The following is a 57,671-nucleotide window of genomic DNA, read 5'->3' on the forward strand; positions in this document are numbered from 1 at the left end:
ATCTCTAGCTGGTCTGAGAGGACAAACAGCCACACTGGAACTGAGATACGGTCCAGACTCCTACGGGAGGCAGCAGTGGGGAATCTTGCACAATGGGCGAAAGCCTGATGCAGCTATGCCGCGTGTATGAAGAAGGCCTTAGGGTTGTAAAGTACTTTCGTCGGAAAAGAAAAAAATAAAACTAATAATTTTATTTACTGACGTTATCCGAAAAAGAAGCACCGGCTAACTCCGTGCCAGCAGCCGCGGTAATACGGAGGGTGCTAGCGTTAATCAGAATTACTGGGCGTAAAGAGCACGTAGGCTGTTTTTTAAGTCAGATGTGAAATCCCTAAGCTTAACTTAGGAACTGCATTTGAAACTAAAAGACTAGAGTATCGTAGAGGGAGGTAGAATTCTAGGTGTAGCGGTGAAATGCGTAGATATCTGGAGGAATACCCGTGGCGAAAGCGGCCTCCTAAACGAATACTGACGCTGAGGTGCGAAAGCGTGGGGAGCAAACAGGATTAGATACCCTGGTAGTCCATGCCGTAAACGATGTCGACTTGGAGGCTGTTTCCTTGAGAAATGACTTCCGAAGCTAACGCATTAAGTCGACCGCCTGGGGAGTACGGCCGCAAGGCTAAAACTCAAATGAATTGACGGGGGCCCGCACAAGCGGTGGAGCATGTGGTTTAATTCGATGCAACGCGAAAAACCTTACCTGGTCTTGACATCCATAGAATTTTTTAGAAATAAGAAAGTGCCTTCGGGAGCTATGAGACAGGTGCTGCATGGCTGTCGTCAGCTCGTGTTGTGAAATGTTGGGTTAAGTCCCGCAACGAGCGCAACCCTTATTCTCTGTTGCCATCAGGTTATGCTGGGAACTCAGAGGAGACTGCCGGTTATAAACCGGAGGAAGGTGGGGACGACGTCAAGTCATCATGGCCCTTACGACCAGGGCTACACACGTGCTACAATGGTTTATACAAAGAGAAGCAACTCTGCAAAGACAAGCAAACCTCATAAAGTAAATCGTAGTCCGGACTGGAGTCTGCAACTCGACTCCACGAAGTAGGAATCGCTAGTAATCGTGGATCAGAATGCCACGGTGAATACGTTCCCGGGCCTTGTACACACCGCCCGTCACACCATGGGAGTGGGTTGCAAAAGAAGCAAGTAACTTAACCTTTAAGTAGGAGAGCGCTTACCACTTTGTGATTCATGACTGGGGTGAAGTCGTAACAAGGTAACCGTAGGGGAACCTGCGGTTGGATCACCTCCTTAAAAAAATATGATTAATTTTGAATGTGCCCACACAAATTTTCTGATGTTAAAAACAAGTAAACAGGCTTGTAGCTCAGTTGGTTAGAGCGCACCCCTGATAAGGGTGAGGTCGGTGGTTCAAATCCGCTCAGGCCTACCATTATTATTTAAATGGGGGGCTATAGCTCAGCTGGTAGAGCGCCTGCCTTGCACGCAGGAGGTCAGCGGTTCGATCCCGCTTAGCTCCAGTTTAATAAAAATCTTTTAAAATTCTAAGTTTAGTAAAACATTCAATAGAACTAGAAAATTTAGATAAATTTACAGATTTTTTGACTAAATCTTCTTGAGTTCTTAAAAATATATTTATTTTTTTTTCAAATCCTAGTGTTGTAGGTAGACTACAAAATTCGTTGTTGTAACAACTATTAATTTTTTTGTAATAACTAACAATATTCTTATCATTCTTTAACAAAGATAAGGAAAACATTAAATTTTGAATTGTATATTCATGAGAAGAATAGATTAAAGTTTCATCTGGTAAAGAAAAGATTTTTTTAATAGAATTAAATAATAAATGGTAATTGTTATCAAAAACCCTTCCACACCCACCAGAAAACAGAACATCTCCACAAAATAAAAACGGATAAGAATAATAACTTATATGACCCAAAGTATGGCCTGGAGTTGATATAATTCTCCATTTTTTATTAAATAAATTAATTTCTTTATTTTCATTAACAAAAGTTATAAATTTGAAGTTTTCAATTTCTTTTGGACCGTAAACTTTTAATTTTGGAAATTTTTTATATAGATATGATGTACCTTTAGTATGATCTAAATGATAATGAGTTAAAAATATTGCTATTGGAAAATATTTTTTTTTTAAGTAAGAAATTAATAATTTAGATTCACCAGGATCAATTATGATTGCTAATCTTTTGTTATTTACTATTATCCAAATATAATTATCTTTTAATACTTTTATTTTTTTTATTTCAATCATAGTTAAAAACCTATTTCATTATTTGAGAAAAAATAAGATAAATCATTTACAATATCCTAAATCTTCTAATTTTGCAGATTTAGCTGCTATTTTTGCTAGTTTATCACATTTTTCGTTATTTTTATCACCAACATGTGATTTTGTCCATTTCCAAGAAATATTATGTTTTTTTAATAAAGAATATAAACGTTTCCATAAATCTATATTTTTTACTATTTTATTTTTTTTTGTTTTCCAATTATTTACTTTCCAATTTAAGATCCATTTGGTAATTCCATTTTTAACATATTTACTATCAGTAGTTAGTAAGACATTACTTTTTTTGTTTAAACATTCTATAGCTATAATTGTAGCCATTAACTCCATCCTATTATTAGTAGTTAAAGAATAACCTAAAGATAATATTTTTTTATTATTCTTATATTTAATAATAGCTGAACATCCGCCTGGTCCGGGATTTCCTAAACAAGAACCATCAGTAAATATTTTAACTAATTTTTTCATTTTGATATATAATCTCCAAAAATTAATAATAACTTATTTTTTACTTAAATATATGATACGTCAAATAGTTTTAGACACAGAAACTACCGGAATGAATAGAAAAGGTTCTATTTGTAATAATCATAAGATTATTGAAATTGGAGCAGTGGAATTAATAAATCGAAAATTAACAGGAAATAATTTTCATACTTATCTTAATCCTAATCGAAAAGTCGATTCAGAAGCTTTTAAAATTCATGGAATATCTGATTCTTTTTTAGAAAACAAACCTTATTTTAAAGATATTTCATCTTCGTTTTTAACATATATAAAAAATTCAGATTTAATAATACATAATGCTGATTTTGATTTTAGTTTTATACAACACGAATTTAATTTTTTAAATATAAAAGTTGAAATAGGAAAAGATTTTTTAAGTTTAATAGATACTTTATCTATATCAAGAAAATTATTTCCTGGTAAGAAAAATTCTTTAGATGCCCTTTGTTCTCGATATAAAATAACTAATGATAGCAGAAAATTACATAGTGCAATACTAGATGCTAAGTTATTAGCAAAAGTGTATTTGTTAATGACAAGTAATCAAGAAAAAATTAATTTTGATTTAACAGAAAATAACTATAAAAAAAAAAGGTTATAAAAAAAAATAATTTTTTAAAAAATAACTCTTTTTATTATTTTCCTGCCTCTAAAAAAGAAATTATTCATCACAATTCTTATTTAAAAGAAATGAAAAAAGAATCTGGAAAATGTTTATGGATTGATTTATTTAAAAAGTAATAATTTAGTTGACTAGTTTTTTAAAAAGTATCATAATATGTTTTGAAAAGATTTTACTTGGTGCGGTAGTTCAGTTGGTTAGAATATCGGCCTGTCACGCCGGAGGTCACGGGTTCGAGTCCCGTCCGCACCGAAAATATATTATTTTCATATTCATTTTTTCTTCTTTAATAATTCTGCGTATAAAATCCTTTTAAAAAAATCTTTTGATCTTTTTAATTAATAAAAAATTACTTTCAGTAATAATGAATCGTTAACATTTTTAATAAATTTCTTAAAGTATTATTTTTAATAAATATTTGTATATGAATAAAAATATATACAATATTAATGTACATTTAGAAATGTATATATTTAATGGTAAAGATAAAGGATATAGTTTATGTACAAAGAAATTATTCGCGATGAATTGCGCTCTGCTTTAAATATACTAAAATTTTTTTTAAAAAATGATATTCAAATAGATTTCTTACAAAAATCCGCAATATTAATTGCTAATGCTTTTAAAAAAAAAAAAAAGTTCTTTCATGTGGAAACGGAGGATCTAATTGCGATGCTATGCATTTTGCAGAAGAATTAACAGGATGCTATAGGAAAATTAGACCCGGATATTCAGCTATAGCAATATCAGATAGCAGCTATCTTTCTTGTGTAGGTAATGATTTAGGATATGAAAATGTATTTTCAAGATATATAGAAGCTGTAGGAAATAAAGAAGATGTATTATTTGCAATAACAACATCTGGTAATTCTTTAAATATTTTAAAAGCAATAAAAACAGCTAAAAAGAAAAATATGAAAATAATTGTTCTTACAGGAAAAAATGGAGGTAAAATATCAGGATTAGCAGACATAGAAATAACTATTCCTCATTTTAAATATTCTGATAGAATACAAGAAATGCATATAAAAATAATTCATATTATTATATTATTAATTGAAAAAGAAATGAAAGATTTTAAATCTTAATTTATATGAATAATATTTTATATATATTATCTATATTTTTAAAAAATAAATTTTTATACGAGACTAATATTAATTATTTTTCTATAGAAAAATTTTGTATTTCCTAAATATTTATTAATTAATATTAGTAATTTCATTCCCAAAATATTATTAAATAATAATTTAACAATTTCGGAATTTTTATGGGTAAGAAATATATTGTTACTTGGGACAAATTGCAAATTTATGCTAGAAGATTAGCTAAGAAATTATTAAAAAAAAAAAATAATTGGAAAGGTATTATAGCTGTTAGTAGAGGTGGTTTAATACCTTCAGCAATTATTGCAAGAGAATTAGGAATAAGATTAGTTGATACCTTATGCATTTCTAGTTATGATTGTAATCATTTACGAGATATAAGAATACTAAAATTAGCTAAAGGGAAAGGAGAAGAAGTTATTGTTATTGATGATTTAGTTGATACAGGAGGTACAGCAAAAGTTATTCGTAATATGTATCCGAAAGCATATTTTGTAACTATTTTTGCAAAACCTATAGGAAAATTATTTGTAGATGAATATGTAATAGATGTTCCTCAAGATACTTGGATAGAACAACCATGGGACATGTCTATTTCCTATATACCTCCTTTATCAGAATTATAATTTTCTATTAAAAAAATAATTATTAAAATTTTTTTTAAATAAAAATTTATTCTTTTTTATTAAAAAATCAATTAAAAATTGATATATAATAACTAGATAATTTTAATAGTTATTTATTAAATAAATTTAAATGTAGGAAAGAACAATCATGATTCAAAAAGAAAAAAAAATTGAAAATACTGAATGTAAAATAGAAAAAGAAAAAAAAATTGAAAATACTGAATGTAAAATAGAAAAAGAAAAAAAAATTGAAAATACTGAATGTAAAATAGAAAAAGAAAAAAAAATTGAAAATACTGAATGTAAGATAGAAAAAGAAAAAAAAATAAATTTTTTAAAAGAAATTGATGATCCAGAAATAAGCAAGTTAAAAAAGAAAATCTTAGATTCTGAAGATGATTTAATTAAAAATAAAACTTATTTAGAAACACAATTAAATAAAACTAAATACTTGTTTAAAAAAGAAATAGAAAAAAACCATAAATTTTATTTAGAAAAGTTTATAAGCGAATTACTTCCAATATTAGATAATATAGAAAGAGCATTAGAATCAATCGTTAATTCTAAAGAAGAATCTGTCATCTTAATATCTAAAAAGTTAAAAAAATTAATAAATTTAATTTTGAATATGTTTAGTTTTTTTAATGTAAAAGTAATTAAAGAAAAAAACATTCTGTTTGATCCTAAAATTCATCAAGCTATATCTGTTCAAAAATCAAGCGATATTGAATCAAATTATGTAATTTTGGTTATGCAAAAAGGATATATTTTAAATAATCGATTATTACGTCCTGCTATGGTTATTGTTTCTAAATAAAAAATACAAATATAGTTAATCACTATCATTATAACAGAGGTTATAGAAAAACTATTCCCTCTGTAAAGAGTTTTTACACTTTTTTTTTTAAATTTCTTATTCTTAATTCTTGAGGAGTAAAAAAAAGATTTCTATAAATCTCAATTCTATCTCCTTCATTAACATAGTCGTATAAAGAAACAATATTTCCATAAATTCCAATTTTATTTTTAGATAAATCGATATCATAAGATAATTTTAAAATTTTAGATTTTAAGATTACATCTTTAACAGTTGAATTTTTTAAAACTTTAATTTTTAAAATATATTGTATTTCTGGAAATGCATGTACTAAAATAACATTTATTTTTTTCATCAATATTTTATAAAAAAATAAAATTTATTTATAATTAATCAATTTTAACTGGAATCTCTTATATGTCAAAAAAAAGTGATAATGTTATTATTAATAATAAAGCGTATTATAATTTTTCTATCATAAATATTTTTATAGCCGGAATTGTATTGCAAGGATGGGAGGTAAAATCAATTAGAAAAAAAAAAATAGACATTAGTAATGGATACATTCTTTTACGTTCTCAAGAAGCGTATTTAAACTCAGTAAAAATTGAATTTACACAAATAAAAAATAATTATGAAAAGATAAATCCTTTAAGAGAAAGAAAATTGTTATTAACAAAAAAAGAAATAAATTTTTTATTTAATGAAGTTAAAAAAAAAACGTATACTATAGTACCATTATCCATATTTTGGAAAAAAAATTGGTGTAAAATAAAAATTGGTCTTTCTAAGGGAAAAAAACAATATGACAAGAGAAACATAGAAAAGAAAAAAAGTTGGAAATTAGAACAATTAAAAATAATTAAAAAAAACATCAAATAATTACAATTGATATATTTCTTAAAAAGAAAAAAAATTGAATAAAAAAAAAACAGATGAATATTGGATTAAATATAGTTTAAAATTAGCTAATTTAAGTAAAAAAAAAGAAGAAATTCCTGTTGGAGCAATATTAGTATTAGATAATAAGATAATTGGGAAAGGATATAATTCTTCTATAAAAAAAAATGATCCAACCGCTCATGCAGAGATTATTGCTTTAAGGTTAGGTTCTAAAAAAATAAAAAATTATAGATTATTGAATACTACTTTGTATGTTACTTTAGAACCATGTATAATGTGTTTAGGAGCCATTATACATAGTAGAGTTGAACGTTTAGTTTTCGGAGCAAAAAGTAAAAAATTAATTAATCTTAAATATATTAATTATTACAAAAAAAAATTTGTTCAAATTAAAAATATAAATTTACAAAATAAATGTGCAACTATTCTAAAAAATTTTTTTCATAAAAAAAGGAAAAAATAAAAAATCTATTTTTCCATTATTACAACTGCTGAAGCATAATTTTTTTCATCAGTAAAACTTACGTGAATTGATTTAATATCAAAAAAAGTAGCTATTTTTTTAGCTTCTTTAAAAAGATTTAATTTTGGTTTTCCCAAAAAATCGTTTTCTATTTGAAAATTTTTAAAAGATACTTTTTTTTGAATTCCAATTCCTAATGCTTTTGAAGCAGCTTCTTTTATTACAAAACATTTAGCTAAAAAACGTACTTTATTACTATGAACTAAGAAATTTTTCCATTCTTCGTTAGATAAAATTCTAAGAGGAAGTTTATTTCCTAAACGAAATACTATATTTTTAATTCTTTTAATTTTTATTAAATCTATTCCTATTCCAAAAATACACATATCGAATAACAACCTTTATTTTTTTAATATTTTTTAAAATTAAAAAAATATTTCTAAAAAATATTTTTTTTATATAATTTTAAGAAAAAGATGAATTTTTTTTCTAAAGTTTAATTCTATTTTTTTTCTAGAAGATATACTTATTTTTTTTATCATCTCTCCTTTTTTTCCAATAAAAATTTTTTTATGTTTTTCGTGATTCGTTTTTATAAAAGAATTAATATAATAATTATTATTAATAATTTTAAATGATTTAACAGTTATTTTTATATTATAAGGTAATTCTTTTTTTAAAAAAAAAAGTATCTGTTCTCGTATTATTTCCGTTATCATAAAAAAAGTAGAAGAATGAGTAATATACTTTTCAGGATATAAATGTGATGACAAAAATAATTTTTTTTTAATAAATGAAAGTAGAATATTTATATTCTCTCCAGTTTTAGCTGAAATAGGAAGAATTTCTGAAAAATTAAATTTATTTTTTATATTCTTTATATAAGGCAAAAGATTCTCTTTTTTTTTAATTTTGTCAATTTGATTAATTAATAAAATTATAGGAATATTATATTTTTTAATATCTTTTAAAAAAAAATTATCATTACTATCCCAATATAAATATTTAGTCATATATAATATATATATACATTTTTTTTCTTTTTTTATAATTCGTTTAATAATTTCTCTTTTTTTTGGATTATCTATCATGCCAGGGGTATCTAAATAAACAAATTGATATTTCCGTTCTGTTTTTATTCCTGTTATACAAATTTCAGTGCTATTTTTTCTAAATGATGTCATAGAAATATTTTTATTCATTAATTTATTTAATAATGTAGATTTCCCAGTATTAGATTTTCCAATAATTATTAATGTACCAAAATAAGTTTTTTTATTTTTCACGTTAATCCTAATTTTATTAAAGCATGGTGAGCAGCATTTTGTTCTGCTTTTCTTCGACTTGAACCCACTCCAATTAAATTTTCATTAATTCCTGAAATTTCACAATGAATTGTAAAAAGTTGATTATGAGCTTCTCCGTATACTTTAACAATTAAATAAGAAGGTAAAGGTAAATGCTTAGCTTGTAAATATTCTTGTAATCTTGTTTTAGGATCTTTTTTTGTGTTAATAGGATTTATTTTTTTTAATCTATTTTTATACCAATTAAGAATTAATACTTCTATTTTATAAATATTGCTATCTAAAAAAATAGCTCCTATCAAGGCTTCAATAGTATTAGCTAAAATAGATTCTCTTCTGAATCCTCCACTTTTAAGTTCTCCTTGTCCTAATTGTAAATATTCTCCTAAATCAAATTCATAAGCAATGGTAGCTAACGTATGACCACAAACTAGAGAAGCTCTTATTCTACTCATATCTCCTTCATTAATATGAGGAAAATATTTATATAAAGCATTTGCAATAATGAAGCTTAAAATAGAATCTCCTAAGAATTCTAATCGTTCATTATGTTGACTACTAGCACTGCGGTGAGTTAATGCTTGAATCAATAGTTCTTTGTTTTTAAATTTATAACCTAATATTTTTTGCAGTTTATTTATTATAAAATTTGTCATTTTATAGCAATTCCAAATTTTTGGTAATTGAATGACATATATAACAGAAATAAACAATAACAGTATTTAATATTTTTTTTTTAATAAATTTTTCCTATTCTATTAATTTGAATACCAGTTGGCCATTCATTTTCCTTTTTTTTAAAACTCATCCAAATTATTGTTGCTTTTCCTAAAATATTTTTTTTTGGAACAAATCCCCAAAATCTACTATCTAAACTATTATCTCTATTATCTCCTAAAACAAAATAAGAATTATTAGGTATCTTCCATTTAAATATCATGTTATTCAATCGATTAAAATTTTTCTTTATTCTTTGATTTTCTTGATTTAATAAACATATTTTATGAGTTACTTTTTCTAAAGTTTCTTCATAAGTATCAAAAGATAAATAAATATTTTTTTTATTGATGGATTTAAAAATTTCATTTAGAAAAAAACATTCATTTTTAATTTTTTTTGAATAACTATGAATATTTTTTTTATCTTTTTCTTGAATTATTATTTTTTTTTCAAAAACATCATAAAATATATTTTCCCCAGGTAAACCAATAATTCTTTTTATGAAATTTAATTTAGGGTCTTTAGGATATTTAAAAACTATAATTTCTCCTCTTTTTGGGGAATTATTTTTTATAGAAATATGATTTAAAAATGGAATTTTTATTCCATATTCAAATTTTTTAACAATAATAAAGTCTCCTGGAAATAATGTTGGAACCATAGAACTTGATGGAATTTGAAAAGGTTCAAAAAAAAAAGATCTAATAAAAAAAATAGAAGAAATCATAAAAAACGTTATTAATATTGATTTTTCTGTTAATAGTTTAATATTACTAATTATAAATTTAAAAAAATAGTTTTTTTTATAAAAAAAAGTATAATTAAACATTTTTTTTTTAGAAAAATATTTTTTTAATAACCAAAAAATTCCTGAAATTAAAGTTAATAAAAAAAAAATAAAAAATATTATTTCATTTTTCATCTAAAATAAATCCTTTAATAATTATTTATTGCAAGTATTTAATACTGAGAAAAATGCTTCTTGAGGCAAGTTTACATTTCCAATTTTTTTCATTCTTCTCTTTCCTTTTTTTTGTTTCTGAAGTAATTTTTTTTTACGACTAATATCTCCTCCATAACATTTAGATAAAACATTTTTTCTTAACTGTTTTATTGTAGAACGAGCAATAATTCGATTTTTTACTCTTGCTTGCAAAGCAATATCAAATTGATGACGAGATATAAAATTTTTCATTTTTTTAATTATCTCTTTTCCTCTATACAAAACTTGACTTTCATGAATAATAATTGAAAAAGCATCTATTTTTTGAGAATTAACTAATATATCTAGACAAACCATATTAGATGTTTTAAATTTTTTAAAATCATATTCTAACGAAGCATAACCACTAGAAATAGATTTGAGTTCATCAAAGAAATTAAGAATAATTTCTGACATAGGTATTTCATAAGTTAAAGAAACTTGTTTTTCATAGAAAAAAATTTTTGTTTGGATTCCTCTTTTTTCATTACATAATTTTATAATATTTCCCAAATACTGAATTGGAGATAAAATATAACATTCTGCAATTGGTTCTCTAAAAGATTTTATATTCTTTAATGCAGAAATCTTAGCAGGAGTATCCATATACATTAATTCATTGTGCTCATTCTCTATTTCATACACAACTGTCGGGGCTGTTGAAATTAAATTTAATTGATACTCTCTTTCTAAGCGAGCTTGTATGATTTCCATATGAAGTAAACCTAAAAATCCACATCTAAATCCAAATCCAAGAGCAATTGAATTTTCTGGTTCATAAAATAAAGAAGAATCATTTAAGCTTAATTTTCCTAAAGCATCTCTAAACACTGTATATTGTTCAGAAGAAATAGGAAATAATCCTGCATAAATTTGAGGTTTAATTTTTTTAAATCCAGGCAATTGATTAATAGCTGGTCGCGCTAAAGATGTTATGGTAGCACCAACTGGTGCTCCTAAAATATTTTTAATTCCACAAATAACCCAACCTACTTCTCCACAGTTTAAAATCGATTTTTTAACTTGTTTTGGTGTAAAAATTCCAATTTCCTCTATAGAATATTTTTCTTTAGTGCTCATAATTTGTATTCTTTCACCTTTTTTTAGTGATCCATTTTTTATACAAACAAGAGATACTATTCCTAAATATTTATCGAACCAAGAGTCAATTATTAAAGCTTGCAAAGGATTATCAATTTTTCCATTAGGAGGAGGGATATCGGTAATTATTTTTTCTAAAATATCTATAATCCCAAACCCTGTTTTTGCAGAACATTCGACTGCTTGTTTAGATGAAATACCAATTATTTCTTCTATATCTTTTCTAATTTTTTCAGGATTAGCCGTAGGTAAATCAATTTTATTAATAACAGGAATAACTTTTAGTTTTTGTTCAATAGCTGTATAACAGTTAGCAACGGTTTGAGCTTCTATGCCTTGGCTAGCATCTATTACCAATAAAGCCCCTTCGCATGCAGATAATGATCTAGAAACTTCATAAGAAAAATTAACATGTCCAGGAGTATCAATGAAATTAAATTTAAATTTTTGTTTTTTTTTAGATATATAATTAATACTTACACTTCTAGCTTTTATAGTAATTCCTCTTTCTCGTTCTAATTCCATAGAATCTAAAACTTGATTAGACATTTCCCGATTAGATAATCCTCCGCATATTTGAATTAATCGATCAGAAATTGTTGATTTTCCATGATCAATATGTGCAATAATAGAAAAATTTCTTAAATATTTCATTTTTTAATTAATTTACCGTTGTAAAAAAATAATTGTATTTATTCATATGTTTTATTAAAAAACATATTAAATGATACAAAAATGTCATTTGCATTATTTAATTAATGATAATATCATCAAAGATAAAAAATACCTTATTTTATTTAACATAACTATAAAATTGATATAAACTAATAAATATTAAAATATGATAATAATTAAAAAAAAGATAAAAAAACCTAAAGTTATTGTTGCAATGTCTGGAGGAGTAGATTCTTCCGTATCTGCTTGGTTATTAAAAGAAAAAAATTACCAAGTGGAAGGATTGTTTATGAAAAATTGGGAAGAAGAAGATAATTCTGAGTATTGTGGGTCTAAAAAAGATTTAAAAGATGCAAAATTAGTATGCAAACAATTAGATATATACTTACATACTATAAATTTTTCTTTAGAATATTGGAATTATGTTTTCAAAATTTTTTTATCAGAACATAAATCTGGTAGAACACCTAATCCTGATATATTATGCAATAAAGAGATAAAATTTAAATTTTTCTTAAATTTTTCAATAAAAGTGTTAAAAGCAGATTTTATAGCAACAGGCCATTATGTAAGAAAAAAAGAAATTTTAGGAAATACTTACTTATTAAAAGGAAAAGATAAGAAAAAAGATCAAAGTTATTTTTTATATTCTATTACTAATTATGCTTTAAGAAAAACTTTATTTCCATTGGGAAATCTTTATAAAAAAAAAGTTAGAAAAATTGCTAGAAATTTAAACTTAGTAGTAGCTGAAAAGAAAGATTCTACTGGAATTTGCTTCATAAATCCAAAAAATTTTAAATTATTTATAAAAAAATATTTACCTATTAAAAAAGGAAGTATTATTTCTGTTGAAAATGAATTTTTAGGAAAACACACTGGTTTAGTGAACTATACAATAGGACAACGCAAAGGAATAAAAATTGGTGGAAAAAAAAATTTTTCTTCTGAACCTTGGTATGTAGTTAAAAAAAATATTTCTACGAATTCTTTAGTTGTAGCACAAGGAATTAATAATATATATTTAATGTCTACCGGATGTTTAGTTGAACGATTATCCTGGTTTAATAAGAATAAAGTTTTTATTTCTTTGAAATGTAAAGTTAAAATCAGGTATCAACAAGAAAATATTAATTGTGAAATAAATAAACTTAGTCATGATTTAATTATAGTAAAGTTTGAAAAACCTATTTCTTCTGTGACTCCTGGACAGTCAGCAGTTTTTTATTTAAAAAGTATTTGTTTAGGAGGGGGCGTTATAAAAAAAAGAATTGCTTTAAAAAAAATTAATGTATAAAAAATATTAAATATTATTTTTAATGTAATTTTTTTAATTTAAATTAAATATTTTTAAATAAATTAATTAATTTATTTAATTAAAAAAGTTAATTCATAAAATTTAATTTTTAAATTTTAAATAATTTTTTTATATATTTCAAATAAATTAAACAAAAAATAAATAGGAAATGCTTTAATGAAATTAAGTAATCTAATGGCTATTTCTCCTATCGATGGAAGATATTTTAAAGAAACTTTTTTTTTAAAAGAAATATTTAGTGAATATGCTTTTTTAAAATTTAAAATTAAAGTAGAAATTAATTGGCTAATAAAATTATCCACTATAACAGAAATAAAAGAATTACCTTCGTTTGATTTAATAACAATTAAAAATTTGAATAAAATTTATAAAGAATTTGATAAAAAAGATGCTTACCAAATAAAAGAAATTGAAAAAAAAATTAATCATGATACGAAAGCAATTGAATATTTTTTAAAAAAAAAAATATCAAAAATAAAAAATTTAAATTTTATTTCAGAATTTATTCATTTTTCTTGTACATCAGAAGATATTAATAATCTTTCTTATGCTTTAATGTTAAAAAAATTTATTAAAATGTCTTTAATACCTCATTGGAAAAAAATTATTTCTTTACTTAAAAAACTTTCTTTTTTATATAAAAGCGTACCAATGCTTTCTCGAACTCATGGACAACCTGCAACTCCCACTACAATGGGTAAAGAAATAGCAAATTTTATTTTTCGTTTATCTAGACAATTTAAAAAAATAAAAAAAATAGAAATCCTAGGTAAAATAAATGGAACAGTAGGAAATTATAACGCTAACTTAATTGCTTATCCTGAGGTGGATTGGGTTAAAATAAGTAGAGAATTTGTAACTGAATTGGGAATTACATGGAATCCATATACTACTCAAATAGAACCTCATGATTATATTACAGAATTATTTAATTGTATTTCTATATTCAATTTAATACTTATTGATTTTTCTAAAGATATTTGGGGATATATTTCAATTGGGTATTTTTCTCAAAAAAAAATATTAAAAGAAATAGGTTCTTCAATAATGCCACATAAAATAAATCCTATAAATTTTGAAAATGCTGAAGGAAATTTAGGACTATCTAATGCGATGATAAATTTTATCGGACAAAAATTACCTATTTCTCGTTGGCAAAGAGATTTAAGTGATTCAACTGTGTTAAGAAATTTAGGGGTAGGGTTAGGGTATTCAGTAATAGCTTATTTTTCTATAGAGAAAGGGATAGAAAAAATTTCGATTAATGAAAAAAAAATAACAAAAGATTTAAATAATCATTGGGAAATTCTTACAGAAGCCATACAAACTGTTATGCGACGTTTTTCTATTAAAAACTCTTATGAAAAGTTAAAAGAAGAAATTAAAAAAAATAAAATTAATTCAGAAAATATTTTAAATTTTATTGATAATTTATCTATTCCAAAAAAAGAAAAAATAAGATTAAAAAAATTAACTCCTAGTAATTATATAGGATTATCTGTTGAATTAACTAATCGAATTTTATAAATGAATAATTAATTATTAATTAAATTTAAAAAAAAATTATTTTTTTAAAAAATATAATTTTTTATAAATTGAATTTTTATTCAGTAATTTTCTTCTTAAAAATAAATCTATGAAATTATTAATTTTTAATAAAGCATTATTTATCGATTTTTTCTAGAAAAAAAATAGTTTAATTAAAAAAAATCTTAAAATTTAAAATAAAAAATTTACTGTAATAAAGTATATCTATATTTTTTTAAAAAAAGAAGGTATAAACCTTCTTTTTTTTAATTCTTATAATTTAATTAAATATTAATTTTAATAGAGTTAGATATAAATAAATTTAAATAATAAAATATATAAAATAAAAAAAAATGTGTTTTACCATACAATTAATCATTATTTCATTAGGTAAATAAATTAACTTAATTATTAAAATTTTTTTAATATGAGAAATAAGTTGAATTTATTTATAATTCTTTTAAAAAAAATAATAAATAAAATTAAATCAATATGAAAAATTACCAAAAAAAATTACTTTTAGGTAAAAAAATATTAATTACTGGTGTTTTAAATAAATATTCAATTGCATATGGAATAGCAAAAAAAGTTCATGAATATGGAGCAGAGTTAGCATTTACTTATTGTTCTAAAAAAAATAAAAAAAAAGTTGTAGAATTAGCTAAATTTCTAGATTCAGATATTGTCTTTTTATGTAATGTTAAAAAAGACAATAGTATTAAAAATTTTTTTTTAAATTTAAAAAAAATTTGGAAAAAATTTGATGGAATTGTTCATTCAATTGCTTTTGTCTCTAGAAAACAATTAACGGGAGATTTTTTAAATGTACTTACTAGAAAAGAATTTTTACTTTCTCATGAAATTAGTTCATATAGTTTTTCTGCATTAGCAAAAGAATCTAAAGATATGTTAAATAAATCCTCTTCTTTAGTAACTATTTCTTATATTGGATCTACTAGAGTTATTCCAAATTATAATGTAATGGGATTAGCTAAAGCATCTCTTGAAGCAAATGTTCGTTATATGGCTTTTTCGTTAGGAAAAGAAAGTATTCGAGTTAATGCTATTTCTTCAGGTCCTATTAAAACTATCTCTTCATATGTTATTAAAGATTTTAAAAAAATTATAGAAAAATCTGTTAAAAATAGTTTTATTAAAAAACCTATTAATATTTTAAATATAGGAAATTCTGTTGTTTTTTTATTTTCTGAACTTTCTGCAGGAATAACCGGGCAAGTTATTTATGTTGACGGAGGATTTAATGTTTCAATTATGAGCTAATGTTTTTTATAAAAAATTTTAAATTTCCTTAAAGGCATATTAATGTCATTTAAAATATATTAATAAATGTTATTTATAAGTAATAAGTATAAAAAATATTTTTTTTAATAAGATAAAAAATAAAAAAAATGATTACTAAAAAATTTTTAAAAAAAATATTTTTTTATAGAAATTTTCAAACATATTTTATTAAATTAGGTTTAAATATTATGTTTTGTAATAATCCATTGTTAATAAAGTTAAAAAAAAAATTAGAAAAAAAAATATCAATAATAGAAATAGAAGGTACAGTTAGAAGCACTAAAAAAAAATTTGGTTTTTTAGAAACTAATACTCGTAAATTTTATTTTTTATCTCCAGAAGAAATGAAAAAAGTAATGCATGGAGATAAGGTTAAAGCGGAAATTATTTTTAAAAATAATAAAGAAATTGTAATTATAAAAAAATTATTAACTCCTATCTTAAAAAAATTTATTGGAAAAATAATAAAAAAGAAAGATGTATTCTATATAATTCCGGAAAACTCGTTAATAAAAAAAACAATTTTTTGTAATAGAGAAAATAATATGTCAAAAATATTTGAAGAAGGAGATTGGGTATTTGCTGAATTAATTCAACATAGATTAAAAGGTTATAAAATATTTTTTGCTGAACTAATAGAATTTATTGTAAATTCAAATGATCCTTTTTATTTTTGGAGTATAATGTTATCAAAATATAATTTAAAAAAAAAAGAACCTTCTATAGATATTAAAGAAAATATAAAATTTATTTCAGATGAATTAAATCGAAAAGATTTGACGAGCTTAGAATTTATTACTATCGATAACGAAAATACTAAAGATATTGATGATGCTTTATTTATTCAAAAAGAAGAAAATAATACAATTAAACTAATTGTTGCTATTGCAGATCCAACTTCTTATATATCGGTAGGAAGTAAATTAGATAAAATAGCTGAAAATCGTTCGTTTACTAGTTATTTTCCGGGATTTAATGTTCCTATGTTACCTAGATCACTATCAGAAAATTTATGCTCATTATGTCCAAATGAAAAAAGACCATCTCTAGCTTGTGAAATTATATTTTCAAAAGATGGAAGTATTATCGAAAAAAAAACTAGATTTTTTTTAGCTTGGATAAAATCTAGAAAACAATTAACATATTTAAATGTCTCTAATTGGTTAAATAAAAAAGGTTCTTGGAAACCTAATAGTCTTTCTATAGAAAAAAAATTAATTTTATTAAGAAATTTTTCTTTGCTTCGTTTAAATTGGAGGAAAGAAAACGCTTTAATTTTTAAAGAAAGACCAGAATATAGATTTCAAATTAATAATAAAGGAGAAATTGTTAATATATATATAGAACCCAGAAGAATTGGAAACAGAATAGTAGAAGAAGCAATGATTGCTGCTAACATGTGTGCTGCTACTTTTTTATTTAAAAAATTAGGTTTTGGGATATATAATACTCACATTGGATTTGATTTAAAAAATTCTAAATTTACGGTTGAATTCTTAAAAAAATATAAAATTTTTCTTGATAGTAAAAATATTAATACTTTAAAAGGATTTAAAGAACTTCATTTTATTATAAATAAACTAGGAGATAATTATCTTGAAGCAAGAATTCGAAAATTTCAAGCTTTTGGAAAAATAAGTATATTTCCTAAACCTCATTTAGCACTAGGTTTAAAAGTTTATGCAACATGGACTTCTCCAATTAGAAAATATGGAGACATGATAAATCATCGGCTACTAAAAGCTATTATCAAAAAAGAAAAAATAAAAAGACCAAAAAAAGTTGTGTTAATTAAAATAAATGAACAACGAAGAAAGAATAAAATGGCTGAGAAAGAAATTCAAAATTGGTTGTACGCAAATTTTTTTAAAAAAATAAATGAAAAAGATAAAATATATTCTGCAGAAATTATAGATGTTTATAAAAATGGGATTAAAGCTAGAATTATTGAAAATGGAGCTTATGTATTTATTCCTTTATTTTTTTTACATTCTAAAAAAAATGAAGTAGTATGCAATAGAGAATATGGAATTATAGAAGTTTTAAAACATATATTTTATAGAATATCCGATATTTTATTGGTAACTATCGTTGATATTCAAATCAATAAAAGAAGTGTAATAGCTTGTCCGATATAGAATATAATATATTATTATTTTTAAAGTTTTATTAGATAATTTTCTATTTGAATTAATTTTAATTTATTAATTTTTAATTAGAATTTAATTTCTATGCATTAAGTATTACTTTTAAAATGACTATTAGTATTATATTTTATTTAAATTTTTTAATTCAAAAATATGGAGATAAAATATGAATATATTATTTGGTGATTTTTTTATTTATATAGAGTTTTTTTTTAGTTTATTTGCATTAGTCAATCCAATAGGTTTAATCCCTATTTTTTATAGTATAACAAGCAAACAAACAATTAAAGAAAGAAATCAAACTAATTTAATTGCTAATATATCTGTCAGTATTATTTTGTGCATTTCTTTATTTTTAGGGCAAACTATTTTAAATATTTTTGGTATTTCAATTAATTCTTTTCGTATTGCTGGAGGTATATTAGTAATTGCTATTGCTTTTTCCATGTTAAGTGGGAAAATAACAAAAAAAGAAGAAAAAAATAAAAAATCTGTTAAATTTAATTCTGAATCAGATACTGTAAGTGTAGTTCCATTAGCAATGCCGTTAATAGCAGGCCCTGGAGCTATTAGTTCTACTATTGTCTGGAGTAGTAAACATTCTGATATACAAAATCTAATACTTTGTAGTTTAATAATATTAATCTTCTCATTTTTTTGTTGGACATTATTTAAAATTTCTCCTTTAATTGTAGATTTTCTTGGAAAAAATGGAATTAATATTATGACTAAAATAATGGGTTTATTATTATTTTCTATAGGAATTGAGTTCATAATCACTAGTATCAAATCTATTTTTAATATTTAGCGCTATTTAGCTATTAAAAATTTTTTTATTAAAAAAATAATTTAATAAAATATAGAAATAATGAATATCAGATATTCATTATTTACTTAGAAATTTTTTTTGAAGAATCAAATTTTTATTTAAATTAAATAATTTTTATTTTTTTTAAAATTAAGCAGGAATTTAATTTGTACAATACAAAAATTATTATCCGTAATTTAGGAATAAAAAATTGGAAAACTATTTATAATTCTATGCATGAATTTAATTATCTTCGAAGTAGTAGTACTATAGATGAAGTTTGGTTAGTTGAACATTACCCTGTTTATACTCAAGGACAAATTAGAAATAAAAAAAATATTATTAATGTTACTAATATTCCTATAGAGAATAGTGATAGAGGTGGTCAAATTACTTATCATGGTCCTGGGCAAAAATTAATATATTTTTTAATTGATTTAAAAAGAAGAAATATACATGTTCGAAAATTAATTGAAATATTAGAAATAATTATTTTAAATACTCTAAAAAAAATTGATATTTTAGGAAAAATTAAAAAAGGAATGCCGGGTGTTTATATAGAAGAAAAAAAAATATGTTCGTTAGGATTAAAGATAAAAAATGGTTATTCATTGCATGGCTTATCATTAAATATAGATATGGATTTAACTCCTTTTCAAAATATCATCCCCTGTGGAAATAAGGAAATAAAAATGGATAATCTTTCTAAATTTACATCTAAAAAAAAATTAAAAAATATAGAAAATATATTAAAAAAAAATATTTTTAAAGAATTTAAAAAATATTAGTAATAATTTTTTTATCACTTAAAATTTATTTCTTTTGTGGTATTATAACCAATTAACTAATAAAATAAAAAAATAATTTTTGTTAAAATTTTATTTATATAAATAAAATTTTTTATTATTTTTTTTTAAATTTTTTTCTTATAAATTATGTTAAAAAAACCTAATTGGATAAAAATTAGAATTCCGACAAATTCAAAAAAAATTGACAGAATGTTTAGTAGATTAAGAAAAAAAGAATTAAATTCTGTTTGTGAAGAAGCAAAATGTCCAAATTTAAGAGAATGTTTTAATAATGGAACAGCAACTTTTATGATTCTCGGAAAAATTTGTACAAGAAAATGTCCTTTTTGTGCTATAATGAATGGCAGAGCTATGCCTATAGATAAAAATGAACCTAAGAATTTAGCTTCAACTATTCAAAGTATGAATATAAATTATGTAGTCATTACATCTGTTGCTAGAGATGATTTACATGATGGAGGAGCTGAACATTTTTCTAAATGTATTAAAGAAATTAGAAAAAAAAAAGATATAAAAATAGAAATTTTAGTCCCTGATTTTAGAAAAAAAATTAAAATCGCTTTAAACACATTAGAATCTTCTCTTCCTGATATATTTAATCATAATTTAGAAAATGTTCCTCGTTTATATTCTGAAATACGACCAGGAGCGGATTATTTTTCTTCTTTAAATTTACTAAATATTTTTAAAACTAGAAATCCTAATATTCCTACTAAATCAGGATTAATGTTAGGTTTAGGAGAAACAGAAAAAGAAATTATTGAAGTAATGAAAGATTTAAGAAATAATGGAGTAAATATGATAACAATAGGACAATATTTGCAACCTAGTAAATTTCATGTTTCTGTAAAACGTTATATAACTCCTCAGGAATTTATAGATTTTCAAAAAGAAGCTTTTTCTATGGGGTTTACTAGCGCATTTTGTGGACCATTTGTTCGTTCTTCTTATCATGCAAAAGATCAAATTAAAAACTTTTAATTATTTTTTTGAAATTTATAATTTTTATATTTTTAATTAGAAATTATGAAAAATTTAAAAGTATTTAAATATTTTTTTAAAAAAAATAATATTTGTTTAGTAAAAAATATTAAATTTAAAATTTTTTTATTATCAAGTTAATAAGCAGCTGATTAAACAGCTGCAAGTTTGTACATTCAAGTTATTCAATTTTTATAAACTAACAAATAATGATACGTTAAGTATACACAAATTATTTTTTAAAAAATTTTAAAAAAGCACATTTTCTATAAAAATAAAGAGTATTTATATAGTTTATAAAATATTTTTTTTAATAAAATAAACAAAAAAATATAAATTTTGTTAAAAAAACAGACTTAAATTTTATAGAAATAAAAAATTTTTATATAAATTTAAAAATATTTACTTTAAAAATAAAAAAATTTAATATAATTTTTTATAAAAAAATTATAGATTCATTAATCTTAAATTTAATTATTACAAAAAAAATTTTGATTAACTCAAATATTTTTTTAAAACACATTTAATTATAAAATATGTATATATACCTTTTTAAAAAAAAATTTAATTATTTAAAATAATAAATTAAAATAAGTAATATTAGTTATTTTTTTATTTTTTAGTTTTTTTTATTGTTATTTTTTTGAAAAAATAGGATTTTTATTATGCGAGTTAAAAAAATATCAGAAGCTAATTTACCAACTCCATGGGGAAATTTTTTAATTGTAGGATTTAAAGAAAAAAATAGTCAAAAAAATCATGTAGCTTTGATTTATGGTAACATAAATAAGGATGTTCCTATTTTATCAAGAATACATTCTGAATGTTTAACAGGAGATGCTTTTTTTAGCTTAAGATGTGATTGTGGTTTTCAATTAAAAAAAGCTTTAGAATTAATTTCTTTAGAAAGTCAGGGAATTTTAATCTATCATAGACAAGAAGGAAGGAATATAGGTTTATTAAATAAAATTAAAGCTTATTCTTTGCAAGACAGTGGACTAGATACAGTAGAAGCTAATCAAAAATTAGGATTTTCTGCAGATGAAAGAGATTTTTCTATTTGTATTGATATATTTCATATACTGAAAATAAAAAAAATTAAGTTATTGACTAATAATCCATTGAAAATAAAAATTTTTAAAGATTCAGGTATAGATGTTATAGAAAGAGTATCAATTATTGTAAAAAAAAATTCTAATAATTTTAATTATTTAACTACTAAAGAAAAAAAAATGGGACATTATTTAAAATAATTATGTAAATAATAAAAATTATTATAAATTTTATCACTCTAATATATTAGAAAAAAATTTTTAAGGTATATATTTAATTAATATTATTTATTAATAATATTTCATAGAAAAAGTGATTTTTTATTTTTTAAAAAAATTAAAAATTAACCTTATTTTTTTAATTTAAAAAATAATTGTTTTTTTTCATCCAAATTATTTGATAATTTGAAATATTGGATAGGAAAATTGTTTTTTTTAAAGCATCATCAAAATCTCCAATAAAATCAACTAACTTATTATTTTTCCCTTCTATTCCTATGTAAATTTCTTTTTTTTCTAATTTTTTAATTTTTTTTAATGATAATTTTCTTGATTTAGCTATTTTTTTTAAATTATTTAAATAATCATATTTTATTTTTAATTGTATTATCTTTTTTTTATTTTTTTTAAATTTTTTAAAAAGGTTATTTTTTATAAAAAATGAAGAATAGAATTTATTTCTATCAATTTTTAGTTTATAAATCAATTTATTAAATGTATTTTTAACATTAAATATTTTGATCGGACTTATTAATGTTGTAGGATGAGCAAATATATAATCTCCTACCGAAGCTATCCGATATCCTTCTGATGCAACAATTTGTCCCATAGAAATAATAACAGGCTTTTTAGAATCTTTAAAATTTATTAATTCTTCCCTTATTCTTTCTGAAAAAATTATATTTCCTCCAGGGGTATTTATTCTAAAAATTAATGCTTTAATATCTTTTCTTTTCTTAGCAATTTTAATTTTATTAATAATATAATTTTTATTTTCTGAAATAAAACCATCTAAAATTATAACTGCTATTTTATTTAAACTTTTTTTATTTTTAATATGATAATCGTTGATATTAATATAATTAAAATTATTTTTCTTTTTATTAAATCCAAATTTTTTAATTAATATTTTTCTAATTTTTGGATAAGGATAAATAAAATCTACTAATTTTTTATTTCTTTCATATTCTGAAAATTTTTCAGAGTTTTTTTTGAATCCTTTAATTAATTTTTTTTTCGAATAAGAAATTTTTTTATACCGAATATTTCTATTTTTTTTTATTTTTTTAATAAAACGTTTCCATAAAAAATTAATCCATTTTTTTTGTAAAATTGTACTTTGAGTAGTAACTCTTTTTTTTGGATAAAATCTGATAATTGATTTATTTTTTTTTATTTTAACAATATTAAATTGTACTTTTAAATATTTTAAAAAATTTTTATAATAAAATTGATTTATCTTATACTTATCAATATTTATTTTCCCTTGAGAACATAGAAAAATTTTATCTGAAAAAGAACTTATATAATATTGAGATTGAGAATAATTGTTAGCTATTGAATAAATAGGCTTTTTTGAAAAACTAAATTCTTTTAAACTTTTTCCTATATATTCTAATAAATTTTGACTTGATCCGGAAAAATTTTGCAAATCTAATATAATTCCATTTATTTTATTATCATTTTTTGCTTGTCTAATTTTATCTACTATTTCAAAAATAGAATTTTCTTTGTTTTTTTGAAAATTTAAATTAATAAATTTTGAAATAAAATAAATAGTTTTTTGATTAATTTTTTTTTTTTCTGTAATTAAACCGTTAATATTAATTAATAAAGGAACTTTTTTGTAAGAAAAATAATTTATATTGAAATTTTTTTCAATAAAAATTATTGAAATTAATAAAAAGAGTAATATAAGAAAAATATTAAAAGAAAATTTTTTAATAAAATTTACCATTGAATAAATTATATTTATTAAATTAGAGATTAAACTTAAAAAATATTTCATTTTTTTTCCATTTTTACTTTATAATATTTAACTTAAAATAAAAATAACTATTTTATATTTGTTTTATATATTTTTTTTAAAAAATAAAAGATAAGACATATTTCATAAAAGAAAATCTTTTAAATTTTTTCTTTTATTTAAAATAGCATTTTTTATAACAGTTGGAGTTCTTCCTTTTCCAGTCCAAGTTTTCATTTCCCCTTTTTTATTTAAATATTTATATTTAGCAGGATGAATAATTTTATTTTTTTGATAAATATTTTTTTTAAGATTTTTTTTATTTAATAATTCATGAAGATTAATTCCATCAGCTAATAACATTTTCCGATAATAATTAAGTTTTTTATTCTTTTTTTTTATTTCTTCTTGCAATTTTACTTCTTTTTTTCTTCTTTCATTAACAATAATCTTAAATTTTTTTAATATTTTTTCTAAAATTTTTAATGAAATTTTTTTAGTTTGAGAACGTAAAATTCTTATATTATTAATTTTTTTAAGCTTAGCTTTCATTTAGATAATCTCAATATTCGATTAAGAAATTATTTTATGATTCAAAATAAATTATTTAATTCCTTTAAACATTATTTATATAAAAAAAATAAATAAATATAAAAATTTTTTTATTTATACTTACCTTGTTATTACATTCATGTATGTTGTTCAAAACATGAAAAAAAAATATTTTTTATAAAAACATACATGAAATATAAAAAATTTATAATACCATTATTATATATACAAAAACTTTTTATTTTATTTTTAATAATTTCTATTATTACGTTTTTTAAATTAAAACCGTACGAGGTTTGCCTTTATCATCAATAGCTACATATATAAAATTAGATATTGCAACAATATATTTTTTTCCTATTAACTTAGAAGAAATTTTTTTAATCCATATTTCTATATTTATAGAAATAGAACTAGTTCCTATTTTTATAATTTCTGCATAACAACTAACGATATCTCCGATAGAAATAGGTTTTAAAAAAGTTATGTTATTAACCTGAACGGTAACAACTTTTCCTTTAGAAATTTCTTTTGCAAGAATAGCACCGGATATGTCCATTTGCGACATAATCCATCCTCCAAATATATCTCCATTTGAATTTGTATTTGAATGAGTAGGTACTGTTCTTAGAACCATTTTTCCTGTAGGTTTATTTTTTTTTATTTCCATATTATTTTTTTCCTTATTAATTAAAAAAATTATTTATTTTTATTTTTTATATTAAAGATATAAAAAAGATTTAATAAAAAAGCAACACTAGTTATAAGAACTATTCTAAAAATTTTAAATTTTATTCATATTATTTTAGAAAAATTTAAAACTACATAGGCGTTAAGCATTCCTAAGAAAATAAAAAAAAAGACTAAAAAAAACTAATTTTTTTTGCATTCTTAATTCGAAAGATTTATTTTTCTTTCAAAAATATTTTGAATAAATTTTTTTCATAAAAAACTGATTAAACAAAAAAATAATTGCAAGAGTTATATTTAACATAGCGACTTTCCATTGTATAAATAAAAAATTTTTAAAAAATATAGAATTTAATCCAATAAAAGTTATTAATGAAAAATTAATTAAATTTATTAAATCTATTTTTTTATAAATTATAAAATAGATTAATAATAAAAATGTTAAAGATAAAAGTAAAAATAAAGATGCAAATAAAATCTTATATTTAAGAAGATATATAATATAAAAAATCAGCATTGAAAACATATCTAACAAAATTATCACTATAAAAAGTCTCTATCTTCATTAATAAAAAAAATATAAAAACGAAACAAATATATAATTAAAAAAGATAATAAAAGATTATTAATTCCATATAATAAAAAAATATTAGAATATGGTGAAATTATTGTATTAGTAATAAAACTAATAATTAAAACTATACTTTTACTAAATATCCAAAACATTATGCTTGGAAAAATAAATCTCATATTTTTAAAACTTATACTTATACTTTTTTTAATTGAAAAAATTACATTTTTTTCTTCAGTAAATAAAATTATAGGAGATAATGATAATAAACTAAATATAAATAAACCGGGGATTATAAAAATCATTGATCCAAACTGAACAATTATGGTTAAAACAATAACCATTAATAATAGATCTGGAAAAAAAATAATCATTTTATAAATTTTTTTTTTCCATGAATTATTTTTATTTAAAAAAAATAATTCAAGAATACCTATAACTCCACTTAATAAAATTGTATTAGCTATCAAATAAGAAGAAATTTTAGAGAATAGTAATCTAAATAATATTTTTTGTTCTGAAACATGCATGCTTTGAATTTTTGTAAATAAATAATTAGTATTATATTTATTCATTTCATAAAAAATACTTAATTTTCTATATTCTGGATCAATAAAGTAACTTATAGTCATTGCGATTAAGGCAGAAAAAAGAGAAATCAAGAATATTATCCAAAAATTTTTTATAAAAAAATTTTTGGAATCGTTAAATAATAATTTACTTGTAATATACATACGTTATCATCCTTTATACGAAAACTGGATTTCTAAAAATATCTTTTTTAATTTATTTATAAATATTAATAACTTTTTATTTAAAAATATATATTTTTAGTAGATAGTTTAAGAAACTCTGTTTTTTCCTTAATTTTTTTAATCATAGTCTTTGTTTCTGTGGAGTATTTTTCTATTATTTTAATTAAAATAGATCCACAGATCACACCAGACATCCCCATTTTTATAGAATTTTTAATTTCTTCAGTTTTGTGAATTCCAAATCCCTGTAACAAAGGAATTGAAGAATATTTCTTTAACTTAGTTATCATATCTTTATTTATAGAATAAGATTTTTGATGAATTCCAGTAACACCTGGTCTAGATAATATATATATATATCCTTTAGCATATGAAGAAATCTTTTTTAAAAAAATTTCATTTGCATTAGGAGGACAAATAAATATTTGAGATATATTATTTTTTAATGATTCTTCATAAAAAGGAAGAGATTCTTCTATTGGAACATCAGGAATTAGTATAGAATCTATGCCAATATTATTACATTTAGTATAAAAATTTGAAATCTTGTACTTAAAAATAATATTCGCATAAACTAATATTCCTATAGGAATATTAGGATACTTATCTCTAATTTTAAATATTAAAGAAAAACAAGATTGAATATTAATACCTGCCTTAAAAGCTCTTAAATTTGCATTTTGAACTATTGGTCCATCTGCCATGGGATCGGAAAATGGAATACCTAGTTCTAAAGCATTAGCTCCTTTTTTTATGAGAGCATCTACTATTTTTAAAAATATATCAAAAGAAGGATCTCCAACTGTTATAAAAGGAACAAACATGCCTTCATTTCTTAATTTTTTTTGGTAATTAAACATATTCTTATATCTTGACATATTCCCCTCCTTTTTCTAATAAAGAATTATAAACAGTATTAAGATCTTTATCTCCTCTTCCTGAAAGATTTACAATAAATAGTTGTTTCTTTTTAGGATTTTTTTTCATTAATTTAATTGCATAAGATAAAGCATGAGCTGATTCTAAAGCAGGAATAATCCCTTCTGTTTTACAAAGAATATTAAACGCTTCTAATGCCTCTGAATCTTCTATGGAAACATATTCTGCTCTTCCTGTAGATTGTAACCAAGCATGTTCTGGCCCTACAGAAGGAAAATCTAGTCCGGCGGAGATAGAAGCGGAATTTTCAATTTGTCCTTCTTTATTTTGTAAAATTTTTGATTTCATTCCAAAATATATTCCCGTTTTTCCTAATGCTAAAGATGAGCCATGTTTTTTAGTATGCAATCCTTTTCCACCAGCTTCCACACCTATTAAACGAACATTTTCTTCTTTAATAAAATCTGAAAATATTCCAATAGCATTAGAACCTCCTCCTATGCAAGCAATTATTGCATCAGGTAAACGATTTTCTTTTTCTAAAATTTGTTTTTTACTTTCCTTTCCAATAATTTTTTGAAATTCTTTTACTATACTAGGATATGGATGTGGGCCGGCAGCTGTTCCTATCATATAGTAAGAATTTTCGTAATTTCCAGACCAATCTCTTAATGCTTCGTTACAAGCATCTTTTAAACTAGAAGAACCAACATTTACGGGAATAACCTTAGCACCCATTAGTTTCATTCTAAATACATTTAATTTTTGTCGATCAATATCTTTTTTTCCCATATAAATTCTGCATTTTAATCCCAATAAAGAGCAGATCATTGATACAGCTACCCCATGTTGTCCTGCTCCTGTTTCAGCGATAACTTCTTTCTTTTTCATTTTTAAACATAACATTCCTTGAGCTAACACTTGATTAGTCTTATGAGCTCCTCCATGCAATAAATCTTCTCTTTTAATGTAAATTCGAGTATTTGTATCTTTAGTTAAATTTCTACATAATGTTAAAGGAGTTGGTCTTCCTGCATAATTTTTTAATAATTCAGATAATTTATTTTTAAACTTTTTTTCTTTTTTACAATTAATAAACATTTTTTCTAAATCATATAAAGCGGGAACTAGAATTTGAGGTACATACATACCTCCAAATTTTCCAAAATATGGGTTTAATAATTTCATTATTTCTTTTTCTTATATTTTTTTTATACATTAAGAATAATTTCTTAATATTTTAAATATCAATTTAATTTTTTTGTTACTTTTTATACCAATTTTTTTTTCTACACCAGAATTAAAATCTAATCCAGAAAATTCTAATTTTAAAGCAGACAAACAATTTTTTTCATTAATACCTCCACTTAAAAGTATTTTTTCTTTATTCAAAATTTTATCTTTAAAAATAGACCAATCAAAAGTTTTCCCACTACCTCCTTGTAAATTATCAAATAAATAAAAATCTATATCTTTTAAATTTAAAGGTGGAATATTTTTTTTTATACTATAAGCTTTCCATATGGAAATATTTTTTGGAATTTTTCTTTTCAAAAAAGAAATATATTCTTGATTTTCATTCCCGTGTAGTTGAATAGCTTTTAAAGCTACTTCATTTATTACAGATAAAATATAATTTATGGAAGAATCTTGAAATACACCGACATAATTAAATTTAATTGAATTAGTTAATATTTTAGCTTTTTTAACAGATATCTTTCTTTTAGAAAAAGGACAGAAAATTAATCCTGCATAAATAGCTCCAGAACTTTTTACTTTTTTTACATCTTTTAAATTTGTTAATCCACAAATTTTATTGTTTCCTAAAATTAATTTTTTTAGATCAAAATCTAAATCTTTTGATTGCATTAAAGATGAACCGATTAAAAATCCATGTACTATTCGACTTAGTTTTCTTATTTGAGAATATTTATTAATTCCAGATTCGCTAATAATTTTAATGTTTTTAGGTATTAAAGGTGCTATTTGTTTTGTTTTGTTTGTATCAATCGATAAATCATGTAAATTTCTATTATTAATCCCAATTACCTTGGATTTAGCAGCTATAGCTATTTTTAATTCTTTCTCGTTATTTATTTCTGTTAAAACTCCCATATTTAATTCATGAGCTATATTTGAAAACAAAATATATTGATCATAATTTAATATAGATAACATTAATAAAATAGCATCTGCGCCATAATATCTTGCCAAATATATTTGGTAAGGATCAATAAAAAAATCTTTACATAAAATAGGTTGAGTTACATTTTTTCTTACAGTTCTAATGTCCTCAAGTTTTCCTAGAAAATATTTTTCTTCTGTTAATATAGAAATAACAGAAGCATATTTTGTATATATTTTAGAAATTTCTATAATATTAAATTTTTTGTTAAGAACTCCTAAAGAAGGAGATTTTTTTTTACATTCTAAAATAAAATTTAGTTTTTTATCTTGTAAAGAAGAATAAAAATTACGTTCAGATTTTTCTAGAAAATTCTGAAATTTTTTTAATGGTTGTTTTTTTTTTCTATCTTTAATCCAACTAAGTTTATCTAATGTTATTTTTCTTAAGATAGAATTAATCATAATTTTCCTTGATTTGAAAAATTTTTTACAAATTTATAAATTTTTCCGCTTTTAATACTTCTTAGCGCAAAATCAGTATTTTCTTTTAAGTTTTTATGGCCAAATAATTTTAGTAATAATCCTACATTTGCTGATATTGTTTCAGCATAAGCAGAATTTCCTTCACCTTTTAAAATAGATTTCATAATATCATAATTTTCTTTTACTGTACCTCCTATTAACATATCTGTTGAATATGAGTTCATACCAAAATCTCTCGGATATAAGGTATATGTAAAAATTTTTTCTTTATATAGTTCTACAATTTCTGTTGAATTACATAAAGTTACTTCGTCACATTCGTTACTATGAACTAAAATTACATGTTTATATTCTAATTTTTTTAACACTTTACTAATAGGAAGTAATAGTTCTTTACTATATACACCAATAATTGCTAATTTAGGCTTTGCTGGATTTAGTAATGGACCTATTATATTTAATATGGTTCTTGTTTTTAATGCTTTTCGAACTGATTTAGAATGTTGAAAACCGGAATGATATTCCGAAGCAAGTAAAAAACAAATGTTTTTTTTTCTTAATAAATTTAAAGATTTTTTAACTGACATCTTTGGTTCAATTCCATATGATTTTAAAAAATCTGCAGATCCAGATTGGCTTGAAATACTATAATTACAATGTTTTATAATTTTAAAACCGCAATATGCTGCTACAAAAGCACTTATTGTTGAAATGTTAATTTTATTTAACTTATCTCCTCCAGTACCAACTATATCTGCAAAAATATATGATGGAGTTGGAAAGGGTTTTGAGTATTTTAAAAATGCTTGGACAGCACCTAAAATTTCTATATCTGTTTCCCCTCTTATTTTCATTGATATTAAAACTGCTGACAATTGCACAGAATTTAATTTCCCTTTGATAATACTTTCAAATAAAAGATAACTTTCTTTTTCATTGATATTTTTTTTTTCATAAATTTTATTTAATATTTTTTTCATTTTTTTATTTTTTTTAAATTCTAATGTTATTATTGAATACTTAATTTTTTATACTAAATCATTTTTTTAAAAATATATATTTAACTATTATTTCTATATAAAAAAATATTTATTTAAGTTTAATTATTATATGAAACAGGAGATTTTTAGTGCAAAAAGTGATAATAATCTCACTATTTATTTTAGTTTCTTTTATTTGGGGAACAACATGGATAGCTATGAAAATAGCAACTAATACTATTCCCCCTTTATTTGCTACCGGATTTCGATTCTTATTATCATTTCCGTTACTATTAACTATCGCCTATTTTAGAAAAGCTCCATTATTTTTTCCTTTAGGACAAAGAAAATTTCAATTAATAATATCTATTTTTTATTTTCTTTTTCCATTTTCATTAATGTTATATGCAGGTAGTACTTTAAATTCTGTATTGGCATCTATTATATTTTCAAATATGCCAGTAATTGTTTTAATATCATCTATTATTTTACTAAAAGAAAAAACATATTTTTCGAGAAGATTAGGTATATTTACATCAATAGTATCACTAATTCTTTTAGTAGGAAAAGAATTATATTCTCGTCATTTTAATTCTTTAATTGGAATTTTTTCTTTAATTTTTGCTATGGTTAGTCATTCTATAATTTATGCTTTATGTAAAAAAAAATCTTATAAAATTTCAATTATTACATTTAATACCATTCCTTCTTTTTTTTCTGGAATATTATTAACAATCATAGCTTGGTTTATAGAAAATCCTTCTCTTAAAAAATTTTCTTTTGTTTCAATAATGGCGGTTTTTTATTTAAGTACTTTTGTTAGCATAGGAGCAATATTAATGTATTTTTATCTTCAAAAATGTATTAATAATTTTTATGCTTCAATAGTATTCTTAATTATTCCAATAATTTCAGAGTTACTAGAATTTTTTATTTATGGAAATAGTATTTCTTTAGATGAATATTTATTTTTTATTCCTATAATTATAAGTGTATTATTAACTTTATTACCGAAATCATTTTTTAAAAAAATTTTTTTTATTTAAATTATTATCTCTACATATAAAAATTGTATAAAATTTTATACAAGTCTAAAATAGAAATTTTTTTTAAATAATTATTAAATATACGAAATTTATATTTTTAAAAAACTTTCGTATATTTAAAATAAATCAAATCAATTTAATTAAGCTGTTTTTTATAGAATTGATGAATTTAAATTAAAAATTTATATAATATTTTTTGTAAAAATATTACCGATATTAAAAAAAATTAAATGTTGTTTCTAATAAAATTTATTTATAAAAAATATTAAGTATTCCTAAAAATTTTTTTTAAACAAGAAGAATTTCCTACTAAAATCGAATTTTTTTTAAATAAAATATTTTCTTCGGAAAAATTTCTAATTAATCCTCCAGATTCTTGAACTTGTAATATCCCTGCCATATAATTATCATATACATTTTTTAAATTAAAATAAAATAATCCATCTAATCTACCACTAGAAAAATAGGCAAAATCTAACATTTTAGATCCTGTACATCGAAAATGTATATTTTCAATAAGAAAATTTTTAAATATTTCTTGATAATAAGTAATATGTTGGAGACTATTAAAAGGTTGATTAATTGCTATAATTATTTTCTTCTGGATATGATCATTATTACATCTTATTCTATAACCATTCAATTGAGCTCCTCTTCCTTGTACTGCAGTAAATAACTCATTTTTTAATGGATCATAAATTACTGAAATTTCTAAACGAAAATTTATTATCACAGCAATAGAAATACAAAAATGAGGCAAATTATTCTTAAAATTTTCTATTCCATTTAAAGGGTTAATTAACCATTGAATATTTTTTTCTTTATTTTTTTTAAATTTTTCATCAATTTTACATATATAATGATTAGGATAAGTTTGAAGAATTATATTCTTCATTATTTTATAAGAAAAAAAAATAGTTTTTTCTAATTTTTTAGAATGTTCTATTTTATTTTTTAAAAAAATATTTTGATTATCAAAATCGTAATTAATAACATTACCACCCTTTCTAGCTGCTCGAATGGCAATATTCAGCATTGGATGCATATTATATTCTTAAATTATTATAAATAATGTTAATTATATCAGCTAAGTACTTATGTGTCTTTTACATTAATTATTGATTTTTTTAAAATATATTTTTAAAAATAAGCTTAATTACATAATTATTTTTTTAATGAATTTAAATTATTATTTAAAAAAAAGGATTAATAAAAAATGAATTTTAAATTTAATGATATATCTAACATTATAACAATGTCTAAAATAAACTTACTTGATTTAAATGTTTCAAAAATGCGAGAATTTCTAATATACATTCAAGAAAAACCTTTTCGTGCAAATCAAATAATGAAATGGATATATCATCATTTTTGTGATGATTTTTCAAAAATGTCTAATATTAGTAAAAAATTAAAAAATAAATTAATTAAATATTCATTTATTCAATCTCCTGATTTTACTCAAGAAAAAAAGTCATTTGATGGAACGATAAAATGGAGTTTTTTAAGTAATAAAAATTATGTAGAAACTGTTTATATCCCTGAAAGAAATAGAGCAACTATTTGTATTTCATCTCAAATTGGATGCCTTTTAAATTGTGATTTTTGTTATACCGGAAAAATGGGATTTAAAAAAAATTTGAAAGTTTCTGAAATTGTTGGTCAGTTATGGAACTTATTAAAATTAGCTAATAAAAACAATGGAATAAAAAAAATAACTAATATTGTTTTTATGGGTATGGGAGAACCCTTGCTAAATTTTAAAAATATGATAACAGCATTAGATATTATATTAAATGAAAATGGTTTTAATTTTTCTAAATATAAAGTTACTTTGTCTACATCTGGGATAGTTCCAATGATAAATAAACTAAGTAAAATAGTAGATGTTAGATTAGCTATTTCTTTGCATGCATCAAATAATCAAATTAGAAATAAATTAATGCCAATTAATAAAAAATATGATATTCAATCAGTAATAAAATCTGCAAATAATTATCTTAAAAATTCTAAAGCCAATAAAGGAAAAGTAACAATAGAATATGTTATGCTTGATAAAATCAATGATTCTTTTAAAAATGCTGAAGAATTAGCTATAGTTTTAAAACATATTCCAAGCAAAGTTAATTTAATTCCCTGGAATTCTTTTCCAAATTCCATGTATAGAGCTAGTAGCATTAGTAATATTGTTCATTTCTCAAATATTTTAACTAAAAGAAAAATTTTTAATTCTATTAGAAAAAATAGAGGAAAAGACATTTATGCAGCATGTGGTCAATTAAACAATGAGTTAAAAATATAAAAATTAACTATAAATTTTATTAGATATAGGAAAAATAAATGAATAATACTACACAAATTATAAGAGGTATGCATGATTTAATTCCAGATGATGTAATTAAGTGGAACTACATAGAAAATATATTAAAAAAAACATTAATTAATTATTGTTATGATGAAATTAGATTGCCTATCGTAGAAAAAGAAATACTTTTTAAAAAATCAATTGGTACAATTACTGATGTTTTTGAAAAAGAAATGTATTCTTTTAGAGATAAAAGTAACAATAAAATTTGTTTGCGACCAGAAGGAACCGCAGGTTGTGTTAGAGCAGCAATAGCTAACAGTTTAATATTTAAAAAAAAACAAAGATTATGGTATATTGGTCCAATGTTTAGATATGAAAGGCCTCAAAAAGGAAGATATAGACAGTTTTTTCAGTTAGGAGTAGAAATATTTGGATATTCAGAGCCGGAAATTGATATAGAAATTATTTTACTTAATATAGATTGGTGGAAAAAATTAAATCTTGATAAATATTTAACTTTAGAAATCAATACTATTGGTTCAATAGAAGATAGGAAAGTCTATCAAAAAGAGTTAACTCAATTTCTTATTAAAAATAAATCGTATTTAGATAAGCAATCTAAAGATAGATTGTTACAAAATCCTTTTAGAATTTTAGATAGCAAAAATAAAGAAGTTCAAAAATTACTTCTCGATGCTCCTAAATTATTTAATTTTTTAAATAAAAAATCTATTTTTAGATTTAATTTTTTTTGCAAATTATTAGATTCCTTAAATATTAAGTATATTGTTAATAACAATTTAGTTAGGGGATTAGATTATTATAATGATACTGTTTTTGAATGGAAATATTATTCCAGTAATATGTCACAAAATACAATATGTGCTGGAGGAAGATATGATAATCTTGTAGAAAAAATTGGAAACTATTCTTCTCCAGCAATAGGATGTGCTGTAGGAATGGAAAGATTAATTTCATTAAATTTAATAATATCAAAAAAATTAAATTTATTTATTAAAAAAATCGATTTGTTCGTTTCTTTTTTATATCCAAATTTATATTTAGAAACTATTAAGTTAAGTAAAAAAATAAGAAAAATTTTTAAAAATGTAAAAATGTTATTAGAAACATCATATACAACTGAAAAAAAACATTTAAAAAAAGCAAATGAATTGAATGCAAAAATTTTTATTTTTATTACTTCAAAAGATATTAAAACAAAGACTATTTTTATTAAAGATCTTGAAAAAAAAATTAATTTTAAATTTTCCGAAAATGAATTATTTCTTTTTCTTAAAGAAAAATTACATAAATAATACTTTGATATACCAATAAAAATGTTTTGTAAGTCATATAAAATTTATAAATTTTAAAAAAAACTTAAAAAATATAAATATTTCTACAAAAAAGTTACATGTTTTAAAATAAATTATTTAATTAATAAAAAAATATATAATTGATAGAAAAAAAAATCAGGAGATATTATGTTTCTTCCTCAAAAAAAAATTTCTGAATATGATACGGAATTATGGAATGCAATACAAAAAGAAAAAATTCGTCAAGAACAACATATTGAATTAATAGCATCAGAAAACTATGTCAGTCCTTATGTAATGGAAGCTCAAGGAACTTGGTTAACTAATAAATATGCTGAAGGTTATCCTAATAAAAGATATTATGGAGGATGTCAGTACGTAGATATAATTGAAAATTTGGCAATAAATAGAGCAAAAAAATTGTTTAATGCTGATTATGCTAATGTACAACCGCATTCTGGATCTCAAGCTAATTTTTCAGTATATACTGCTTTATTAAAACCTGGGGATTGTATTTTAGGAATGTCTTTATCACATGGAGGACATTTAACACATGGAGCTTCGGTAAATCTATCTGGAAAATTATATAAAGTTATTTCATATGAATTAAATAAAAATGAAGAAATTGATTATTTTGCAATAGAAAAATTAGCTAAAAAATATAAACCTAAAATGATTATAGGAGGATTTTCAGCATATTCAGGTATTTGTAACTGGGAAAAAATGAGATGGATTGCTGATCAAATAAATGCTTATTTTATTGTCGACATGGCTCATATCGCTGGATTAGTAGCTGCAAATTTATATCCTAGTCCAATAAATTATGCTCATGTTGTTACTACAACTACTCATAAAACTTTAGGTGGACCTAGAGGAGGTTTAATTTTATCAAAAAATCAGAACGAAAAATTTTATTCTTTATTAAATTCATCAGTATTTCCAGGTAATCAAGGAGGACCTTTAGTCCATATCATAGCAGCAAAAGCAATATCTTTTAAAGAAGCAATGGAACCTTGGTTTACTTTATACCAAAAAGGAATAATAAGAAATTCAAAAGAAATGGTAAAAATTTTTTTAAAAAGAGGATTTAATGTTGTATCTAAAAAAACTGAAAATCATTTATTTTTAATTAATTTATCTAATAAGAAAATTACCGGAAAAGAAGCAGATATTATCTTAGGAAAAGCAAATATTACTGTCAATAAAAATACTATTCCTAATGATATGAATGGACCTTTTATAACTTCAGGGATTCGCATAGGAACACCTGCAATTACTAGAAGAGGATTTCAAATATCTGATATTTCTAAAGTAGCTAATTGGATTTGTGATATATTAAGCAATATGAATGATCAAAATAATATTTTTAATATAAAGAAAAAAGTTTTAAGTTTATGTAAAAAATATCCTGTTTATAACAAATAATTTTTTTTAAATATATTTTTTAATCTTAAATATTACAAATTAAGCTAATTTTCTTTTTTTTTAAAAAATAAGAAAGTTAGTTTTAACTAAATATAAAAATTATTTAAAAAACATCGATTTTTTATTAAAATTTAATATGTTTGGAAAAAAATTAATATTCATATTAAATCTTTTTTCTATATCTTGAACATAAGGTATTTCTCCTAAAAAAGGAATCGGTATTTTGTTTTTAATAAAATTAATATATAAAGCTGAATCAGAATTTTTTTTATTATAATGATTTGCTATCCATCCTGAAAGAAAAGCTCCAGAACTTATAATTTCATTACTAGTTAAAATAGCATGATTGATGCATCCTATTTTTATACCAACAATTAATATTACATTTATTTTTTCTTTAATAACCCAATCAGAATATAAATAATTAGTTGATAACGGCGTATGCCAACCTCCCGCTCCTTCTATTATTATCCAATTAGCTTTTTTTTTAGATAATTTAGCTAAACCTAAGGAAATTTTTTTAAAACTTACACCTTTTTTTTTATTTTCTTTCACATCAAAAGATGGAGGATGAAAAATTTTATAGGGATAAGGATTAACCTCATTGTATGATAACTGTATACTGCTATATTTTTTTAATAAAAGAGCATCTTCATTTCTTAATCCAAATTTTGTTTTTTTACATCCTGCAGCAATAGGTTTATACCCTGCTGTAGAATAACCTATTTTTTTTGCAGCTTTTAATAGCAAAATACTTGCTGTAGTTTTTCCAATATTAGTATCTGTTCCTGTCACAAAGAAAATTTTTTTTTTCATTATTTTAACTCTAAATTATAATAATAATTATTATTAATTATTTTCTTAAATTTAATTAAAAAATAAGAAGTTTTTTATTAAAATATGAATATAATTCTAAAATTATATAATTTTAGAATTATATTCTATTTACAAATATTTTATTTATATATTTAAATTATTTTTGCTAACAAAAATAAAATCTTATTTTTTAACTTTATTTTTTATGTTTATTTTAATTCCTAATTTTTTAAATAAGGAGAGATCTTTTGTTTCATCTGTATTTTTAGTAGTTAATAATTTTGATCCATAAAAAATTGAATTTGCACCTGCCATAAAACACATTGTTTGCATTTCTTCACTCATTTCTTCTCTTCCTGCAGATAAACGTATAAAAGAAGTTGGCATCATTATTCTTGCAATGGCAATAGTTCTAATAAAATCAAATTTATTAATAATTTTATTATTTTCCATAGGTGTTCCTGGAATTTTAACTAACATGTTAATTGGTACACTTTCCGGAGGTTTAGGTAAATTAGATAGTTTTATTAATAACTTAATTCTATCTTCTTCAGTTTCTCCAAGGCCCATAATTCCTCCTGAACATACTTTCATTCCTGTGCTTCTAACTATATCTATAGTATCTAATCGTTCTTGATAACTTCTAGTAGTTACAACTTTGTTATAAAATTCTTCTGAAGTATCTAAATTATGATTGTAAAAATCTAAACCAGCATTAGACAATCTTTTTGCTTGTGAAAATGAAAGAGATCCTAATGTCATACATGTTTCAATACCTAATTTTTTAACTTTTTTAATAATTGTTTCTAAATAAATCATATCTTTTTCTTTGGGGTTTTTCCAAGCTGCTCCCATACAAAATCTTTCAGCACCAGATTTTTTTGCTTTTTTAGCAGCCTCTAATATATTTTCTATTTTAACTAAATTTTCATTTTTTATATTAGTTTTGTATCGTGAACTTTGAGAGCAATATTTACAATCTTCAGGGCAAGTACCTGTTTTTATAGAAAGTAATGTGCTGATTTGGATTTTGTTAGGTTCAAAATTTTTTCTATGAATCTTTTGAGCATAAAACATAATATCTAAAAAAGGAGTATCAAAAAGTTTTTTAATTTCTGGAACAGACCACAATTTTTTCATGTTTAACCTTATAAATATTTTATGGTATTTTAAAAGTAAAAGTTTATAATATGTATTATACAAAAATTTATATTTTTTATATATTCGAAATGGATAAAAATGACTTAATTTTTAATTCAAGGCATATTTGGCATCCTTATGATTCAATAATAAATCCATTGCCTTGTTATCCTATAGTTTCTGCTAAAGGAGTTTTTTTAACACTAAGTAACGGAAGAAAATTAATTGATGGAATGTCTTCTTGGTGGGCAACTATACATGGTTATAATAACCCTCGTTTAAATCAAGCATTAAAGAATCAAATAAAAAACGTTTCTCATATTATGTTTGGTGGAATTGTTCATCCGCCAGCAATATCATTATGTAAAAAATTAATTTCTATGACTGATAGAAAATTAGAGCATATTTTTTTAGCTGATTCTGGTTCTGTTGCTATTGAAATAGCGATGAAAATGGCATTACAATATTGGAAAAAAAAAGATTTTAAAAAAAGATTTTTTCTTACTATTAAAAACGGGTACCATGGAGATACATTTTCAGCAATGTCTGTTTCCGACCCTGAAAATTCAATACATAAATTATATAGAAACTATTTACCAATCCATTTTTTTGCGGATTCTCCTAAATCAAAATTTGGGGGGGAATGGATAAAAAATGATATTAATTCTTTTGAAATTTTAATAAAAAAAAATTTTAAAAAAATAGCTGCTGTTATTTTAGAACCAATAGTTCAAGGTGCTGGAGGAATGAGATTTTACCATCCAACATATTTAAAAAAAGTTAGATTATTTTGTACTTATTATAAAATACCATTAATTTTAGATGAAATAGCAACTGGTTTTGGAAGAACAGGAAAATTATTTGCTTATGAATATGCTGATGTCTCTCCTGATATTTTATGTTTAGGAAAAGCAATTACGGGAGGAACTTTAACTTTATCAGCTGTTTTAACTACTAAAAAAATTTCTAAAAAAATTAGTAATAACTATCCAGGATGTTTAATGCATGGTCCAACATTTATGGCAAATCCATTAGCATGTGCTGTAGCCACAGAAAATTTAAATATATTACAAGAAAATAAATGGAAAAAGCAAGTTTTTAATATTAATAAAATCTTATATAAGTACTTGTTACCAATAAAAAATCATCCCATGGTTGATGACATTAGAATATTAGGTGCTATAGCTGTTATTGATTGTAAAAAAGAAATAAATATTGAAAAAATTCAACAATTTTTTGTTAAAAACGGTGTTTGGATTAGACCATTTAAAAAATTAATATATATTATGCCAGCTTATATCATAGATAAAAAATCATTAAAAAAACTTATTTCTGTAATGATTAAATCATTAAATTATTACTTTTTTTTTATTTAAAGAAAAAATACATATATGATTAAGTATAGTCAAAGAACTTTTTAAAATTTATATATTTTATATAAATATAAATTTTTATTTATATATAGTTTCTATCCAAATAGGACCCTTTCCTACTGAAATAGATTTTTCTTTAGAAAGATATCCTGTATTTGAAGATATATTATATATACTCATATGGTTGGATTTCTGACCAACAACAAGTAATTTTTTACTTTTTTCATCAATATTAAAGGAACGGGGTTGATCTTCAGTATCAAAATGTTTTTTTAATTTAAGTAGATTCGTTTTTTTTTGTATTAAAAAAAGAGAAATAAGATTAGCTGAACGATCAGAAGTATATAAAAAATTATTAGAGAAATTTAAACGTATCTCAGAAGCCCATCGATTTCCTTTATAATTTTCAGGTAAGCTATCTATTTTTTGAATACATTTTATATTTTTAACATTTTTATTTAATTCCCAAACATTAACAGTACTATCTAATTCATTAATTGAATATGCAATTTTTTTAGTGCTATGAAAGACCATATGTCTTGGACCAGAATTTTTATTTGTTTTTATATAATGTAAATTTTTTTCATCTAATCCTTGTTCTTTTTTAAAAGAGTATAGATAGATTTTATCTTTTAAAAGAGAAGTAATAAATAAGGAGTTAGTAAATAAATCAAGATAAGAAAAATGACAACCTTTTAAATTTTCTATTTTTTGTATAATTTTTTTTGGAATATAAAAATTATCTAAAAGTATAACAATGAGACAACTATACTTATATGAACTAATAAATAAAAAATTCAGATTTTTATCTGATGAAATATGATTAGGGGAAGCTGGTAGTTTTATTTTAGAAATTTGAGTCAAAGTTCCATTTTGATTAATATCATATGTAATTAGACAATAATTTGGTCTAATTCCTACATAAAGTTTATTTACATCTTTAATAATTTTAATAGGTTGAGCTTCTCTTGAAATATTTATTTTTTGAATTAACCTAATAGAATTACAATTTTTTAATTTCCATACTTCGATAGTTTTACTTTCTGGGCAAGCTATGTAAATATACAAGTTCATAAAGGTTCCTGAATAAAAAAAATTTTTTATAAAAAAGATAATTAATAAAATTAACTATAATTTATATGTAAAAATATATCAATATGTGATTTAAATTTTAAATTTAGTAGAAATTAATTTTTTTTATTTATGAAATTACCTTTAAAATATTTTTAATCCATTTTAAACATTCTGAATGTTTTTTAAATTTTTTTTTAAAAAAAATTGATGTTTTTCCATTCATTTTCCAAATTTCAGTTTCAGAATTTAATATTCTAAATAAATTTTCAATATGAATTAAATTTTTTTTAAAAAAATCTATTTTTCCTTTTGTTTTAGAAAAGGTAATACATTTAATTCCAATTTTTTTTGCTACAAAACGAATTTTTTCAATTTCAAATAAATTATTTGTAACGTCAGGAATTACTCCGAATTTTAAAAATATTTTATTTTTTAAAGTTTTTAAATCTTTTTTAGTTTGACAACTAGAAATTTTTCTATAAAAAAATAAACGAGTGTTCACATCTGAAATATATTTAGATGGTAATAAAGCTGATATTTTTAAATCTATCTCAGGTTTAAAAGAAGTTGTTTCTAACAATGACAGTTCGCTTTTGTTTTTTAAATTCCAAATAGCATTTTTTAGAAGTTTTGCATATAAAGAAATTCCAATTTTTTTTATATGTCCACTTTGTTTCTTCCCTAATAGTTCTCCACTTCCTCTGATTTCAGAATCGTAAGTAGATAAAGTTAACCCTGCTCCAAAATATTTTGTAGAAGAAAGAATAGATAATCTTTTTTTAGCGTTTTCTGTAATTTTTTTATAATCATAAACTAGCAACCAAGCATATCCTTGATAAAAAGATCTACCTACTCTTCCTCTTAATTGATGTAATTGAGATAATCCAAAATAGTCTGCTTGTTCTACAATAATAGTATTAACATTAATTATATTAATTCCAGTTTCTATAATTGTTGTACAAACAAGAACATTAAATTTTTTTTTATAAAAATTTTTTATAACTTTTCCTATATCTTTTCCATTCATTTTTCCATGTCCTACATCTATTTTAGCTTCCGGTATTAATTTTTTTAGTTTATTTACTATTTTATAAATATGTTTTACTTTATTAAATAAATAATAAACTTGTCCTCCTCTATTAATTTCTTTTAGAATTATTTTTCTAATTAATTTAGAGTCATAATTTTTTACAAATGTTTTAACTTCTAATCTTTTATTAGGTGGGGTATTTATAATAGAAATATCTTTAATTCCATTTATGGACATATTTAATGTTCTAGGTATAGGAGTTGCTGTTAAAGTTAATATATCAATATTTATATTAAACTTTTTAATTAATTCTTTTTGTTTTACACCAAATCTATGTTCTTCATCAATAATTAACAATCCCAAACTCTTCCACTTTAATTTTTTAAACAAAATTTTATGAGTACCTATTACTATATTAATTTTTCCATTTTGAATTTGTAGTATATTTTTTTTTTCTATTTCTTTTTTGCAAAATCTTGAAAAGATAGAAATATTTGTTGAAAAATTTTTAAATCTTTCTTTAAAAGAAAAAAAATGTTGTTCTGATAGCAAAGTTGTAGGTACTAAAATAAGTACTTGTTTTTTATTACATATTGATACAAATGCAGCTCTCATTGCAATTTCAGTTTTTCCAAATCCCACATCTCCACAAATTAATCTATCCATTGGGATTGGCTTAGACATATCTGCTAAAACAGAATCAATAGCATTTTGTTGATCAGGTGTTGTTTTATATAAAAAATTGCTACAAAATTTTTTATATAAATTAAGATCATTTTTAAATGAAAACCCTCTTTTTAATTTTCTTTTTGAATATATATCTAATAAAACTGTTGCTGTATCTTCAATATTTTTAATGGTTTCTTTTCGTTCTTTTTTCCAAGTTTCATTTCCTAATTTATCTATACTAACATTTTCTTTTTTAACTCCTTTATATTTTGAAATTAAATGCAAAGAAGCAATAGGAACATATAGTTTTGTATTATTTGCATAACCTAACATAATATATTCTGATTCAATTTCATTATTTTTTAAATTAATTAAGCCTAAAAATTTTCCTATTCCGTGCTCAAAATGTATAACCAGTTCATTTATTGAAAAAAAATTTTTTTTTTCTTTTTTATTTTTATCATGATATATATCATGTAAAGAAAATAATGGAAGCATATTGAATAAACCGAGATTAAGTTTTAAAAAAATATAAATTTAATTCTAATAATTATTTACTATTTAATTATCTAATAGATAAATGCTATAAGTATATTTTTTATATTTTATAAAAATTGAATTTTAACTATTATTTTTTTTAATATATATGTTTATTTTATATTTTATTTTTTAAATTTGGTATAATGTCTATATATAAAAAATATTTAAGATAAATAAATAATTTATTAATTATTAGTAATAATAATCTTATTTAGCTAAATAAGTATACTACCATGTAACATTAATAGATTAAAATTTTTTGTAAAAGAAATAATTAATTATTTTTTTAAAAAAAAAATATATTTTATATCCTAATGAAAATAAGTTTATCTATAAAATTTATTAATTATTAATAAATAACTTTTAAAAAAAATTTCTTATTTTTGTTTAAAAAATAAACAAATTACATTTATTAAATTTTTTAAATGTTATACATAAAAAATATAACCTTAATTATTAATATTTAAAAAAATAAAAAATAAAAAAAATTATTTATTTATATAATAAACATATAGAACAACATTTTTAATAATTTTTAATTCAAGCTTTCTCTTAAACTATAACTCTAAAAAAGTGAAAAAAAATGACTATTAAAATAGGAATTAATGGATTCGGTAGAATTGGAAGAATAGTATTTAGATTAGCGCAAGAACGTCCCGAGTTTCAAGTAGTAGCTATAAATGATCTTGTAAACATTAAATATTTAGCTTATTTACTTAAATTTGATTCAACTCATGGAATATTTTCTAAAAAAATAGAAGTAAAAGATAACTATTTATTTATAAATAAAAAAAAAATTAAGATTTTTTCAGAAAAGAATCCTAAAGATATAAATTGGGGTAAATTAGACGTAGATGTAGTGATAGAATCAACTGGAATTTTTTTAACAAAAGAGACTGCCAACGAACATATTTTAGCGGGAGCAAAAAAAGTTATCATTACTGGTCCTTCTAAAGATGAAACTCCTATGTTTGTTAAAGGTGTTAACTTTAATAGTTATAAAGGAGAAAAAATAGTATCAAACGCTTCTTGTACTACAAATTGCTTAGCACCTATAGCAAAGATTGTTCATGAAAAGTTTAATATCATTGAAGGTTTAATGACTACAATACATGCAACTACTGCTACACAAAAAACTGTAGATAGTCCTTCTGTTAAAGATTGGAGAGGAGGAAGAGGAGCTTTACAAAATATTATACCTTCTTCTACTGGAGCAGCTCTAGCTGTAGGAAAAGTATTACCTGAACTACAAGGTAAATTAACTGGCATAGCATTTAGAGTTCCTACTGCGAATGTTTCGGTTGTTGATCTTACTGTTAGATGTAAAGTTGCAGTCAATTATTTTGAAATATGCAAAGCTATAAAAACTGCATCAAAAAACGAAATGAAAGGCATTATTGGTTATACAAATGAAGAAGTTGTATCCTCGGATTTTAACGGAAATAAATGTACTTCTATATTTGATGAAAAAGCAGGATTAGCTTTAAATAATAATTTTATTAAATTAATTTCTTGGTACGATAATGAAACTGGTTATTCTAGTAAAGTATTAGACTTAGCTGTATTAATAAATAATAAATATATTTAATTCAATATAAAAAATTTAGAAAATTAATATTGAATAAATACTTTTATTTTTTATAAAATAACCATTGAAAAAAAAAAAAATAGCACAATATTAGTTGGTAAGATTATACTAGATGTAATCTATAAAAATTTAAAATTTTATAAAAAATGATACTTAAAGGGAGGAAAAAATGTCTTATCATACTTTATCTTTAATGCCATCATTTAATGAAAATATTTTTTCTGATAGATTTAATCAAATAGATAAAATGTTTAGTACCTTAACAGGAGAACAGCCGATATCTACTGCACCTATTTATAATTTAATTCAAAAAAACGAAAAAACATATGAACTAACTGTTAGTATTCCAGGATATTCTGAAAGTGATTTAGATATTAGTGTTCATAAAAATCAATTAAAAATTATTGGAACAAAAAAGAAATCTATTTCTACTGATAAAAAAGAAAAAATTTTACATCATGGAATTAAAAAAAATAATTTTTCTTTAATTTTTAATTTAGATCATTATGTTGAAGTAAAAAAAGCAAATTTAAATCTAGGACTATTAAAAATAATATTTGAGTATGAAATTCCAGAGAAAGAAAAACCAAGAAAAATAAACATCGACAGTAAAGATAAAAAAATATTAAAAAATATATCTAATTAAAAGTTAATAACTTAGAAAATGTCTACTATGCTATCTAGCATAGTAGACAATTTTATTGTCTAACTAATCTTTGATAAGAAGGAAGGAAAATTTTATTGCTTCTCCATGGATTAATATCAATACCACCTCTTCTATTATATCTCGCATAAACAGTAAGTTCTATAGGATTACAAAAATTCATAATATCTGTAAAAATCTTTTCAACGCAATCTTCATGAAATTTATTAGTATTTCTAAAATTTATTAAATATAAAAGTAATGATTTTTTGTTTATTGGAAATCCTTTGTATGAAATTTCTATTGATGCCCAATCTGGTTGATTTGTAATTGGACAATTAGATTTTAGTAAATTACTATATAATGATTCTTTTACTATTTTAGTTCTATTGTTTGTGTACAAAACATCTTTTTTTTTAAAATCATCAAAAAAGTTAATTTTTTCATTGTCTATGTTTAATCCAAAAGGTGTTCTAATAAAACTAAAGTTTTTATGATTTAATTCAAATAAAGTAACAATTACTTTTCCTACAATTATTTTTTTTAAATCAGATTTAATTTTTTTTGTAAATTCTTTTTTTGAAAAAAAAATTTTACTACTTAATTCATGTAAATAAAATTTAAAACTTTTTGATTCTATTAAATTAATACTTTTTGAATCAATTTCTACTATTCCTAAAGCTAACTGTGGAATTCCTTCTAAATTTAGCCATGATAATTCATATAAGTTCCAAATATCGAAACCTAAAAAAAAATTATTTTTTAAATTAAATTGTGTTTTTTTACGAGCTTTTTCTCTTAAAATTCCTTTTAATATTTTTAAAGACATTATTTTTTTCTCAATAAAGAATCATTATAAAAAATTTATTTTTTTATGTTTTTTAATTCAAAAATAAGATTATTAATCCAGGTTAAAACTCTTTTTTTAGTAAGGTCAGATTGTCTGTCTTCATCGATAGTTAAACCTAAAAAATATTTTTTGTTTAATAAAGCTTTTGAAGACTCAAAAAAATATTTTTTTGTTGACCATTTTCCAATTATATTTCCTTTATTTTTTTTAACAATGTCGTATATGACCCGCATTGCATCACAAAAATATTCTCCATAATCTTCTTGATCTCCACATCCGAATAAAGCAACAGTTTTTTTTGTAAAATCAATACTTTTTAAAATTGGCAAAAAATCATCCCAATCAGACTGCATTTCTCCATAAAACCAAGTAGGTACACCAAAAATTAGTATTTCAAAAGATTCTATTTCTTTTTTTTTTACATTTGCTATATCAAATAGTTTTGATTTTTCTTTTCCAAAATAATTAAAAATTAATTTAGCAACTAATTCAGTATTACCTGTATCGCTACCAAAAAAAATTCCAATTTGTTTCATTGTTCTTCCTATTGTAGTATTAAATAAAATTTAAATAATTAATTATTATTATAATCTATTATAAAAACTATTTTATAAAAAAATATCTTTATATTTTTAAAATATAAAAAAAATATATTCAAATGTAATTTGAATTTATTTTAGTTTAAAATATAGTAAATTTACTTTGAAAAATTAAATTAAAAAAAGAAATTATTTATGAGTATCAATCTAGTTTGGTTTAGAAACGACTTACGTGTACATGATAATACTGCTTTATCTAAAGCATGTGATAATAAAACAGAAAAAGTTTTAGCTATTTTTATAGCAACACCTGTACAATGGAGATCTCATTGTATGTCATTTAAACAATCTTCTTTCATTTACAAAAATTTAATTTTATTAGAAAAGAATTTAAATTTATTAGGTATTCCATTTTTCTATTTTGAAAAATCAAATTTTGACTCTTTAATACCATTTTTAATTCAATTTTGCAGAAAAAAGTGCATTAGTACTTTATTTTATAATAAGCAATATGAAATAAATGAAATAAAAAGAGATGAAAGCATAAAAAAACTATTAAATCTAGAAAAAATAAATATGCTTGGATACCATGATTCAATTATGGTTTCTCCAAAATTAATTTTTAATTCTAAAAAAAAAAGTTATATAAAATTTACTCCTTTTAAAAATAAAATTCTTAATTATTTAAATAACAAAGAAATAAAATGTTTTCCTTCTCCAAGTATTCGTTCTGTTAAAATAAAAAATACTTTTTCTAAAATTGTACCTTTTACTTTTCCTAAAGAAAAATTCTCGACTCAACTTTTTCCTGTCGGAGAAGATAATGCTATTAAAAAATTAAATACTTTTTTTAAAAAAAAATGTTTTAACTATTCCTTAAAAAGAAATTTTTTCGGATTATCTTCAACTAGTTTATTATCACCTTATTTAAGCGTTGGAATCTTATCCCCAAGGCAATGTTTAGCTAAAATATTTAAAGAAAAAATTTCTTTTAAAAATATTAATAATGATAAAATAACTTGGTTAAATGAACTTATTTGGAGGGAATTTTATAAACATACATTAAGCGCATATTCTTTAATTAGTAAAGAACAATCTATTTTTTTTTGGGAAAAAAATATAAAATGGAGTAACAATGATCAACATTTTTCTTCTTGGAAAAATGGAACAACTGGCTATCCTATAATAGATGCTGCTATGAGACAATTAAAGAAAACTGGTTGGATGCATAATAGATTAAGAATGATTACAGCCTCATTTTTAACTAAAAATCTTTTGATAGATTGGAGAAAAGGAGCTAGATATTTTATGTCTCAATTGATTGACGGAGATTTTTCTTCTAATATTGGAGGATGGCAGTGGACAGCTTCAGTAGGGTTTGATTCTGTTCCATATTTTAGAATTTTAAATCCAACTATACAAAGTGAAAAATTTGATCCAAAAGGAAAATTTATATATTCTTTTTGTCCTGAACTAAAGAAAATACCTATTAAATATATACATCATCCAGAAAAATGGAAAAATAAGAAAAAGTATAAAATTAATTATCCTAATCCAATTGTTAACTATCAATCAACAAAAAAATACTTTTGCGAAGAATTTACAAAAGCTAAAAATAGTAAATAAAAAATTAAAAAATGGAGCATTTTTACAGTGTTAAATACAACTCTAGAAAAAATAGTTAATAAAAAATTAAATAGTGAATTAATTAAAGATTTTACACCTAATGGATTGCAAATAGAAGGAAAAAAAAATATAAAAAAAATAGTCACTGGAGTAACAGCTTGTCAAAATTTATTAGATTTAGCCGTAAAAGAAAAAGCAGATGCAATTATTGTTCATCATGGTTATTTTTGGAATAATGATCCCAGACCTATTACAGGAATTTTAAAAAAAAGAATTCAAACATTATTATGTAATGATATCAATTTGTATAGCTGGCATCTTCCTTTAGATATACACAAAAAGATGGGAAATAATAGACAAATAGCAAATAAATTGAATATAGAAGTTATTGGGAATATATTACCTATATTACCGTGGGGTAGATTTAAAAAAAAAATAACAGGGAAAGAATTAGAAAAAAAAATTATTGATACATACCATAGAATTCCTTTTTATTATGAACCTTATAAAAAAAAATATATTGATAAAATAGCTTGGTGTAGTGGAAAAGGACAAAAATTTATAGAAAATGCTGTTAAATTTGGAATTGACGCATTTTTAACTGGAGAAATGTCTGAAGAAACAATTCATTTTGTTAGGGAAAATCAAATTCATTTTTTTTCTATAGGACATCATGCTAGCGAAATAGATGGAATAAAAACTTTAACTAAATGGTTAAAAAAAAGACATGGTTTAAATGCTTCTTTTTTTGATATTCATAATCCAGTATAAATATTTTTTTTAAAATATAAAATTTATAAAGATACACAAAAATATATAATAAGTATCTAAAAAATTATAAATATTTAAAAAATAAAAATTTTATCATTAATAAAAAATATTTTTTAATTTTAAAAACTTAAGGAAATTTTATGAATAGTAAATATAATGAATCATGGAATGATTTTCTTAACATAATAAATAGTAATCAATTTTATGTAGAAAGTTTATACCAACAATTTTTAAATCATCCAAATTTAATAGATAAAAATTGGAAGAAGAATTTTTTATATTTTTTTGAAAAAACAAAAAATAAAAGTAATACTTTTACTGATAAATTTCTTAAAAATGAAAAATTAAAAAATAAAAAAATAAATAATTTTTCCTTTAAAATATTCAAATTAATTGATTTATTTAGAAAATATGGACATAGATATGCAAAATTAAACCCATTAGAAAGTCATAAAATAGAATTTAAAAAAAATATGAGAATTTCTAGTTATGAAACAAACATAAATCAATTTATTCAAAATAAAAATTTTTATTATTTAAATAATAATAAAAAATATTTCTCTTTAAAAAATCTTTATTCTGACTTAAAGAAAATATATTCTAGTTCCATAGGAATTGAATATAAGCATATTGAAAATAATGAAGAAAGAAATTGGATACAAGAAAATATTGAATCGATAAATGAAAATTTTTCTTTTAATAAAAATAAACAAAAAAAAATTTTAAAATATTTAATTTCAGCTGAAAGTTTAGAAAAATACTTAAACATAAAATTCCCAGGAGTTAAAAGATTTTCTTTAGAAGGTTCAGAAACATTAATACCAATGTTATCTGAAATGATATTTCAATCTAGTAAATTACTAGTTTCAAAAATATCATTAGGTATGGCACATAGGGGAAGAATAAATGTATTAGCTAACATTGTAGGGAAAAAAATAAGAAATATTTTTTCTGAATTTGCTCCAAAAAATTTTGAAAATTTATATAGTGGAGATGTGAAATACCATATGGGTTTTAAATCAAAACTAAAAGAAATAAATGAAATTTTAATAGATTTACATTTTAATCCCTCTCATTTAGAAATTATTTCCCCTGTTGTTCTTGGCTCTGTTAGAGCAGATTTAGATAAAAAAAAAATATTTAATAGTAATAACATTATTCCCATAATTATTCATGGAGATGCTTCTATTACCGGACAAGGGGTGGTACAAGAAACTTTAAACATGTCTCAGACAAGAGGATATAATGTTGGTGGGAGTATTCATATCATAATTAATAATCAAATAGGATTTACGACTTCAAATCAAAAAGATTTAAGATCTTCTAATTATTGTAGTGATATTGCTAAAATGATTCAATCTCCAATATTTCATATTAATGCAGACGATCCAGAAGCGGCTGTTTTTATTTCTAAATTAGCTGTAAAATATAGAAATATATTTAAAAAAGATATTTTTATAGATTTAGTTTGTTATAGAAGATTAGGACATAATGAAGTTGATGATCCTTCTGTAACACAACCTATAATGTATCAAAAAATTAAAAATCATAAAACTGTAAAAACGTTATATGAAAATAAATTAATACAAAAAAAAATAATAAATTCAGATGAAGCAGAACTAATGTCATTAGATTATCGTAAAAAATTAGATATAGAATATGAACAATATCTCAATATAAATACAAAAAAAAATAAATTTTTATCAACAAAAACAAAAGAAAGTGAAAATTATTCGAATTATAAAAAAAATATTTCCTCTAAAAATATTGAAAAAATAGCTAAAAATATTTTTTCAATACCTATTACAATTAATCTACATAAAAAAATAAAAAATATATACAACGAAAGATTAGAAATGGCAGAGGGGAAAAAAAAAATAGATTGGGGTACTGCAGAATTATTAGCTTATGGGACTTTATTGAATCAAAATATTTCTTGCAGAATAACAGGAGAAGATGTTTGTAGAGGAACTTTTTTTCATAGACATGCTGTAATTCATGATCAAAAAAGTGGAGAAACTTATACTCCATTAAAATCTTTTTCTGAATTTAAAAAATCCAAATTTTATATTTGGGATTCCGTTTTATCAGAAGAAGCAGCTTTAGCTTTTGAATACGGTTATAGTTTTACTAATAAAGAAATGCTAGTTGTTTGGGAAGCACAGTTTGGAGATTTTTCTAATGGAGCACAAATAGTTATTGATCAATTTTTAAGTTCAGGAGAAGAAAAATGGAATCAAAAAAGTGGATTAGTATTATTACTACCTCATGGATATGAAGGGCAGGGACCTGAACATTCTTCGGGAAGATTAGAGCGTTTTCTACAGTTATGCGCTAAGAAAAATATGCAAATTTCTATTCCTACAACATCTGGACAAATGTATCATTTATTAACTGAACATGTTTATAAAGAAAATAAAAAACCTTTAATTATTTTTTCTCCAAAGTCACTTTTAAGAAATCCATTAACATTTTCCTCTTTAGAAAATTTAAAATATAAAAATTTTAAAACAGTTCTTTATGAAATTAACAAAGTTAAAAAACAAAAAATAAGGAAAATTATTTTTTGTTCTGGAAAAATATATTATGAACTATTAATGAATCAAATAAAAAATAAAAAAAACGATATTTTAATAGTTAGAATAGAAAATTTATATCCTTTTCCTAATAAGGAAGTTACAAAAATATTTCAATATTTAAATAATATTAATGATATTATTTGGTGTCAAGAAGAACCGAAAAATCAAGGTTCATGGAACTATGTTAAAAATTATTTAAAAAAAATAATGTTTAAAGATCAACAAATTAATTACATAGGTCGTCCTAAATCATCTTCACCAGCTACAGGATCTTTTTATATTCATCAAAAAGAACAACAAAAAATAATTTTTGATGCTCTAAATATAATTTAGAAAATAATTAAGGGAAAAATGAAAAAAATAGACATATTAGTGCCAGATCTTCCAGAATCTGTTTTAAATGCCACTGTTGCATCATGGCATAAAAAAACTGGGGATATTATTCTAAAAGACGAGATTTTAGTAGATATCGAAACGGATAAAGTAATATTAGAAATACCGTCTTCTTCTGAAGGAATTCTTTCTAAAATTCTTGAAAAAGAAGGATCAATTGTAACATCTAAACAAATTTTAGGAGAAGTTGTTGAAAAAAAAAATAAGGAAGAAAAAAAATTAAATAAAGAAAATAAAGAAAAACATTGCAGTCCATCTTTAAGAAGATCTTTATCTTCTGAAAAAAATAATATTCTAATAAATCAAGATTTTTCATTTTCAAAACAAGAAAATAAAAAAGAAAATTTCTTTAAAATACAAAATAATGTTATTAATAACATAGAAAATAAACCATTATTTTTACCTAAAAAAAACGAGATAAATTTAAATTCAGATATTAGAAGTACAACAAGAAAAAAAATGAGTCCTTTAAGAAAGTGCATATCTGAACGTCTACTTCTTGCAAAAAATTCTACTGCTATGTTAACAACTTTTAATGAAGTTAACATGGAATCTATTATTAAATACAGAAAAAAATATGGTATTTATTTTAAAAATAAACACGGAATTAAATTGGGTTTAATGTCTTTTTTTATTAAAGCAGTTATAGAATGTTTAAAAAAAATTCCTTCAATTAATTCCTCTGTTAAAGACGATGATTTAATACAATTCAATTATTTTGATATCAATATTGCTGTTTCTACGGAAAGAGGTTTAATTACCCCTGTTTTAAAAAATGCAAATGAAATGAGTATTTCAAAAATAGAAAAAAAAATAAAATATTTTTCTGAGCAGGGAAATAAAGGTAAATTAGACATTAAAGAACTTGAAAATGGAACTTTTACTATTACAAATGGTGGAGTTTTCGGATCTTTGTTATCAACTCCTATTATTAATTTTCCTCAAGCAGCTATCTTAGGAATGCATACTATCAAAGATCGAGCTATAGTAATAAATAATGAAATAAAAATAGCCCCAATGATGTATTTATCATTGTCTTATGATCATCGGATTATAGATGGAAAAGAATCTATAAATTTTTTAAATTATTTAAAAGAAACATTAGAAAATATACCAACATTATTCTTAGAACTATAAAGATAAAATAAAATTATTATTTTTAATAAACCTTATTTTTTTATTAAAAAAATATATTATTTATAATGATAATTATATTAATTTTACTTTAAAAAAATATTTAATAAAAAATTTTTTAAAATTATACAATTAAGGAATATCTATGAAAATTACAAAAATGGTTTTAATTCGTCACGGAGAAAGTCAATGGAATAAATTAAATAGATTTACAGGTTGGCATGATATCGATTTATCTAAACAAGGTTTATTAGAAGCAAAGAATTCTGGAAAATTATTAAAATCTAAAAATTTTAATTTTGATTATTGTTTTACATCGTTATTAAAACGAGCAATTCATACATTATGGAATATTTTAATCGAACTAAATCAATCTTGGTTACCAATAAAAAAAACATGGCGTCTTAATGAAAGACATTACGGATTGTTGCAAGGCTTAAATAAATCAGAAACAATTTTAAAATATGGGAAAGAAACTGTCGAACAATGGAGGAGAGGCTATGAAATTGTTCCTCCAGAATTAGAAAACATTGATCAAGTTTATTCAGGATACGACAATAAATATCGAAAAGTAAATGATTTAGAAAAACCAATGTCAGAAAGTTTAAGAATGACAAAAAATAGAGTAGTTCCTTTTTGGAATAAGGAAATATTTCCTAAAATAAAAAAAAACCAAACTATTTTAATAGTAGCTCATGGAAATTCTTTAAGAGCTCTAATTAAACATTTGTCTAATATTGAAGATAATCAAATAATAAATTTAGATGTACCTACTGGCACCCCAATTGTTTATGAGTTTGATGAAAAATTAATTCCTATTAAATATTATTTTCTTAAAAAGTAAATTATTTGTATTATTTTTAAATAAAAAATTTTAAACTTCTTAAAGTGTTTTCTGCATTATTTTATTAAAAGTTATATAAATTTATATTTTTCAAAAAAGAAAAAAAATATTCGAAAATTATAAAATTTTTATATGTAATTTAAACTATCTGGGGATAAAAATGATTAAGAGGATTGGTGTACTCACTAGTGGAGGAGATTCTCCAGGTATGAATGCAGCTATACGAAGTGTTGTACGAGCAGGAATTAGTGAAAAATTAGAAGTTATTGGAATATATGATGGTTTTTTAGGTTTATTTAAAAATAAGATGAAAAATTTAGATAGATATAGCGTATCAGATATTATTAATAAAGGAGGAACTTTTTTAGGTTCAGCAAGATTTCCTGAATTTTCTAAAAAAAATATACGTTCTACTGCTATTTCAAATATGAAGAACAATGGAATAGATGTTTTAATTGTCATTGGAGGGGATGGATCGTATGTAGGAGCAAAATTAATTTCAGAAATGGGATTTCCATGCATTAGTTTACCAGCTACAATTGATAATGATATTCCAGGTACAGACTATACGATAGGGTATTTTACAGCATTAGGTACAGTTGTTGAAGCTATAGATAGATTAAGAGATACTTCTTCATCTCATCAAAGAATTTCTATTGTTGAAATGATGGGAAGAACTTGTGGAGATTTGACTTTAGGTGCAGCAATAGCAGGAGGCTGTGAATTTATATTATTACCTGAATTAGAATATAAAAAGGAAGAATTATTACTTGAAATTAAAAGAGGTATTAAAAAAGGCAAAAAGCATGCAATAGTTGCTATTACAGAATATATATGCGATATAGAAGAACTAGCAAAATATATTGAAAAAGAAACTGGAAGAGAAACAAGAGCCACTATTTTAGGTCATATTCAAAGAGGAGGATCTCCTGTAGTATACGATAGGATTTTAGCTTCTCGTATGGGAGCATATTCTATCGAATTATCATTACAAGGATACAATAATGGAAGATGTATCGGTATACAAAATGAAAAAATGGTTCATCATGATATTATTGATGCTTTAAAAAATATGAGACGTCCTTTTAAAAAAGATTGGTTAGAAACAGCTAGGAAATTATTTTAAATAAATTTGGTGCCGGGTAAACCGGCGCTATTTCTATTAAAGAATAGAATAACTTTAAAAAAATATACTTAAATAAATATTTTTTTATTTTTTTTAAAAAATTTTTTTTAAAACATTTAAAAAAATATGAAAACTTAAACAAGCTGTGCCTACTAAAAATCCATCTATATCTTTTTCTTTACAAAAAAGTTCAATGTTTTTTTCGTTTACAGAACCACCATATAATAAATAAAAATTATTTAATGAAGGAATAGATTTTTTTCTAATATACGTTTTTAAAGAATGTAAAATAAATTGAACTTCTTTAGAATTCGCGGATTTTCCAGAACCAATAGACCAAACAGGTTCATAAGCAATAATAGTATTATCAAATGCGTTTTTTCCAACCAAATTAAAAATAATATCTATTTGCTTTTTACAAACATCTATAGTTTTGTTATTCTTTTTTTCTTCTAAAGTTTCTCCTATACATAAAACAGGAATTAAATTTTCTTGCTTTAGTAAACAAAATTTTTTAGCAACTAAATATTCATCTTCATTATGAAAAATTCTTCTTTCAGAATGACCGATGATAACAGTTTTTACTAGCATATCTTTTAACATTAATGGTGATATTTCTCCAGTAAAAGCTCCTGAAAGATGAATATCAACATTTTGAGCACTTAATTGAATCCATTTATTTTGTTTGATAATTTCTTTAAATTTATATAAATAAATATATGAAGGGGCTATACTAAGCTTGCACTTTTTTTTAAAAATCTCTTCATTTTTTTTTAAAAAATCTAATAATGAAGAGAATATTTTCTTACTTCCATTCAATTTCCAATTAGCTATTACCAATGGTAAGTTCATATAATTGTAACTCCAAAAAATATTAAAATTATGTTTCTGAAGTACTTTAAGTACTTCAGAAAATTTTTTTTTACAAATTTAATAAATTAAATATTTTTAATATATGAAAAATAAAATTTATTCACTATTTTTTGCTGCTTTAAAAGCTTCAAACATAACATTTGAAAATTTTTCATCTTTTGGTTTGGAATTTTTTACACTATTTATCTTTTTTTCTTTATTCTTTTCTTTTTCTTGAAAAGAAAGATAAATAACTCGATTTTTTCTATCAACATTATTAATTTTTACTGTAATTAGATTTCCGATTTTAAAATAATTATTTTGTTTATTTTTTTTGAATGTTTCTGTAGAGTCAGAAACTTTAATAATTCCTTCTAAATTATTTTCCAAACTAACTATTATGCTTTTATTATCAATCGAAATTATTTTTCCTGAAGTTATTGCATTTTTCTTATTAGTATTAATAAATTGATTTAAAGGATCTTCATGTAATTGTTTAATTCCTAAAGAAATTCTTTCTCTTTCAGAATCAACCTGTAAAACAACAGCTTTAATTTCGTCAGTTTTTTTATATTTTTGAACTGCTATTTCTCCGGGAATTGTCCAGGAAATATCTGATAAATGAACTAAACCATCGATACCCCCTTTTAAACCTATAAAAATTCCAAAATCAGTAATAGATTTAATTTTTCCAATAACATGACATCCTTTCTGATGTGTTTCAGAAAACTCTTTCCAAGGATTTAAAGTACATTGTTTTAATCCTAATGAAATTCTTCTTCTTTCTTCATCAATATCTAATACCATAACTTCTACTATATTATTAACATTTACAACTTTAGAAGGATGAATATTTTTATTTGTCCAATCCATTTCTGAAACATGAACTAATCCTTCTACTCCTTCTTTAATTTCTACAAAACATCCAT

General features: G+C 22.3%; 50 protein-coding genes, 3 tRNA genes, 1 rRNA gene and 3 pseudogenes (2 of these 57 running past the window's edge). 31 read left to right on the forward strand and 26 right to left on the reverse strand.

Annotation, left to right across the window (positions count from 1 at the left end; genetic code table 11):
- From RJT65_RS01040 to RJT65_RS01050, 3 genes are all read left to right on the forward strand, one after another.
- Window positions 1–1,266 (forward strand): 16S ribosomal RNA (locus RJT65_RS01040); it begins 285 nt to the left of the window's first position.
- 62 nt (window positions 1,267–1,328) lie between these two features.
- A tRNA-Ile gene (locus RJT65_RS01045) sits at window positions 1,329–1,405 on the forward strand.
- A 15-nt stretch (window positions 1,406–1,420) separates the two neighbouring features.
- Window positions 1,421–1,493: transfer RNA gene (locus RJT65_RS01050), tRNA-Ala, on the forward strand.
- Between the two features lie 2 nt (window positions 1,494–1,495).
- On the opposite strand, the gene gloB is transcribed toward RJT65_RS01050, so the two are convergent.
- Together gloB and rnhA are read right to left on the reverse strand one after the other, a co-directional pair.
- The gene (gene gloB, locus RJT65_RS01055; protein WP_343153096.1) at window positions 1,496–2,248 is read right to left on the reverse strand and encodes a hydroxyacylglutathione hydrolase; all 753 of its coding nucleotides are present in this window, start codon (window positions 2,246–2,248) and stop codon (window positions 1,496–1,498) included.
- Between the two features lie 42 nt (window positions 2,249–2,290).
- Window positions 2,291–2,752, reverse strand: coding sequence for a ribonuclease HI (gene rnhA / locus RJT65_RS01060; RefSeq protein WP_343153097.1), 462 nt, complete (start codon window positions 2,750–2,752; stop codon window positions 2,291–2,293).
- Between the two features lie 52 nt (window positions 2,753–2,804).
- Between rnhA and dnaQ the strand changes: the two genes are divergently transcribed.
- From dnaQ to grpE, 5 genes and pseudogenes are all read left to right on the forward strand, one after another.
- Window positions 2,805–3,392 carry a DNA polymerase III subunit epsilon gene (gene dnaQ, locus RJT65_RS01065; protein ID WP_343153099.1) on the forward strand — a complete coding sequence of 196 codons (588 nt, stop codon included), beginning with the start codon at window positions 2,805–2,807 and terminating at the stop codon, window positions 3,390–3,392.
- A gap of 199 nt (window positions 3,393–3,591) precedes the next feature.
- Window positions 3,592–3,665: transfer RNA gene (locus RJT65_RS01070), tRNA-Asp, on the forward strand.
- A gap of 249 nt (window positions 3,666–3,914) precedes the next feature.
- Window positions 3,915–4,501 (forward strand): annotated as a pseudogene (gene lpcA / locus RJT65_RS01075) (D-sedoheptulose 7-phosphate isomerase).
- A 182-nt stretch (window positions 4,502–4,683) separates the two neighbouring features.
- Window positions 4,684–5,145: a xanthine phosphoribosyltransferase gene (gene gpt / locus RJT65_RS01080; RefSeq protein ID WP_343153100.1), complete on the forward strand. Its 462-nt coding sequence runs from the start codon at window positions 4,684–4,686 to the stop codon at window positions 5,143–5,145.
- 148 nt (window positions 5,146–5,293) lie between these two features.
- Window positions 5,294–5,962, forward strand: a complete 669-nt coding sequence (grpE, locus tag RJT65_RS01085) for a nucleotide exchange factor GrpE (RefSeq protein ID WP_343153102.1) — start codon at window positions 5,294–5,296, stop codon at window positions 5,960–5,962.
- A gap of 73 nt (window positions 5,963–6,035) precedes the next feature.
- Here grpE and RJT65_RS01090 read toward each other — a convergent pair whose 3' ends face one another.
- Window positions 6,036–6,317: an RnfH family protein gene (locus tag RJT65_RS01090; protein WP_343153104.1), complete on the reverse strand. Its 282-nt coding sequence runs from the start codon at window positions 6,315–6,317 to the stop codon at window positions 6,036–6,038.
- Window positions 6,318–6,379: 62 nt separating this feature from the next.
- Between RJT65_RS01090 and smpB the strand changes: the two genes are divergently transcribed.
- Window positions 6,380–6,844: an SsrA-binding protein SmpB gene (gene smpB, locus RJT65_RS01095; RefSeq protein ID WP_343153106.1), complete on the forward strand. Its 465-nt coding sequence runs from the start codon at window positions 6,380–6,382 to the stop codon at window positions 6,842–6,844.
- A 34-nt stretch (window positions 6,845–6,878) separates the two neighbouring features.
- Window positions 6,879–7,328, forward strand: coding sequence for a tRNA adenosine(34) deaminase TadA (gene tadA, locus RJT65_RS01100; protein WP_343153109.1), 450 nt, complete (start codon window positions 6,879–6,881; stop codon window positions 7,326–7,328).
- Between the two features lie 5 nt (window positions 7,329–7,333).
- Here the strand turns inward: tadA and acpS are convergent, their stop codons facing one another.
- From acpS to lepA, 5 genes are all read right to left on the reverse strand, one after another.
- Window positions 7,334–7,714, reverse strand: a complete 381-nt coding sequence (acpS, locus tag RJT65_RS01105) for a holo-ACP synthase (protein WP_343153110.1) — start codon at window positions 7,712–7,714, stop codon at window positions 7,334–7,336.
- A 69-nt stretch (window positions 7,715–7,783) separates the two neighbouring features.
- Window positions 7,784–8,614 (reverse strand): GTPase Era, encoded by an 831-nt coding sequence (gene era / locus RJT65_RS01110; protein WP_343153111.1) that lies wholly within the window; start codon window positions 8,612–8,614, stop codon window positions 7,784–7,786.
- A complete protein-coding gene (gene rnc / locus RJT65_RS01115) occupies window positions 8,611–9,291 on the reverse strand; it encodes a ribonuclease III (RefSeq protein WP_343153113.1) in 681 nt (226 codons plus the stop codon). The genes era and rnc overlap by 4 nt, the downstream gene beginning before the upstream one ends.
- 80 nt (window positions 9,292–9,371) lie before the next feature.
- Window positions 9,372–10,277 (reverse strand): signal peptidase I, encoded by a 906-nt coding sequence (gene lepB / locus RJT65_RS01120; protein ID WP_343153114.1) that lies wholly within the window; start codon window positions 10,275–10,277, stop codon window positions 9,372–9,374.
- Between the two features lie 21 nt (window positions 10,278–10,298).
- Window positions 10,299–12,092 carry a translation elongation factor 4 gene (lepA, locus tag RJT65_RS01125; protein ID WP_343153116.1) on the reverse strand — a complete coding sequence of 598 codons (1,794 nt, stop codon included), beginning with the start codon at window positions 12,090–12,092 and terminating at the stop codon, window positions 10,299–10,301.
- A gap of 187 nt (window positions 12,093–12,279) precedes the next feature.
- On the opposite strand from lepA, the gene mnmA reads away from it, so the two are divergent.
- The 8 genes and pseudogenes from mnmA to ribA all read left to right on the forward strand — a co-directional run bounded on the left by mnmA (window position 12,280) and on the right by ribA (window position 22,258).
- The gene (gene mnmA / locus RJT65_RS01130; RefSeq protein WP_343153118.1) at window positions 12,280–13,410 is read left to right on the forward strand and encodes a tRNA 2-thiouridine(34) synthase MnmA; all 1,131 of its coding nucleotides are present in this window, start codon (window positions 12,280–12,282) and stop codon (window positions 13,408–13,410) included.
- 177 nt (window positions 13,411–13,587) lie between these two features.
- Window positions 13,588–14,958: an adenylosuccinate lyase gene (gene purB / locus RJT65_RS01135; protein WP_343153120.1), complete on the forward strand. Its 1,371-nt coding sequence runs from the start codon at window positions 13,588–13,590 to the stop codon at window positions 14,956–14,958.
- A gap of 492 nt (window positions 14,959–15,450) precedes the next feature.
- Window positions 15,451–16,239: an enoyl-ACP reductase FabI gene (locus tag RJT65_RS01140; protein ID WP_343153122.1), complete on the forward strand. Its 789-nt coding sequence runs from the start codon at window positions 15,451–15,453 to the stop codon at window positions 16,237–16,239.
- A gap of 209 nt (window positions 16,240–16,448) precedes the next feature.
- Window positions 16,449–18,398 (forward strand): exoribonuclease II, encoded by a 1,950-nt coding sequence (locus RJT65_RS01145; RefSeq protein WP_343153124.1) that lies wholly within the window; start codon window positions 16,449–16,451, stop codon window positions 18,396–18,398.
- Window positions 18,399–18,573: 175 nt separating this feature from the next.
- The gene (locus RJT65_RS01150) at window positions 18,574–19,215 is read left to right on the forward strand and encodes a YchE family NAAT transporter (protein ID WP_343153126.1); all 642 of its coding nucleotides are present in this window, start codon (window positions 18,574–18,576) and stop codon (window positions 19,213–19,215) included.
- Between the two features lie 167 nt (window positions 19,216–19,382).
- Complete coding sequence (gene lipB / locus RJT65_RS01155) at window positions 19,383–20,003, forward strand: lipoyl(octanoyl) transferase LipB (protein ID WP_343153128.1); 621 nt, start codon at window positions 19,383–19,385, stop codon at window positions 20,001–20,003.
- 147 nt (window positions 20,004–20,150) lie between these two features.
- Window positions 20,151–21,005: pseudogene (lipA, locus tag RJT65_RS01160) on the forward strand (lipoyl synthase); the annotation flags it as partial.
- A gap of 665 nt (window positions 21,006–21,670) precedes the next feature.
- Entirely contained in the window at window positions 21,671–22,258 is a 588-nt protein-coding gene (gene ribA / locus RJT65_RS01165; RefSeq protein ID WP_343153130.1) for a GTP cyclohydrolase II, read from the forward strand.
- 157 nt (window positions 22,259–22,415) lie between these two features.
- On the opposite strand, the gene sppA is transcribed toward ribA, so the two are convergent.
- The 9 genes from sppA to trpD all read right to left on the reverse strand — a co-directional run bounded on the left by sppA (window position 22,416) and on the right by trpD (window position 31,060).
- Entirely contained in the window at window positions 22,416–24,065 is a 1,650-nt protein-coding gene (gene sppA / locus RJT65_RS01170; RefSeq protein ID WP_343153132.1) for a signal peptide peptidase SppA, read from the reverse strand.
- Between the two features lie 102 nt (window positions 24,066–24,167).
- On the reverse strand, window positions 24,168–24,575 hold the full coding sequence (locus RJT65_RS01175; RefSeq protein ID WP_343153134.1) for an H-NS family nucleoid-associated regulatory protein: 408 nt from the start codon (window positions 24,573–24,575) through the stop codon (window positions 24,168–24,170).
- Window positions 24,576–24,849: 274 nt separating this feature from the next.
- Window positions 24,850–25,245 carry an acyl-CoA thioester hydrolase YciA gene (gene yciA / locus RJT65_RS01180; RefSeq protein ID WP_343153136.1) on the reverse strand — a complete coding sequence of 132 codons (396 nt, stop codon included), beginning with the start codon at window positions 25,243–25,245 and terminating at the stop codon, window positions 24,850–24,852.
- Window positions 25,246–25,491: 246 nt separating this feature from the next.
- Window positions 25,492–25,791: a septation protein IspZ gene (locus RJT65_RS02615; protein ID WP_428994326.1), complete on the reverse strand. Its 300-nt coding sequence runs from the start codon at window positions 25,789–25,791 to the stop codon at window positions 25,492–25,494.
- Window positions 25,792–25,808: 17 nt separating this feature from the next.
- Window positions 25,809–26,570 (reverse strand): YciC family protein, encoded by a 762-nt coding sequence (locus tag RJT65_RS01185; protein WP_343153138.1) that lies wholly within the window; start codon window positions 26,568–26,570, stop codon window positions 25,809–25,811.
- A gap of 80 nt (window positions 26,571–26,650) precedes the next feature.
- Window positions 26,651–27,469: a tryptophan synthase subunit alpha gene (trpA, locus tag RJT65_RS01190; protein ID WP_343153140.1), complete on the reverse strand. Its 819-nt coding sequence runs from the start codon at window positions 27,467–27,469 to the stop codon at window positions 26,651–26,653.
- A complete protein-coding gene (trpB, locus tag RJT65_RS01195) occupies window positions 27,456–28,658 on the reverse strand; it encodes a tryptophan synthase subunit beta (protein WP_343153142.1) in 1,203 nt (400 codons plus the stop codon). Before trpB ends, trpA begins: the two co-directional genes overlap by 14 nt.
- Before the next feature lie 30 nt (window positions 28,659–28,688).
- Window positions 28,689–30,059, reverse strand: coding sequence for a bifunctional indole-3-glycerol-phosphate synthase TrpC/phosphoribosylanthranilate isomerase TrpF (gene trpCF, locus RJT65_RS01200; protein WP_343153143.1), 1,371 nt, complete (start codon window positions 30,057–30,059; stop codon window positions 28,689–28,691).
- Window positions 30,056–31,060 (reverse strand): anthranilate phosphoribosyltransferase, encoded by a 1,005-nt coding sequence (gene trpD / locus RJT65_RS01205; RefSeq protein WP_343153145.1) that lies wholly within the window; start codon window positions 31,058–31,060, stop codon window positions 30,056–30,058. The genes trpCF and trpD overlap by 4 nt, the downstream gene beginning before the upstream one ends.
- 149 nt (window positions 31,061–31,209) lie before the next feature.
- On the opposite strand from trpD, the gene RJT65_RS01210 reads away from it, so the two are divergent.
- A complete protein-coding gene (locus tag RJT65_RS01210; protein WP_343153147.1) occupies window positions 31,210–32,106 on the forward strand; it encodes a DMT family transporter in 897 nt (298 codons plus the stop codon).
- A 265-nt stretch (window positions 32,107–32,371) separates the two neighbouring features.
- On the opposite strand, the gene RJT65_RS01215 is transcribed toward RJT65_RS01210, so the two are convergent.
- Window positions 32,372–33,151 carry an inositol monophosphatase family protein gene (locus RJT65_RS01215; protein WP_343153149.1) on the reverse strand — a complete coding sequence of 260 codons (780 nt, stop codon included), beginning with the start codon at window positions 33,149–33,151 and terminating at the stop codon, window positions 32,372–32,374.
- Window positions 33,152–33,322: 171 nt separating this feature from the next.
- Here RJT65_RS01215 and rlmN point away from each other — a divergent pair, with 171 nt between their 5' ends.
- From rlmN to glyA, 3 genes are all read left to right on the forward strand, one after another.
- On the forward strand, window positions 33,323–34,408 hold the full coding sequence (gene rlmN / locus RJT65_RS01220) for a 23S rRNA (adenine(2503)-C(2))-methyltransferase RlmN (protein ID WP_343153151.1): 1,086 nt from the start codon (window positions 33,323–33,325) through the stop codon (window positions 34,406–34,408).
- Window positions 34,409–34,446: 38 nt separating this feature from the next.
- Window positions 34,447–35,730, forward strand: coding sequence for a histidine--tRNA ligase (hisS, locus tag RJT65_RS01225; RefSeq protein WP_343153153.1), 1,284 nt, complete (start codon window positions 34,447–34,449; stop codon window positions 35,728–35,730).
- Between the two features lie 168 nt (window positions 35,731–35,898).
- Complete coding sequence (glyA, locus tag RJT65_RS01230) at window positions 35,899–37,155, forward strand: serine hydroxymethyltransferase (protein ID WP_343153155.1); 1,257 nt, start codon at window positions 35,899–35,901, stop codon at window positions 37,153–37,155.
- A gap of 99 nt (window positions 37,156–37,254) precedes the next feature.
- Here the strand turns inward: glyA and bioD are convergent, their stop codons facing one another.
- Together bioD and bioB are read right to left on the reverse strand one after the other, a co-directional pair.
- Window positions 37,255–37,971, reverse strand: coding sequence for a dethiobiotin synthase (bioD, locus tag RJT65_RS01235; RefSeq protein WP_343153157.1), 717 nt, complete (start codon window positions 37,969–37,971; stop codon window positions 37,255–37,257).
- Window positions 37,972–38,187: 216 nt separating this feature from the next.
- A pseudogene (gene bioB / locus RJT65_RS01240) lies at window positions 38,188–39,111 on the reverse strand (biotin synthase BioB); the annotation flags it as partial.
- An 89-nt stretch (window positions 39,112–39,200) separates the two neighbouring features.
- Between bioB and bioA the strand changes: the two are divergent.
- The gene (bioA, locus tag RJT65_RS01245; protein WP_343153160.1) at window positions 39,201–40,487 is read left to right on the forward strand and encodes an adenosylmethionine--8-amino-7-oxononanoate transaminase; all 1,287 of its coding nucleotides are present in this window, start codon (window positions 39,201–39,203) and stop codon (window positions 40,485–40,487) included.
- Between the two features lie 75 nt (window positions 40,488–40,562).
- Here the strand turns inward: bioA and RJT65_RS01250 are convergent, their stop codons facing one another.
- Window positions 40,563–41,558 (reverse strand): beta-propeller fold lactonase family protein, encoded by a 996-nt coding sequence (locus RJT65_RS01250; protein WP_343152372.1) that lies wholly within the window; start codon window positions 41,556–41,558, stop codon window positions 40,563–40,565.
- 127 nt (window positions 41,559–41,685) lie between these two features.
- Window positions 41,686–43,755, reverse strand: a complete 2,070-nt coding sequence (gene mfd, locus RJT65_RS01255) for a transcription-repair coupling factor (RefSeq protein ID WP_343152375.1) — start codon at window positions 43,753–43,755, stop codon at window positions 41,686–41,688.
- 625 nt (window positions 43,756–44,380) lie between these two features.
- Between mfd and gap the strand changes: the two genes are divergently transcribed.
- Window positions 44,381–45,385 (forward strand): type I glyceraldehyde-3-phosphate dehydrogenase, encoded by a 1,005-nt coding sequence (gene gap / locus RJT65_RS01260; RefSeq protein ID WP_343152378.1) that lies wholly within the window; start codon window positions 44,381–44,383, stop codon window positions 45,383–45,385.
- Between the two features lie 169 nt (window positions 45,386–45,554).
- Window positions 45,555–46,031 carry an Hsp20 family protein gene (locus tag RJT65_RS01265; RefSeq protein WP_343152381.1) on the forward strand — a complete coding sequence of 159 codons (477 nt, stop codon included), beginning with the start codon at window positions 45,555–45,557 and terminating at the stop codon, window positions 46,029–46,031.
- 52 nt (window positions 46,032–46,083) lie between these two features.
- Here the strand turns inward: RJT65_RS01265 and queF are convergent, their stop codons facing one another.
- A complete protein-coding gene (queF, locus tag RJT65_RS01270; RefSeq protein WP_343152384.1) occupies window positions 46,084–46,857 on the reverse strand; it encodes an NADPH-dependent 7-cyano-7-deazaguanine reductase QueF in 774 nt (257 codons plus the stop codon).
- Window positions 46,858–46,892: 35 nt separating this feature from the next.
- Complete coding sequence (gene fldA / locus RJT65_RS01275; protein ID WP_343152387.1) at window positions 46,893–47,414, reverse strand: flavodoxin FldA; 522 nt, start codon at window positions 47,412–47,414, stop codon at window positions 46,893–46,895.
- A gap of 198 nt (window positions 47,415–47,612) precedes the next feature.
- On the opposite strand from fldA, the gene phrB reads away from it, so the two are divergent.
- From phrB to pfkA, 6 genes are all read left to right on the forward strand, one after another.
- Window positions 47,613–49,043, forward strand: coding sequence for a deoxyribodipyrimidine photo-lyase (gene phrB / locus RJT65_RS01280; protein WP_343152389.1), 1,431 nt, complete (start codon window positions 47,613–47,615; stop codon window positions 49,041–49,043).
- Window positions 49,044–49,070: 27 nt separating this feature from the next.
- Complete coding sequence (locus RJT65_RS01285) at window positions 49,071–49,814, forward strand: Nif3-like dinuclear metal center hexameric protein (protein ID WP_343152391.1); 744 nt, start codon at window positions 49,071–49,073, stop codon at window positions 49,812–49,814.
- Window positions 49,815–49,954: 140 nt separating this feature from the next.
- Entirely contained in the window at window positions 49,955–52,726 is a 2,772-nt protein-coding gene (locus RJT65_RS01290) for a 2-oxoglutarate dehydrogenase E1 component (protein ID WP_343152394.1), read from the forward strand.
- Between the two features lie 18 nt (window positions 52,727–52,744).
- Window positions 52,745–53,923: a dihydrolipoyllysine-residue succinyltransferase gene (sucB, locus tag RJT65_RS01295; protein ID WP_343152396.1), complete on the forward strand. Its 1,179-nt coding sequence runs from the start codon at window positions 52,745–52,747 to the stop codon at window positions 53,921–53,923.
- A gap of 142 nt (window positions 53,924–54,065) precedes the next feature.
- Window positions 54,066–54,764: a 2,3-diphosphoglycerate-dependent phosphoglycerate mutase gene (gpmA, locus tag RJT65_RS01300; RefSeq protein WP_343152398.1), complete on the forward strand. Its 699-nt coding sequence runs from the start codon at window positions 54,066–54,068 to the stop codon at window positions 54,762–54,764.
- A gap of 160 nt (window positions 54,765–54,924) precedes the next feature.
- The gene (pfkA, locus tag RJT65_RS01305; protein ID WP_343152400.1) at window positions 54,925–55,890 is read left to right on the forward strand and encodes a 6-phosphofructokinase; all 966 of its coding nucleotides are present in this window, start codon (window positions 54,925–54,927) and stop codon (window positions 55,888–55,890) included.
- A gap of 93 nt (window positions 55,891–55,983) precedes the next feature.
- On the opposite strand, the gene tpiA is transcribed toward pfkA, so the two are convergent.
- Entirely contained in the window at window positions 55,984–56,742 is a 759-nt protein-coding gene (tpiA, locus tag RJT65_RS01310; protein ID WP_343152402.1) for a triose-phosphate isomerase, read from the reverse strand.
- A gap of 117 nt (window positions 56,743–56,859) precedes the next feature.
- Window positions 56,860–57,671 carry the 3' end of a 30S ribosomal protein S1 gene (gene rpsA / locus RJT65_RS01315; protein WP_343152403.1) on the reverse strand. The gene runs 868 nt beyond the window's last position, so 812 of the gene's 1,680 nt are visible here — the last part of the coding sequence; its start codon lies off the right edge, out of view — the gene reads right to left on this strand; the stop codon is at window positions 56,860–56,862.

It is taken from the genome of Buchnera aphidicola (Mindarus japonicus) (genome assembly GCF_039393905.1).
Classification (GTDB): Bacteria; Pseudomonadota; Gammaproteobacteria; order Enterobacterales; family Enterobacteriaceae; genus Buchnera_A; species Buchnera_A aphidicola_B.

Coding starts and splice junctions, on each gene's coding strand:
- grpE (WP_343153102.1), top strand. CDS start 5,294: ATGATTCAAAAAGAAAAAAAAATTGAAAATACTGAATGTAAAATAGAA.
- RJT65_RS01290 (WP_343152394.1), top strand. CDS start 49,955: ATGAATAGTAAATATAATGAATCATGGAATGATTTTCTTAACATAATA.
- mfd (WP_343152375.1), bottom strand. CDS start 43,755: ATGCTTCCATTATTTTCTTTACATGATATATATCATGATAAAAATAAA.
- lepA (WP_343153116.1), bottom strand. CDS start 12,092: ATGAAATATTTAAGAAATTTTTCTATTATTGCACATATTGATCATGGA.
- ribA (WP_343153130.1), top strand. CDS start 21,671: ATGCGAGTTAAAAAAATATCAGAAGCTAATTTACCAACTCCATGGGGA.
- gpmA (WP_343152398.1), top strand. CDS start 54,066: ATGAAAATTACAAAAATGGTTTTAATTCGTCACGGAGAAAGTCAATGG.
- trpCF (WP_343153143.1), bottom strand. CDS start 30,059: ATGATTAATTCTATCTTAAGAAAAATAACATTAGATAAACTTAGTTGG.
- RJT65_RS01145 (WP_343153124.1), top strand. CDS start 16,449: ATGTTTTGTAATAATCCATTGTTAATAAAGTTAAAAAAAAAATTAGAA.
- mnmA (WP_343153118.1), top strand. CDS start 12,280: ATGATAATAATTAAAAAAAAGATAAAAAAACCTAAAGTTATTGTTGCA.
- rlmN (WP_343153151.1), top strand. CDS start 33,323: ATGAATTTTAAATTTAATGATATATCTAACATTATAACAATGTCTAAA.
- trpB (WP_343153142.1), bottom strand. CDS start 28,658: ATGAAATTATTAAACCCATATTTTGGAAAATTTGGAGGTATGTATGTA.
- sucB (WP_343152396.1), top strand. CDS start 52,745: ATGAAAAAAATAGACATATTAGTGCCAGATCTTCCAGAATCTGTTTTA.
- RJT65_RS01175 (WP_343153134.1), bottom strand. CDS start 24,575: ATGAAAGCTAAGCTTAAAAAAATTAATAATATAAGAATTTTACGTTCT.
- RJT65_RS01140 (WP_343153122.1), top strand. CDS start 15,451: ATGAAAAATTACCAAAAAAAATTACTTTTAGGTAAAAAAATATTAATT.
- rnc (WP_343153113.1), bottom strand. CDS start 9,291: ATGACAAATTTTATAATAAATAAACTGCAAAAAATATTAGGTTATAAA.
- dnaQ (WP_343153099.1), top strand. CDS start 2,805: ATGATACGTCAAATAGTTTTAGACACAGAAACTACCGGAATGAATAGA.
- RJT65_RS01185 (WP_343153138.1), bottom strand. CDS start 26,570: ATGTATATTACAAGTAAATTATTATTTAACGATTCCAAAAATTTTTTT.
- glyA (WP_343153155.1), top strand. CDS start 35,899: ATGTTTCTTCCTCAAAAAAAAATTTCTGAATATGATACGGAATTATGG.
- trpA (WP_343153140.1), bottom strand. CDS start 27,469: ATGTCAAGATATAAGAATATGTTTAATTACCAAAAAAAATTAAGAAAT.
- RJT65_RS02615 (WP_428994326.1), bottom strand. CDS start 25,791: ATGTTTTCAATGCTGATTTTTTATATTATATATCTTCTTAAATATAAG.
- bioD (WP_343153157.1), bottom strand. CDS start 37,971: ATGAAAAAAAAAATTTTCTTTGTGACAGGAACAGATACTAATATTGGA.
- sppA (WP_343153132.1), bottom strand. CDS start 24,065: ATGAAATATTTTTTAAGTTTAATCTCTAATTTAATAAATATAATTTAT.
- gloB (WP_343153096.1), bottom strand. CDS start 2,248: ATGATTGAAATAAAAAAAATAAAAGTATTAAAAGATAATTATATTTGG.
- hisS (WP_343153153.1), top strand. CDS start 34,447: ATGAATAATACTACACAAATTATAAGAGGTATGCATGATTTAATTCCA.
- smpB (WP_343153106.1), top strand. CDS start 6,380: ATGTCAAAAAAAAGTGATAATGTTATTATTAATAATAAAGCGTATTAT.
- purB (WP_343153120.1), top strand. CDS start 13,588: ATGAAATTAAGTAATCTAATGGCTATTTCTCCTATCGATGGAAGATAT.
- phrB (WP_343152389.1), top strand. CDS start 47,613: ATGAGTATCAATCTAGTTTGGTTTAGAAACGACTTACGTGTACATGAT.
- RJT65_RS01265 (WP_343152381.1), top strand. CDS start 45,555: ATGTCTTATCATACTTTATCTTTAATGCCATCATTTAATGAAAATATT.
- tpiA (WP_343152402.1), bottom strand. CDS start 56,742: ATGAACTTACCATTGGTAATAGCTAATTGGAAATTGAATGGAAGTAAG.
- pfkA (WP_343152400.1), top strand. CDS start 54,925: ATGATTAAGAGGATTGGTGTACTCACTAGTGGAGGAGATTCTCCAGGT.
- rnhA (WP_343153097.1), bottom strand. CDS start 2,752: ATGAAAAAATTAGTTAAAATATTTACTGATGGTTCTTGTTTAGGAAAT.
- fldA (WP_343152387.1), bottom strand. CDS start 47,414: ATGAAACAAATTGGAATTTTTTTTGGTAGCGATACAGGTAATACTGAA.
- RJT65_RS01250 (WP_343152372.1), bottom strand. CDS start 41,558: ATGAACTTGTATATTTACATAGCTTGCCCAGAAAGTAAAACTATCGAA.
- lepB (WP_343153114.1), bottom strand. CDS start 10,277: ATGAAAAATGAAATAATATTTTTTATTTTTTTTTTATTAACTTTAATT.
- trpD (WP_343153145.1), bottom strand. CDS start 31,060: ATGAAAAAAATATTAAATAAAATTTATGAAAAAAAAAATATCAATGAA.
- bioA (WP_343153160.1), top strand. CDS start 39,201: ATGGATAAAAATGACTTAATTTTTAATTCAAGGCATATTTGGCATCCT.
- RJT65_RS01215 (WP_343153149.1), bottom strand. CDS start 33,151: ATGCATCCAATGCTGAATATTGCCATTCGAGCAGCTAGAAAGGGTGGT.
- RJT65_RS01090 (WP_343153104.1), bottom strand. CDS start 6,317: ATGAAAAAAATAAATGTTATTTTAGTACATGCATTTCCAGAAATACAA.
- gpt (WP_343153100.1), top strand. CDS start 4,684: ATGGGTAAGAAATATATTGTTACTTGGGACAAATTGCAAATTTATGCT.
- yciA (WP_343153136.1), bottom strand. CDS start 25,245: ATGGAAATAAAAAAAAATAAACCTACAGGAAAAATGGTTCTAAGAACA.
- queF (WP_343152384.1), bottom strand. CDS start 46,857: ATGTCTTTAAAAATATTAAAAGGAATTTTAAGAGAAAAAGCTCGTAAA.
- acpS (WP_343153110.1), bottom strand. CDS start 7,714: ATGTGTATTTTTGGAATAGGAATAGATTTAATAAAAATTAAAAGAATT.
- RJT65_RS01150 (WP_343153126.1), top strand. CDS start 18,574: ATGAATATATTATTTGGTGATTTTTTTATTTATATAGAGTTTTTTTTT.
- gap (WP_343152378.1), top strand. CDS start 44,381: ATGACTATTAAAATAGGAATTAATGGATTCGGTAGAATTGGAAGAATA.